Annotated in this window: 51 protein-coding genes and 1 pseudogene (2 of these 52 running past the window's edge); 21 read left to right on the top strand and 31 right to left on the bottom strand. The window is 60.7% G+C overall.

The genetic code is table 11. The features are described 5' to 3' along the window. A protein-coding gene (locus AC1DJO_RS15495) for an HlyD family secretion protein (RefSeq protein ID WP_112538885.1) crosses the window boundary here: on the bottom strand, positions 1–826 show its 5' portion. The gene continues 392 nt to the left of window position 1, outside the view; the window shows 826 of its 1,218 coding nt (coding positions 1–826); its start codon is at positions 824–826; its stop codon lies off the left edge, out of view. Beyond that, positions 819–1,283, bottom strand: coding sequence for a MarR family winged helix-turn-helix transcriptional regulator (locus AC1DJO_RS15500; protein WP_112390364.1), 465 nt, complete (start codon positions 1,281–1,283; stop codon positions 819–821). Before AC1DJO_RS15500 ends, AC1DJO_RS15495 begins: the two co-directional genes overlap by 8 nt. Before the next feature lie 226 nt (positions 1,284–1,509). Here AC1DJO_RS15500 and AC1DJO_RS15505 point away from each other — a divergent pair, with 226 nt between their 5' ends. From AC1DJO_RS15505 to AC1DJO_RS15515, 3 genes are all read left to right on the top strand, one after another. Next, the gene (locus AC1DJO_RS15505; protein ID WP_477971528.1) at positions 1,510–3,054 is read left to right on the top strand and encodes a cation:proton antiporter; all 1,545 of its coding nucleotides are present in this window, start codon (positions 1,510–1,512) and stop codon (positions 3,052–3,054) included. Positions 3,055–3,297: 243 nt separating this feature from the next. Continuing rightward, positions 3,298–4,479 (top strand): efflux RND transporter periplasmic adaptor subunit, encoded by a 1,182-nt coding sequence (locus AC1DJO_RS15510; RefSeq protein WP_477971530.1) that lies wholly within the window; start codon positions 3,298–3,300, stop codon positions 4,477–4,479. Further along, the gene (locus AC1DJO_RS15515; protein ID WP_112518344.1) at positions 4,476–7,661 is read left to right on the top strand and encodes an efflux RND transporter permease subunit; all 3,186 of its coding nucleotides are present in this window, start codon (positions 4,476–4,478) and stop codon (positions 7,659–7,661) included. The genes AC1DJO_RS15510 and AC1DJO_RS15515 overlap by 4 nt, the downstream gene beginning before the upstream one ends. Before the next feature lie 4 nt (positions 7,662–7,665). Here the strand turns inward: AC1DJO_RS15515 and AC1DJO_RS15520 are convergent, their stop codons facing one another. The 4 genes from AC1DJO_RS15520 to AC1DJO_RS15535 form a co-directional block, all read right to left on the bottom strand. Further along, complete coding sequence (locus AC1DJO_RS15520) at positions 7,666–8,673, bottom strand: acyltransferase family protein (RefSeq protein WP_477971533.1); 1,008 nt, start codon at positions 8,671–8,673, stop codon at positions 7,666–7,668. Between the two features lie 46 nt (positions 8,674–8,719). After that, positions 8,720–9,985: an O-antigen ligase family protein gene (locus AC1DJO_RS15525; RefSeq protein WP_112390359.1), complete on the bottom strand. Its 1,266-nt coding sequence runs from the start codon at positions 9,983–9,985 to the stop codon at positions 8,720–8,722. A 14-nt stretch (positions 9,986–9,999) separates the two neighbouring features. Next, positions 10,000–11,265: a polysaccharide biosynthesis/export family protein gene (locus tag AC1DJO_RS15530; protein ID WP_477971535.1), complete on the bottom strand. Its 1,266-nt coding sequence runs from the start codon at positions 11,263–11,265 to the stop codon at positions 10,000–10,002. A gap of 76 nt (positions 11,266–11,341) precedes the next feature. Further along, positions 11,342–12,022 carry a sugar transferase gene (locus AC1DJO_RS15535; RefSeq protein ID WP_112390357.1) on the bottom strand — a complete coding sequence of 227 codons (681 nt, stop codon included), beginning with the start codon at positions 12,020–12,022 and terminating at the stop codon, positions 11,342–11,344. Positions 12,023–12,807: 785 nt separating this feature from the next. Here AC1DJO_RS15535 and AC1DJO_RS15540 point away from each other — a divergent pair. After that, positions 12,808–13,095 carry an exopolysaccharide production repressor protein gene (locus AC1DJO_RS15540; RefSeq protein ID WP_112390356.1) on the top strand — a complete coding sequence of 96 codons (288 nt, stop codon included), beginning with the start codon at positions 12,808–12,810 and terminating at the stop codon, positions 13,093–13,095. Positions 13,096–13,208: 113 nt separating this feature from the next. Further along, positions 13,209–14,207 (top strand): glycosyltransferase family 2 protein, encoded by a 999-nt coding sequence (locus tag AC1DJO_RS15545; protein WP_477950071.1) that lies wholly within the window; start codon positions 13,209–13,211, stop codon positions 14,205–14,207. Between the two features lie 3 nt (positions 14,208–14,210). Here AC1DJO_RS15545 and AC1DJO_RS15550 read toward each other — a convergent pair whose 3' ends face one another. Continuing rightward, entirely contained in the window at positions 14,211–15,170 is a 960-nt protein-coding gene (locus tag AC1DJO_RS15550; RefSeq protein WP_477971537.1) for a glycosyltransferase family 2 protein, read from the bottom strand. Between the two features lie 572 nt (positions 15,171–15,742). Between AC1DJO_RS15550 and AC1DJO_RS15555 the strand changes: the two genes are divergently transcribed. The 7 genes and pseudogenes from AC1DJO_RS15555 to AC1DJO_RS15585 all read left to right on the top strand — a co-directional run bounded on the left by AC1DJO_RS15555 (position 15,743) and on the right by AC1DJO_RS15585 (position 24,194). Next, positions 15,743–16,822, top strand: a complete 1,080-nt coding sequence (locus tag AC1DJO_RS15555; RefSeq protein WP_477971539.1) for an acyltransferase family protein — start codon at positions 15,743–15,745, stop codon at positions 16,820–16,822. A 3-nt stretch (positions 16,823–16,825) separates the two neighbouring features. After that, positions 16,826–17,620 (top strand): endo-1,3-1,4-beta-glycanase ExoK, encoded by a 795-nt coding sequence (exoK, locus tag AC1DJO_RS15560; protein WP_477971541.1) that lies wholly within the window; start codon positions 16,826–16,828, stop codon positions 17,618–17,620. Between the two features lie 84 nt (positions 17,621–17,704). Next, positions 17,705–18,847 (top strand): annotated as a pseudogene (locus AC1DJO_RS15565) (glycosyltransferase); the annotation flags it as partial. 60 nt (positions 18,848–18,907) lie between these two features. Beyond that, positions 18,908–19,903, top strand: coding sequence for a glycosyltransferase family 2 protein (locus AC1DJO_RS15570; protein ID WP_477971636.1), 996 nt, complete (start codon positions 18,908–18,910; stop codon positions 19,901–19,903). Further along, the gene (locus AC1DJO_RS15575) at positions 19,903–20,829 is read left to right on the top strand and encodes a glycosyltransferase family 2 protein (protein ID WP_477971543.1); all 927 of its coding nucleotides are present in this window, start codon (positions 19,903–19,905) and stop codon (positions 20,827–20,829) included. The genes AC1DJO_RS15570 and AC1DJO_RS15575 overlap by 1 nt, the downstream gene beginning before the upstream one ends. Next, complete coding sequence (locus AC1DJO_RS15580) at positions 20,826–21,830, top strand: glycosyltransferase family 2 protein (protein WP_477971545.1); 1,005 nt, start codon at positions 20,826–20,828, stop codon at positions 21,828–21,830. Before AC1DJO_RS15575 ends, AC1DJO_RS15580 begins: the two co-directional genes overlap by 4 nt. A 6-nt stretch (positions 21,831–21,836) precedes the next feature. Then, complete coding sequence (locus tag AC1DJO_RS15585) at positions 21,837–24,194, top strand: polysaccharide biosynthesis tyrosine autokinase (RefSeq protein ID WP_477971547.1); 2,358 nt, start codon at positions 21,837–21,839, stop codon at positions 24,192–24,194. On the opposite strand, the gene AC1DJO_RS15590 is transcribed toward AC1DJO_RS15585, so the two are convergent. Next, positions 24,195–24,932: a metallophosphoesterase family protein gene (locus AC1DJO_RS15590; RefSeq protein ID WP_310293872.1), complete on the bottom strand. Its 738-nt coding sequence runs from the start codon at positions 24,930–24,932 to the stop codon at positions 24,195–24,197. It abuts the gene before it with no gap. A 228-nt stretch (positions 24,933–25,160) separates the two neighbouring features. On the opposite strand from AC1DJO_RS15590, the gene AC1DJO_RS15595 reads away from it, so the two are divergent. Then, positions 25,161–26,246, top strand: coding sequence for an acyl-CoA dehydrogenase family protein (locus AC1DJO_RS15595; protein ID WP_477971549.1), 1,086 nt, complete (start codon positions 25,161–25,163; stop codon positions 26,244–26,246). Here the strand turns inward: AC1DJO_RS15595 and AC1DJO_RS15600 are convergent, their stop codons facing one another. Next, positions 26,247–26,717 carry an RrF2 family transcriptional regulator gene (locus tag AC1DJO_RS15600; protein WP_477971551.1) on the bottom strand — a complete coding sequence of 157 codons (471 nt, stop codon included), beginning with the start codon at positions 26,715–26,717 and terminating at the stop codon, positions 26,247–26,249. 433 nt (positions 26,718–27,150) lie between these two features. Here AC1DJO_RS15600 and AC1DJO_RS15605 point away from each other — a divergent pair, with 433 nt between their 5' ends. Next, positions 27,151–28,299, top strand: a complete 1,149-nt coding sequence (locus AC1DJO_RS15605; protein ID WP_112518359.1) for a porin — start codon at positions 27,151–27,153, stop codon at positions 28,297–28,299. A 105-nt stretch (positions 28,300–28,404) separates the two neighbouring features. Here the strand turns inward: AC1DJO_RS15605 and AC1DJO_RS15610 are convergent, their stop codons facing one another. The 3 genes from AC1DJO_RS15610 to katG form a co-directional block, all read right to left on the bottom strand. Then, complete coding sequence (locus AC1DJO_RS15610) at positions 28,405–28,860, bottom strand: RrF2 family transcriptional regulator (protein WP_162702652.1); 456 nt, start codon at positions 28,858–28,860, stop codon at positions 28,405–28,407. Between the two features lie 79 nt (positions 28,861–28,939). After that, positions 28,940–29,701 carry a hypothetical protein gene (locus AC1DJO_RS15615; RefSeq protein WP_477971553.1) on the bottom strand — a complete coding sequence of 254 codons (762 nt, stop codon included), beginning with the start codon at positions 29,699–29,701 and terminating at the stop codon, positions 28,940–28,942. A gap of 140 nt (positions 29,702–29,841) precedes the next feature. Next, on the bottom strand, positions 29,842–32,034 hold the full coding sequence (gene katG / locus AC1DJO_RS15620) for a catalase/peroxidase HPI (RefSeq protein WP_477971555.1): 2,193 nt from the start codon (positions 32,032–32,034) through the stop codon (positions 29,842–29,844). A gap of 160 nt (positions 32,035–32,194) precedes the next feature. On the opposite strand from katG, the gene AC1DJO_RS15625 reads away from it, so the two are divergent. Beyond that, on the top strand, positions 32,195–33,115 hold the full coding sequence (locus AC1DJO_RS15625; RefSeq protein WP_477971557.1) for a hydrogen peroxide-inducible genes activator: 921 nt from the start codon (positions 32,195–32,197) through the stop codon (positions 33,113–33,115). A gap of 231 nt (positions 33,116–33,346) precedes the next feature. Here AC1DJO_RS15625 and AC1DJO_RS15630 read toward each other — a convergent pair whose 3' ends face one another. The 7 genes from AC1DJO_RS15630 to AC1DJO_RS15660 all read right to left on the bottom strand — a co-directional run bounded on the left by AC1DJO_RS15630 (position 33,347) and on the right by AC1DJO_RS15660 (position 37,341). Then, entirely contained in the window at positions 33,347–34,006 is a 660-nt protein-coding gene (locus tag AC1DJO_RS15630; RefSeq protein WP_477971559.1) for a peroxiredoxin, read from the bottom strand. Between the two features lie 77 nt (positions 34,007–34,083). Next, positions 34,084–34,680 carry an RBBP9/YdeN family alpha/beta hydrolase gene (locus tag AC1DJO_RS15635; RefSeq protein WP_477950056.1) on the bottom strand — a complete coding sequence of 199 codons (597 nt, stop codon included), beginning with the start codon at positions 34,678–34,680 and terminating at the stop codon, positions 34,084–34,086. Between the two features lie 12 nt (positions 34,681–34,692). Beyond that, positions 34,693–34,833, bottom strand: a complete 141-nt coding sequence (locus AC1DJO_RS15640) for a hypothetical protein (protein WP_310293858.1) — start codon at positions 34,831–34,833, stop codon at positions 34,693–34,695. Between the two features lie 10 nt (positions 34,834–34,843). Further along, positions 34,844–34,999, bottom strand: coding sequence for a hypothetical protein (locus tag AC1DJO_RS15645; RefSeq protein ID WP_162698754.1), 156 nt, complete (start codon positions 34,997–34,999; stop codon positions 34,844–34,846). Positions 35,000–35,023: 24 nt separating this feature from the next. After that, entirely contained in the window at positions 35,024–35,197 is a 174-nt protein-coding gene (locus tag AC1DJO_RS15650) for a hypothetical protein (RefSeq protein ID WP_162698748.1), read from the bottom strand. 5 nt (positions 35,198–35,202) lie between these two features. Next, a complete protein-coding gene (gene msuE / locus AC1DJO_RS15655) occupies positions 35,203–35,760 on the bottom strand; it encodes an FMN reductase (protein ID WP_112390338.1) in 558 nt (185 codons plus the stop codon). A 174-nt stretch (positions 35,761–35,934) separates the two neighbouring features. Continuing rightward, positions 35,935–37,341 (bottom strand): FAD/NAD(P)-binding protein, encoded by a 1,407-nt coding sequence (locus tag AC1DJO_RS15660; RefSeq protein ID WP_477971562.1) that lies wholly within the window; start codon positions 37,339–37,341, stop codon positions 35,935–35,937. A 240-nt stretch (positions 37,342–37,581) separates the two neighbouring features. On the opposite strand from AC1DJO_RS15660, the gene AC1DJO_RS15665 reads away from it, so the two are divergent. From AC1DJO_RS15665 to AC1DJO_RS15675, 3 genes are all read left to right on the top strand, one after another. Then, on the top strand, positions 37,582–38,415 hold the full coding sequence (locus tag AC1DJO_RS15665; RefSeq protein ID WP_477971564.1) for a MetQ/NlpA family lipoprotein: 834 nt from the start codon (positions 37,582–37,584) through the stop codon (positions 38,413–38,415). A gap of 91 nt (positions 38,416–38,506) precedes the next feature. Beyond that, positions 38,507–39,589, top strand: a complete 1,083-nt coding sequence (locus tag AC1DJO_RS15670; protein ID WP_477971566.1) for a methionine ABC transporter ATP-binding protein — start codon at positions 38,507–38,509, stop codon at positions 39,587–39,589. Beyond that, positions 39,570–40,223, top strand: coding sequence for a methionine ABC transporter permease (locus tag AC1DJO_RS15675; protein ID WP_477971568.1), 654 nt, complete (start codon positions 39,570–39,572; stop codon positions 40,221–40,223). The genes AC1DJO_RS15670 and AC1DJO_RS15675 overlap by 20 nt, the downstream gene beginning before the upstream one ends. Before the next feature lie 182 nt (positions 40,224–40,405). On the opposite strand, the gene AC1DJO_RS15680 is transcribed toward AC1DJO_RS15675, so the two are convergent. Together AC1DJO_RS15680 and AC1DJO_RS15685 are read right to left on the bottom strand one after the other, a co-directional pair. Then, positions 40,406–41,674, bottom strand: coding sequence for a glycosyltransferase family 4 protein (locus AC1DJO_RS15680; RefSeq protein ID WP_477971570.1), 1,269 nt, complete (start codon positions 41,672–41,674; stop codon positions 40,406–40,408). Then, positions 41,674–43,023: an O-antigen ligase family protein gene (locus AC1DJO_RS15685; RefSeq protein WP_477971572.1), complete on the bottom strand. Its 1,350-nt coding sequence runs from the start codon at positions 43,021–43,023 to the stop codon at positions 41,674–41,676. Before AC1DJO_RS15685 ends, AC1DJO_RS15680 begins: the two co-directional genes overlap by 1 nt. Positions 43,024–43,462: 439 nt before the next feature. On the opposite strand from AC1DJO_RS15685, the gene AC1DJO_RS15690 reads away from it, so the two are divergent. The 3 genes from AC1DJO_RS15690 to AC1DJO_RS15700 all read left to right on the top strand — a co-directional run bounded on the left by AC1DJO_RS15690 (position 43,463) and on the right by AC1DJO_RS15700 (position 46,918). Next, a complete protein-coding gene (locus tag AC1DJO_RS15690; RefSeq protein ID WP_477971574.1) occupies positions 43,463–44,029 on the top strand; it encodes a sugar transferase in 567 nt (188 codons plus the stop codon). A gap of 110 nt (positions 44,030–44,139) precedes the next feature. Then, on the top strand, positions 44,140–45,981 hold the full coding sequence (locus AC1DJO_RS15695) for a polysaccharide biosynthesis protein (RefSeq protein WP_477971638.1): 1,842 nt from the start codon (positions 44,140–44,142) through the stop codon (positions 45,979–45,981). A 22-nt stretch (positions 45,982–46,003) separates the two neighbouring features. Then, positions 46,004–46,918, top strand: coding sequence for an NAD-dependent epimerase/dehydratase family protein (locus AC1DJO_RS15700; protein ID WP_477971576.1), 915 nt, complete (start codon positions 46,004–46,006; stop codon positions 46,916–46,918). Positions 46,919–47,563: 645 nt separating this feature from the next. On the opposite strand, the gene AC1DJO_RS15705 is transcribed toward AC1DJO_RS15700, so the two are convergent. The 10 genes from AC1DJO_RS15705 to AC1DJO_RS15750 form a co-directional block, all read right to left on the bottom strand. Beyond that, positions 47,564–48,076: a VOC family protein gene (locus AC1DJO_RS15705; protein WP_310293833.1), complete on the bottom strand. Its 513-nt coding sequence runs from the start codon at positions 48,074–48,076 to the stop codon at positions 47,564–47,566. Between the two features lie 91 nt (positions 48,077–48,167). Then, a complete protein-coding gene (locus AC1DJO_RS15710) occupies positions 48,168–50,657 on the bottom strand; it encodes an ATP-binding cassette domain-containing protein (protein ID WP_477971578.1) in 2,490 nt (829 codons plus the stop codon). Positions 50,658–50,747: 90 nt separating this feature from the next. Then, positions 50,748–51,815 carry a substrate-binding domain-containing protein gene (locus tag AC1DJO_RS15715; RefSeq protein ID WP_477971580.1) on the bottom strand — a complete coding sequence of 356 codons (1,068 nt, stop codon included), beginning with the start codon at positions 51,813–51,815 and terminating at the stop codon, positions 50,748–50,750. Next, positions 51,812–52,837 carry an ABC transporter permease gene (locus AC1DJO_RS15720; protein WP_477971582.1) on the bottom strand — a complete coding sequence of 342 codons (1,026 nt, stop codon included), beginning with the start codon at positions 52,835–52,837 and terminating at the stop codon, positions 51,812–51,814. The genes AC1DJO_RS15715 and AC1DJO_RS15720 overlap by 4 nt, the downstream gene beginning before the upstream one ends. A 100-nt stretch (positions 52,838–52,937) precedes the next feature. Continuing rightward, complete coding sequence (locus AC1DJO_RS15725; RefSeq protein ID WP_477971584.1) at positions 52,938–53,135, bottom strand: hypothetical protein; 198 nt, start codon at positions 53,133–53,135, stop codon at positions 52,938–52,940. Positions 53,136–53,187: 52 nt separating this feature from the next. Next, positions 53,188–53,472: a YciI family protein gene (locus AC1DJO_RS15730; protein WP_477971586.1), complete on the bottom strand. Its 285-nt coding sequence runs from the start codon at positions 53,470–53,472 to the stop codon at positions 53,188–53,190. A 151-nt stretch (positions 53,473–53,623) separates the two neighbouring features. After that, on the bottom strand, positions 53,624–54,718 hold the full coding sequence (locus AC1DJO_RS15735; RefSeq protein WP_477971588.1) for a maleylacetate reductase: 1,095 nt from the start codon (positions 54,716–54,718) through the stop codon (positions 53,624–53,626). A 10-nt stretch (positions 54,719–54,728) separates the two neighbouring features. Next, on the bottom strand, positions 54,729–55,610 hold the full coding sequence (locus AC1DJO_RS15740) for an intradiol ring-cleavage dioxygenase (protein ID WP_477971590.1): 882 nt from the start codon (positions 55,608–55,610) through the stop codon (positions 54,729–54,731). A gap of 18 nt (positions 55,611–55,628) precedes the next feature. Further along, positions 55,629–56,687, bottom strand: a complete 1,059-nt coding sequence (locus tag AC1DJO_RS15745; RefSeq protein ID WP_477971592.1) for an SDR family oxidoreductase — start codon at positions 56,685–56,687, stop codon at positions 55,629–55,631. Positions 56,688–56,690: 3 nt separating this feature from the next. Then, positions 56,691–56,949: the end of a zinc-dependent alcohol dehydrogenase gene (locus AC1DJO_RS15750; RefSeq protein WP_477971594.1), read on the bottom strand. It continues 725 nt past the right edge of the window; the window shows 259 of its 984 coding nt (coding positions 726–984); its start codon lies beyond the right edge, outside the window; it ends in the stop codon at positions 56,691–56,693.

Genomic DNA, 56,949 nt, shown 5'->3' on the forward strand with positions numbered 1-56,949 from the left:
GATAGGAGCCGACCTGCAGCGCGTTCACATTGGTGACGACACCATCGAACGGCGCCTTGACAGTGCTGTGGTCGAGCTCGCGCTGGGCATTGTCGACATTCGACTTGGCCTGCAGGAAGAGCGGGTTCTGCTCCACCGGCTGATCGGCATTGCCGCCGAGCTGGGCAAGCGTCGTTGCGGCCTCCGCCTTGGCAACGGATACCTTCTGTTGGGCGACCTCAAGATTGTGCTTGGCTTCGTCATAGGCAGATTGCGTGGCGCTGCCGTTGTTGACGAGGTTCTGCTGGCGGTCGAACTGATCCTGATAATAGGGCAGATCGGCCTCGGCCTGGGTGATCTCGGCCTGCGACTGCTGGTAGCTGGCCTTCAGGTTGGCGATCTGGTTACGCTGCACGCCGAGCTGCGCCTTGGCGCCATCGAGCGCGATCTTGAAGGCGTCGGACTGCAGGCTGAAGAGCACCTGCCCGGCTTTCACCGTTTCGTTCTCATGGACGTTGATCTTGTCGACGATACCAGAGACGTCGGTGGTGATGCCCACCATGTCGGCCTGAATATAGGCGTTGTCGGTCGACATCACCTGGCCGCCGTTCACATAATAATAGCCGCCGACGATGAGGGCCAGGGGCAGCAACGCGAACAGGATCGGGCGCGTGAGGCTGCGCCGGCGGCGGACCGTGGTGCCGCCAGGCGCAGCGACAGCAGTAGCGGGCGCTGAATTGGATGAAGGCGCTTCCGCTACCGTTTCTTGCGTCTTGGGAGCTTCGATTTCTTCGGCAGTCTTTGCGTTGGCATCGGACACAACGCGGAGGGGGATTTTCTTAACCATGGTTCTGCTCTTTTTCAGCGACCGGTGTCCGGCACGCCACTACAAGGTTCGTCTTCATTTCGGATAGGATTGCAAACAGCGCTTCACGCTGCTCCGCTGTGACGCCGGCAAGCGCTTCGGCCCGCGTCACATCGCCGAGCTCGCGCATTTCCGCGAGGATCGGATGCGCGGCTTCGCGCATGTAGAGAAGCCAGATACGCCGGTCGGTCGGGTGCTGGCGCCGCTCGATCAGCCCGCGTTCGGCGAGCTTGTCGAGAATGCGCACCAGCGTGATCGGCTCGATTTCAAGAATTTCAGCCAGCCCGCCCTGATGAATGCCTTCGTTGTTCGACAGGTAGGCAAGCGTCTGCCACTGCGAACGCGTCAGGCCAAGGCACTTCGCGCGCTGCTCGAACCGCTTGCGCAGCAGCCGGGCGACGTCGTGGAGAAGGAAGCCAAGGGTCGGGTTAGAGTTCATGAAATCTGTGCCAGCTATTAATAAGTGTGCTTATAATGTTGGTAGATATATTGAGCATGGCTGACACACAAGATCAGCCACCTCAGATTCAGCAGCTGCGGCTAAAATGCCGCAGTGCACCGTCAAGCGAAGATTGATGCCGCGGCCTCTCCCGCGCTCCCGTCACAGGCATGGCCAAGCGCCGACAGCGCGCTAGATCATACCCTGCAGGCGGATAGGGGGACCCATGGCATTTTTCGAAAGCATGCTGACGCTGCTGCTCGTTGCCATCGTCTTTCTCCAGGTGTCGCGGAAATTCCTGATCCCCTACCCGACGATGCTGGCGATCGCCGGTCTCGCCGTCGCGTCCGTCCCCTGGGCACCGGAGATCGGCATCGATCCGCAGCTGGCGCTGGCACTGTTCATCGCGCCCGCCCTCTTCGACGCCGCATACGACCTGCCGCCGCGGACACTGCGCCAGAACTGGCTGCCGCTGATCTCGCTCGCGGCCATCGCCGTCATCCTGACGACCGCAGCCGTCGCCACGGTCGGCATCTGGATGGCAGGGCTTCCGATCGCGGCGGCGATCGCGCTGGGCGCCATCGTCGCGCCGCCCGATGCGGTTGCGGCTACTGCCATGCTCGACCGCTTCGATCTCCCCCGGCAAACCTATGTGGTGCTGAAAGGCGAAAGCCTCCTCAACGACGCCGTCTCGCTGCTGATTTTCACCGCCGCGGTCGCCGCCGCCACCAGCCCGGCCTTCTTCGCCAGAACGCTGCCCGAACTGGCGCTGGCGATACCGGGTGGCATGATCATCGGCTATGCCGCCGGGCGGCTCTACATGATCATCGGCACCAGACTGGCAGGCACGCTCGGCGGCACGCTGCTGGAATTCGTCGCCACCTTCGGCACCTGGATCATTGCCGAGCGTCTGCATCTTTCCGCCATCCTGGCGATCGTCGTCTATGCCATGGTGATCGCCCGCTACATGCCCGAGCGGCAAAGCGCCCGCCATCGCATCCATTCCTATTCCGTATGGGAAGCGGCAGTCTTCCTGCTCAATGTCGTCGCCTTCCTGCTGATGGGACTGCAGGCGCGGCAGATCTTCCTCGACATGGAGCCGGGCCGGCGCACCTACGCCCTGACGGTCGCTCTCGCCGTCTTCATCACCGTCGTCTGCGTCCGCATGCTCTGGGTGCTCGGCTACAATGTGGTGATGACCAGGCGGCGGATGAGACAGACGACAAAGCAGGAGCCGCCGACATTGGCGATGAGTATCGTCGCTGGCTGGTGCGGCATGCGCGGCCTCGTAACGCTCGCCGCCGCACTTGCCCTGCCCTTCGACTTTCCAGAGCGGGACGTGATCCTGCTGAGCGCCCTTGGCGTCGTCCTCGGCACCCTGATCATCCAGGGATTGACGCTCGGTCCGCTGATCCGTTTCCTGCGCTTCGCGCCTGACACCTCATGGGAGAAGGGATTGTCGGATGCCCGTGCCGATCTGCTGGAATCCGCTCTCGCGGAGCTCGAGGGCAAGGAAAGCAAGGCGGCAGCGATCCTGCGGCATGTCTATACCTCCGAACGCGAAATCGTCCGCAAGGGTGAACATCCGCGCGAAGTCAGCGAAATGGACGAACTGCGCCGCAGTATCATCACCGCGAAGCGCCAGAAGCTCGCGGAGATGCGGCGAACCGACGAGATCGATGACGACATCTTCCATATTCTTGAGCAGGAGCTCGACTGGGCCGAGCTTGCGGCATCGTCTCCCGGGCAGGAACAGATCGTCGAAGGGTAGTCACCACATGACTGAGCACTGCAACCTATTGTCGTTTGCTATTTCCGCAGAGTGACGCTTATAGTGCCGTTTCATACGGTTAGCGCGGCAAAACCACGCAGCCCGGACGATTGGCAATGCGCCCTCGGGCGCTCGAATTGGAAGTTGCAGACGCGGCCGCCCGCGTTTGAAGCAGTGGATATGATACGCATCATTTCAGCATGAGATTGGCGGCATAACGGCCGCCCAGAATGGGGGATCGCTATGCCTTACTCTCTTCGTGCCGCTATTGCATTCGGCTTTGTCTCGGCTCTTCTGCCGCTCGCCGCTGAGGCCCAACAGGCCGCCGCACCGCCTCCCCCGCCCGTCACCGTCGCCAAGCCCGTCGTCCGCGAGGTCGTCGACAACGACGAATTCATCGGCCGCTTCGAAGCCGTCGACCAGGTTTCGATCCGCGCCCGCGTCGGCGGATATCTGCAGGAAGTGCATTTCACCGACGGCGCGCTCGTCAAGAAGGGCGACCTGTTGTTCGTCATCGACCAGCGCCCCTTCATCACCGCCGTCAACGAGGCGAACGCCGCGCTCGAAGTCGCCAAGTCGACGCAGGAATATGCCGAGACGCAGTTCAAGCGGGCGGAATCGCTCGCCAATAGCGGCAGCCAGTCGGTCTCGACACTCGACGACCGCCGCCGCGACTGGGTCTCCGCCCAGGCCAATGTCCGCGGCGCCCAGGCAACCGCCGACCGCGCCGCACTCGATCTCGAATACACCAAGATCACCGCGCCGATCAGCGGCCGTATCGACCGCCGCCTGATCTCCGCCGGCAACCTCGTGCAAGCCGACCAGTCGGTGCTGACGACCATCGTCTCGCTCGATCCGATCGACTTCTATTTCGACGTCGACGAGCGCCGCCTGCTGAACTTCGCCGATACCGCCCGCACCCGCGGCAGCGATCTGCAGCAGGGCGGTGGTGGCGTGCCGGTCCAGGTGCGGATCTCCGATTCCACCCAGAAACCGTTCAGCGGCAAGCTGGATTTCGCCGAAAACCGGGTGGACAACGAGTCCGGCACGATGCGCATCCGCGCCCGCTTCGATAATCCCAATCTCGTGCTCCAGCCCGGCCTTTTCGGCCGCGTGCAGGTGGAAGCCTCGAATACCTACAAGGCGATCCTGGTTCCCGACGAAGCCGTCGGCTCCGACCAGAACCAGCGCGTCGTCTATATCGTCGGCGCTGACGGCACCGTTTCGACCAAGCCGGTCCGGCCGGGACCGCGGCTCTATGGCTACAGGGCCATCCGCGAAGGCATGGACGGCACCGAAACCATCGTCGTCAACGGCCTGATGCGCGCCCGCCCCGGCTCGAAGATCACGCCGCAGCTGATCGAACTGCCCCAGAGCCGTGATGACATCCCGCCGGAAGCTGCAGGCATGGAGCTCGCCCAATGAGGTTCGCTCATTTCTTTGTCGACCGGCCGATCTTTGCGTCGGTGCTCTCAATCGTTCTGCTGATCGTCGGCGGGCTCGCCTATTTCCAGCTGCCGGTGGCGCAGTATCCGGAAATCGCCCCGCCGACCATCGTCGTGCGCACCGCCTATCCGGGCGCCGACGCCGAAACCATCGCCAATACGGTGGCAACGCCGATCGAGCAGGAAATCAACGGCGTCGAGGACATGCTCTATATGTCCTCCTATTCGACAGCCGACGGCTCCATGGCGCTGACTATCACCTTCAAGCTCGGCACCGATCTCGACAAGGCGCAGGTCCTCGTCCAGAACCGCGTCGGCATCGCCGAGCCGCGGCTTCCCGAAGAGGTCCGCCGCATCGGCATCACCACCGCCAAGAGTTCGCCCGACCTGATGATGGTCGTGCATCTCCTGTCGCCGAACTCGCGCTATGACCAGCTCTACGTATCCAACTATGCGCGCAGCCGCATCCGCGACACGCTCGTCCGTCTCGATGGCGTCGGCGACGTCATCATCTTCGGCGAACGCGAATATTCGCTGCGCATCTGGCTGGATCCCGAAAAGCTCTCGGCATACGGGATGACATCGAGCGACGTCGTCCAATCGCTGCGCGATCAGAACGTTCAGGTCTCAGGCGGTTCGATCGGCGGTCCGCCGACCTCCGGCACCAACGCCTTCCAGTACACTGTAACGACGGAAGGCCGCTTCTCGGATGCCCGCCAGTTCCGCTATGTCATCGTCAAGGCGACCGCGAGCGGCCGTCTGGTGCAGCTGCAGGACATCGCCCGCATCGAACTCGGCGCCAAGGACTATGTCACCAACAGCTATCTGAACGGCAAGCCGGCAGTCGCGCTCGGCATCTTCTCCCGCCCGGGCACCAACGCGCTGGCAGCCGCCGCCTCGATCAAGCAGGCGATGCAGACCGCGCAGCAGGATTTCCCCGACGGCCTTTCTTACGACATCGTCTACAACCCGACCGAGTTCATCTCGGAGTCGATCGACGAGGTCTACAAGACCATCGCCGAAGCGGCGATCCTCGTGGCGCTCGTCGTTCTGGTCTTCCTGCAGTCCTGGCGAACGGCGATCATCCCGATCGTTGCGATCCCGGTGTCGCTGATCGGCACCTTCGCCTTCCTGCTCGCCTTTGGATTCTCGCTAAACATGCTGACATTGTTCGGTCTGGTGCTGGCGATCGGCATCGTCGTCGACGACGCGATCGTCGTCGTCGAGAATGTCGAGCGAAATCTGGCGAAGGGCATGACACCGCGCGAGGCGGCGCATGTGACGATGAACGAGGTCGGCACCGCCGTTCTCGCCATCTCGCTGGTGCTGATCGCCGTCTTCGTGCCGACGGCCTTCATCCCCGGCATATCAGGCCAGTTCTACCGCCAGTTCGCCGTCACCATCTCGGTCGCCACGGCGATCTCTGCGCTGAATTCGCTGACGCTGTCACCGGCGCTCGCTGCGATCGTTCTGAAACCGCATGATGCGCATCACAAGCCGAAAAACCCGATCTCGCGTTTCGGCAATGCCCTGGCAAACGGCTTTAATAACGGCTTCGACCGGCTCAGTTCGGGCTACTCCTGGATCGTGCGCCATGCGGTGCAGACCTGGGCGGCGCTCGGCGTCGCACTGCTCGTCTTCGTGGGCCTGCTCGGCCTTACTTATTATATGACCAGCATCGTGCCGCGCGGCTTCGTGCCCGTGATGGACCAGGGCTATGCGATCGTCGTCGTGCAATTGCCGGATGGCGCCTCGCTGGCGAGAACCGATGCGGTCGTCCAGCGCGCCTCGGAGATCATCCGCAACACGCCGGGCGTCAAGAATGCCGTTGCCTTCTCCGGCTTCAGCGGAGCGACCTTCACCAATGCCTCGAATGCCGGCGTCGTCTTCGCCGCCTTCGATACGTTCGAGAACCGGCTGGAGCACCACCAGAATGCCGGGCAGATCATCGGCCAGCTCTACGGCAGCCTGCAGAGTATCCAGGAAGCCTTCATCATCGCCATCCCGCCGCCGCCGATCTCCGGCATCGGCAATGCCGGCGGCTTCAAGATGCAGGTCATGGACCGCGAAAGCTCCGACATGCGCCGCGTGCTGGGGGCCGCCTATCAGATCATGGGCAAGGCCAACCAGACACCCGGCCTCACTGGCGTCTTCACCACCTTCTCGGCGTCCAGCCCGCAGTTTTTCCTGGAGATCGACCGCGACAAGGCACGTGCGCTGAACGTGCCGATCCCCAATATCTTCGATACGCTGTCGATCAATCTCGGCACGTCCTATGTCAACGACTTCAACGCCTTCGGCCGCGTCTACCAGGTGCGCGCGCAGGCCGACCAGCAATACCGCGTCGAACGTGACGATATCCTGGCGCTCAAGGTCCGCTCGGCAACCGGCGCGCTGGTACCATTGGGCACGCTGGTCGAGATCAAGGACACGGCGGGTCCCTCGCTCGTCCAGCATTATAATATGTATGTCTCCGTTCCCCTGCAGGGGAACGCCGCCCCCGGCATTTCGACCGGCAGCGCGCTGAACACGATGGAGGGCGTTGCCGCAAGCATCCTGCCGGCCGGCACGACCTTCGAATGGACGGAAATCGCCTATCAGGAAAAGAACACCGGCAACACGGCGATCTATATCTTCGCGCTCTCGGTAATCTTCGTCTTCCTGGCGCTGTCGGCCCAGTATGAAAGCTGGGTCCTGCCGCTGGCGATCATCCTGATCGTGCCCTTAGCGATCCTTGCCGCCCTGATCGGCGTGCATCTGCGCGGGATGGACAACAATATCCTGACGCAGATCGGCCTGATCGTGCTGATCGGCCTTGCAGCCAAGAACGCGATCCTGATCGTCGAGTTCGCGAGGCAGGCGGAAGAAGAAGGCAAGACCGCGATCGAGGCTGCCATCGAGGCCAGCCACCTGCGTCTGCGCCCGATCCTGATGACCGCATTCGCCTTCATCTTCGGCGTCGTGCCGCTGATGATCGCCACCGGCCCTGGCGCGGAAATGCGCCAGTCGCTCGGCACGGCGGTGTTCTCCGGGATGCTCGGCGTCACGATCTTCGGCCTGTTCCTGACGCCGGTCTTCTATGTGGTGCTGCGCGCCCGCTACCGGCGCAAGCCGGCAGTCACCGCGCCGCCACCGGCGCAGGCAGAAGAAGCCGCACAGTAAGGGATCAGGAGGGGCGCCGCTGCAATCCGCGGCGCTTCAGCCCCTCGCCGGAAAAGATCCTGCGAAGCGGTTTCTCGACCAGCTCGTAAGCTCCGACACCGACGATCGTACCGCCAGCGATGGCGCCGAGCAGCGTCAGCCCGCCGCCGATGCCGAGGATCTCGGCAGCCTTGACGGCGACCGAGATTGCCAGCGTGTGCCAGAGATAGATCGAATAAGACGCATCTCCGAGATAGGTCAGCACGGGCACGCGGCCGATGCTGCCGCCGGTTTCCAGCGATACCATGCCGAAGACCAGAGCCATGGCCAGTGGCCCGCAGATGGATTCGTCGAACTCCGCACCCATCAGATAGATCGCCGCAAAGCCGCAAAGTGCTGCGCCGATGCAGGCAAGCCCGAGGCTCGTTCCCGCCACTTTCCGGCGAATCCACAATTCGGCGATGAAGACGCCGCCGAGGAATTCGAGGATGATCGGGCGCGTGTAGGTCGCAAGTGCTGCCGAGGACGGGTCGGTCAGCAGCCCGGCAACGAAGAACAGACCGAAGACGGCGGTGAGGAAGACCAGCCGCCATTGACGCGGCACGAACAGCGCGCCGGCAAACAGCACATAGAAGAACATCTCGAAATTCAGCGTCCAGCCCTGCACCAGCACCGGCCAGATTTCACCATTGCTCGGCGAACGCACCGGAATGAAGAACAAGGAGCCGATGAGATGCCCGGCGCTGAGCTGCAGGTTCGGAAACAGCCCGGCGAGCGCTCCCGCCACCATGATCCCGGTGACCAGCCAGTAGGACGGCGCGATGCGCTTGATGCGATCGAGCAGGAAGCGCTGCGGCGTCACCGGCCGCCGGTCGCTGATCACCCACATGATGAAGCCCGAAATGACGAAGAACACATCGACCCCAGCCGCACCGATGGCGAAATGGCCGCCGGTCCGTTCCGCCGCGTGGAACACCACGACGGCAAGCGCTGCAAAGGCACGCAAATACTGGATCCCGTAGAGGGTCTTCATGCAGTTTCCTCAAGATGCCGCGAGAAGCGGCGGGCAATGAAATGAATCAGGAATGTGCGGCAGGCATGGTTTCGTAGCGCCGCAGTTCGGCCATCGCCGAGCGCTGCCGCGCGCCGACAAGTTTTCCGGCACAGAAATAAAGAAGGAAGGTGCCGACATTATAAGGTGTAAGCACATCGATCTCGACGAAGGAGCGCACCGTCAGCAGCACCGCAAGCCCGAGCAGCAAATAGGACTCGTCGTTGCGCACGTCCTCGATCAGCCGCCGCAGGTGCCCCCACAGCATCGCGAGCATCGTCGCCGCCAGTATGAGCACCCCGGTCAGCCCGAGTTCGACGGCCGTCTCGATATAGGTGTTGTGGAAATGGAAGCCGCTGCGCGAGCCGATGAAGAACTCTTCCCAGAGACGTTCCGGTTCTGAGAAGCCCTGCACCCAATAGGCCTGATAGCCGATGCCGAAGGCTGGGTGCTGCGTCCAGGCTTCGATCCCCTGCTGCCAGAGATAGGTACGCCCCGTCAGCGTCGAATCCTTGCCGAACAGGCCGAGGACCAGATCGACGACGCCGAGATAGACGCTGGCGACGGCGAGGATGATCGCCGCCACGCCACCGCCGATCACCAGCAGCTTGCGCTGCTGCGGCGACAGCATCAGCACGATGCGGATGCCGACGAGCAACGCGACGATGACGGCCGTCGTCAGCACCGAGGTGGCGGATTGCGAGGCAAGCAGGCAGTAAGCGGCCATCAGACCGGCAGCGGCAGAGACCATCGCCCAGATCCGCCGCTCGCCATAGATAAAGACGGCGGCAAAGGCGAAGATGATGCCGAGCGAAGCATAGAAGCCGAGCTGGTTCTTGGAGGCGAAGGCGCCAACGAAGCTGTAGGTGCCGTCGAGCGGATCATATTCGTAATAGCCGAACAGGATCGAATAGAGCAGCACGACAGCCGCACCGGCGACACCGCCCAGCGTCAGCGTCCTGACATCGATGGTGCGCACCGCAATCAGCGCGCAGAGCACCTGCGTCAGATACTGGATGCTGGCGCGCATCGAGACGCTCGGCACCTGCGACCAGAACACCGAGAGAAAGGCAAAGACGGCGAAGGCATAGAGCCAGACGAACTTGCTGTGACTGCCGAGCACCTTCTTGTAGTCGACGGCGATCAGCGGCAGCCAGAGCGCATAGTAAAGCAGGATCGCCGCCTGCCCGAAACGGATCGAATAGGCAAAGCAGAACATCGAGAGCGCGACCGCCGGGATGGCATAGGCCGCGTTCACGCCTGGAATGATCAGTGCCGATTTGGCGATCCGCATTGCGGTCTCCGCTTCTATCGCATCGCAACCCCGGCCGTGACCTTGATCAGGTCGCCCGGCTCGAGGGCCATGTTCTCCTGCACCGGAATTTCCTTCGACTGCCCGCCGACATCGCGGACGATCGAATAGTTGATGTTCGCGGCGTTTTCAGGGTCGAAGCGCGCGGCGTCGCTCGACTGCGACAGCGCCTCCGACATCAGCGCATCGCTGGTGGAAAGCTTGAGGTTCAGCGTATCCAGCTCGGATTCGGTATCCTGCAGCTCCTGGGCCAGCTTGGCGTCCCAGTCGTTGCGCAGCGTGATCTCGTCCTGATTGGCCTTGCTGATATCCTGCTTGGCCTTCAGCGAATTGGTGTCGATATCGAGAAGCGTCGCTTCGATATCGGCGGCGCGCTGTTCGGCGGTCAGCTTGCGGGCGCTGAGAGCCAGCCCCTTCTCGGCCAGGTTTTCGATCTTGTCGCGATCTTCCTTGGCGAGTTCGAGCTGACGCGTCTGCGTCTCGGTCTTCTTCGCCAGGGATTCGATTTCGGCCTGCAGCAGCGCCTTCAGGTCGTCGAGCGCCTGGAGCTGCAGCGTCAGCCGCTTCTTGCGCGTGTCCTTCAAGGCCACTTCGCTGGCCATCAACGCCTTGCCGTCCGGCAGATCCTTGAGTTCCGGCGGCGTGTCGATGGCATCGCTGTTCTGCGTCTCGGCCTGCAGCCGGGCGCGCCGCGCGATGAGGCGGTTCTTTTCCGAGGTGTAGACGACGGCGTCACCCTTGGCATTGATGAAATCACGCGCAAAGCGCTGGCCGGCGTCGGCACGGCGAAGTCCGCCCGCAAGGCTCACGGCTTTGACAACCGTGAGATTGGGCGCGAACGGATATTCGCCGGGCTTTTCGACATCGCCGGTGAGAAAGACAGGGCGGAACTCGGCGAGCTCGACGGATGCCGAGGGCCGGTCCTTGAGGCCGAACTGCTTCTGCAGCGCCAGCCCGATTTCCTGCGCGATTGCGTCCGTCGTCTTTCCAGAGGCTGGGAGGTCGCCAATGAACGGCAGCGACAGGCTGCCCGATGGACCGATCGAGTAATCACCGCTGACCACGGACCAATCGCGGATCGCGCCTTCCGCCGTCTGCCATTCGGCAACGCGGATGCGCAGCTTGTCCATCGTGCCGAGTTGATAATCGGCGGCGCTGGCAAGCCCCGATGAGCCGATCAAAACACCAAGGCCCGCAACGATTGCGAGACCTGAAGCAATGGACCGGCGCGCCGTGAGGCGGTGAAAAAGGAATTCTTTCATTCAGTCTTCCTCGTGAATTTGCACGGCAAGCCATAGGGGCAGCACCGTGCGAACGTGTCGAGTTGTGGGAGCGGCGTTAGTAGCTGCCGCGCTGCATGCAGACGGCAGGAATCGTCCGGGCGATGATCATGACGTCACGCGTCAGAGACCAGTTTTCGACATAGTGGGTGTCGAAGGCGACACGCGTAGCATAGGAGACGTCGTTGCGTCCGCTGATCTGCCACAGGCCGGTGAGGCCGGGACGTGCCTGAAGATAGAAGACGGCCGAAGATTCATAGAGCTCCAGTTCGTCACGCACGACGGGACGCGGCCCGACGACGCTCATTTCGCCGCGAATGATATTGATGAGCTGCGGCAGCTCATCGAGGCTGAGCTTGCGAAGCACGCTGCCGACCGCGGTAACACGCGGATCGTCCTGCAGCTTGCGGGTCGCACGCCACTCTTCCATTGCCTTCGGATTGTTACGCAGGTGTTCCTGCAGCAACCGGTCGCCATCGACCGCCATGGTGCGGAACTTCAGGCAACGGAATTCCTGTCCATTATGACCGATGCGGCGATGACCATAGAAGGCCGGGCCCTTGTCGGTTAGTTTGACGAGCAGCATCACCATCAAGAAGATCGGGCTCAGAAACACGAGCCCCAGTGATGCAGCGGTGACATCGAATGCGCGCTTCATGATCCCGCCGGTCGGCGGAAACACGTTTGCATGAACCACGCCAAAGAATGGCGTACTGTCCGATCTCGTCGCAGACTTCATAGAGTTAACTCCACTTATGTTTGCCGTTTGGTCGGTAGTCTCAGCCGCTGAGGTAGCGCTGACAGGTTCGGAGTGTATGGGTGGATTTTGTTTTTTTAAGCCACAATTTGAAGACGGGTCTGTAACAGGGCCCTTTTGGAAACCGTGTTCACTTTTTCCGTCCGTTAGGATTAGCTCAAATGGATATGCAAAGCATGCAATGTTTCCGACTAACTCGGATGCACTGCACTAAAGAGGGAAGAGTTTGCTTTGCATTGCAACAAGATTGAAGAACAAGTCCTTTTCGGGAATGCAGGCAGCATTAGCGAAAAGGGTGCGGCCACTATCGCGAGTACCGTATTGTTATTTGCGCGCAGCCCAATTTATTGCAGCGCACCATTAGTTTCGCACCGCACACTCAAATCGTTTTAGATGAAATCTTTGTAATAAAAGTTGAACGCATAAGCGCCTCAGGCGTTGTTCCGGAGATGCAAATGTGGCGCGAGTTGGGGCGTGCAATGTCTCATTCAAGGCAACCTTGAGTAAATTTTCACCCCGCCCGTGCCGCCCGGACTGCAAATCACATGGTTACCGCCCAATCGGCGTTTTTAGGCAAAGCGAGGAGGAAACCTTAAGCCGCATACTGTAGAAAACCTGCAACGCCGGACAAAAGATTAGCGGTACTAATGCTTTCGTTCTGTTGAAACTCAGAGCCTGCTAAAATATATCGAGTAAAGGGACCTTAGGAGGCGCCCGAGTTCAATGACTGTTCATTGGACCAACCCTCCTAAAGGGAGGCAAACGTCATGTATGCACCTCGCGTTTTCGTTAGCATGATCGGCGCGCTCGCCGTCTTTGCCGTGGCAACCTATGTGTTGAACGGTTCTCTGACGACGACGCTCATACAAACGGCGATCTGTGCGGTTCTCCTGCAGCTCGGCTACTTCGGTGGCGTGATCTTCATGGTCTGGAAGGAAGCCAAGGCCCGCAACGCCTCTTCTGCAGGCATTGCACCGTCCATGGCGCCGGCGCGTGACGACAAGGACAAGCTACCCGTCAGCCCCTTCAACAATTCCGAGCCGTTCAACCGCTGAACGGACAGGCCGGCCTGTGCTGCCGGACCGCGCGTAACATCTTTTGAAGACCTCCTGCATTGCCCCCGCCGCCGCGGCGTCCTAACTGTTGCGCCAACAACGGAGGGCACGACGTGGTTGCAAGCGTATGCGTGATCATCGCCGCGAAGAACGCGGCCGATACGATCGGAATGGCCGTCAGCTCGGCCTTGCGCGAAAAGGAAGTGGCCGAAGTGGTCGTCATCGACGACGGCTCCAGCGACGGTACGGCCGATGCGGCGCGCGCCGCCGGTGATGCGAGCGGACGGCTGAATGTCGTCTCCTTCGAAAAGAATCGCGGGCCTTCTGCCGCCCGCAATCATGCGATCGAAATCTCCACGGCACCGCTGATCGCCATCCTCGATGCCGACGACTTCTTCTTCGAGGGCCGCTTCAGCCGCATGCTGGCGGAAGACGACTGGGACTTCGTGGCCGACAACATCGCCTTCGTCGATTCGGAAACGGTGATGCTGGCGCCGGAGCGGCTGGACAGCTTCCCTGATCGCCCGCTCTTTCTCGATCTCGTCGCCTTCATCGACGGCAACATCTCCAAGCGCGGCGTCCGCCGCGGCGAGATCGGCTTTCTGAAGCCGGTGATGCGCCGGTCTTTCCTCGATGCCCACAAGCTGCGCTACCGCGAGGAGATGCGGCTCGGCGAGGATTACGAGCTCTATGTCCGCGCACTCGCCAATGGCGCCCGCTACAAGGTGATCCATTCCTGTGGTTACGGTGCGGTCGTGCGCGGCAATTCGCTGAGCGGCAGCCACCGCACCGACGACATCCGCAAGCTCTACGAAGCCGATCGCGCGATCCTTGCGAGTTGCAAGCTGACATCAGAGGGCGAAGCAGCGGTGCGCCGCCACGAAAGCCACGTGCGCGGCAAATACGAGCTCCGCCACTTCCTCGACGTCAAGAAGCAAGCTGGCCCCGGTGCCGCACTCGGCTATGCGCTGGCAAACCCTGCAGCCATTCCGGCGATCGCCTGCGGCATCTTCATGGACAAGACCGAGCGCTTCCGCAGCCCCGGTGGCGCAGAGATCGCCACGAAGGGTGCCGGCGGCCTGCGCTACCTGCTCCCCTCGCCCGCCGACTGACGGCTATTTCGAGAATTTTCCGCCCGCGAGCTGGAAGGCGCTGGCAAGCAGCGCCGGGTCGCGCCGTGCCCAGTGCAGCAGCAGGCGAAAGTCCGGCATGCGCGCCTTGCGCACCCGCTTCGCCTGACTCCACAGCGCCTGCTTGCGCGCCCGCGTCTTGTAATCCTTGATCGTCTGGATTTCCTTCGGCCGCGCCGCAAAGCGCGCTTCCAGTCGGTCGAGCGCCATCCAGGTGATGAACTGCTGCTTCAGAAACTGCGGCGAGTCGTTGTCGACGCCGTGGAAGATGTTGATCCCCTCGCCGCGCAACGCACCGGCTTCGCCGCAGAGCAGCACCTGACGGGCGGCCAGCATGCAGTCGCAGAAGAACAGCACGTCCTCGGCGGCAAGCCTGAGTGCCGCATCGAAGCGCACGGTCTCGATCAACGGCCGGCCGATCACCATGCAGGACATGTGCAGGAAGGCCCAGTTCTTCAGCATCACGCCGGCAATATCGGGCAGTTCGATAATCAGCGGGGCGTCAGAAAGCCGGTGCGCGCCCTCCCTGACCTCCAGATCGGCAATGCCGAAGTGATAATCGAATTCCTCGCCGCCATGGATCGAGGCCCAATAGCAGTCGCCGTCGAAACGCTGCATCGCCGCATAGGCGTTCTGCAGATGATCCGGCGTCCAGATATCGTCCGAATCCAGAAAGGCGGCATAGCGGCTGGCCGAAGGCACATTGTCGAGCCCGGTATTGCGCGCGCCGCCCGGCCCGGCATTCTCTTGGCGGATCACGGTGATTTTCGCCCGCTCGTCCGCCCCCAGCGGCTTAAGCTCGTCCTCGGCCGGATAGGGCGAATGGTCATCGACGACAAGGATATCGAAATCCCGGTAGCTCTGCGCGAAGACAGAGGCCAGCGCCCGGCGCAGGATGCCGTCCTCGCGCTGGTAAAACGGGATGATGATCGTGAAGGTCGCCATTCTTTCTCCTGACAGGCCGAAGTGGTGAGTGCGAATCTAGAGCCCGTCACCCGCACGGCAAGTTGTTGCGCCGCAGCATGATGAAGCGCATTCCGGCCGAAATTTGTCAAAGACGGAATATCGGACCACCAGCGCTGGCTGTGCCGAATAGACCCATTTGGGGGTGACGAAGACACATTTCGGCCGCAATCAGACGCCGCGTTCTGTAACAAACCACAGAATGTCCTTCACCAAATGAGAAAAACTTTTCCATGCGGATCACGCTTCGCAACAGGCACAAACGTTTTATGATCATTTTCGGAAATACATTGGCGCAAAGGGCGCTCAAGCGTTTCTGCAACTGATTTCCCGGTCCGCGACACGCCATGGTAGCCGCAATTTCGCACCGTTACAAAACGGGACCGGCGATCACTTTTGCTGCAGTGCCATATTTTCTTCCGCCAAAACGCTCTAGCTTTTCGTCTGCGGGCCAGAGTCTGCTCTTTGAAACGGCTGCAAGGGGAGGTGCAGCTCCAACAGGGGTGACAGATAAAGTGAACGTAGACGCCAACGTATCCTCGCGGATCAATCTGATGCGCATCGTGCTCATTTCGGGCATTGTGTTCGTCCACATACCATTCGACCCTGCGAATACGCCGTTCAACGGAACCTACGGTTTCTTCGACTGGCTGCGGGTGTTCCTGAGCGAAGCGCTCTTCCGTGTCGGGGTCCCGTGCCTCAGCGCCATTTCCGGCTACCTGCTGTTTCGCGGCGGGATGGAAGGCTTCAACTACACCAAGACGGTGCGCACCAAGGCGCAGACCGTGTTCCTGCCGTTCCTGATCTGGAACACGCTGTTTTTCATTGCCGTCCTGGCGATCCTGGCGATCGGCATCGGCGACGGCTATGTCATCAGCCCCTATGAATCGACCTTCCGCGAACTGCTGAGCCAGCTGTTTGCCGCCGAAACCTTTCCGGCGAATATCCCGCTCTACTTCCTGCGCGATCTCTTCGTCTGCATCCTGATCTCGCCGATCCTTGCCTGGCTGGTGCGCCGCATCCCGCTGATCACGCTGTCGTCGCTGCTGCTGCTGGCGCTGATACCGGAGCTACCGCTCTACATCGTCATCAAGCGTTCGATCTTGTTCAGCTTCACCTTCGGCATTTATGCCAGCCTCTACAAGCTCGATATCAAGGCGCTCGACCGCTTCGCGCCGCTGGGTGTGGCGCTGCTGCTCGGCGCCTCGGCGCTGCTGGCGACGGCGATCTACGCGACCGGCCCATCGATGCCCGACTGGGTGGAACTGTCGCGCAATGCGCTGGCAATCGGCGGCGCCGCCGGCTTCTGGATGCTTTCGGCCCTGCTCATCAAGACCCCGCTCGGCCAGCGGTTGTCGAAAACCGGCAGCCTCAGCTTCTGGATCTTCTGCGCCCATTATCCGCTGCTGGTCTTCCTCTTCATGGTCTGGGGCAAGACCGGCGTCGATTTCTACCCATTGTTCTTCGGCGGCTGCCTGCTGGTGCTTTTCCCGCTGCTCGTTTTCACGAACGGCTTCGTGCGCAGCAACGCCCCGAAATCCTACGCCGTCCTGACCGGTGGCCGGACCAAGAAGGGTCCGCAAACCCCATCCCGCCGGGATATCCCGGCTGATTTCATTCCACAGCGAAGGTGACACATGACGACGAAAATCGCCCATGCTCGACGGCTTTGCCTGAGTTTTACGATCATCGGTGCCGGCCTCGCCGGCGCCCTTCCCGCGTCTGCCCAGCAGGCTGCAGGCACATCCTTCGTCGATGAGTTCGACAAGATCGACCGCAGCGTCTGGTACATTTCCGACGGCTGGAACAACGGTCCGCATCAGAACTGCACCTGGTCGAAGGATCAGGTAAAGATCGATGACGGCAAGCTCGAACTCGGCTTCGCCCAGGGCAAGTCGAAGGACCGCAACTACCAGTGCGGCGAGATCCAGACCAAGAAGCGCTTCAGCTACGGCACCTACGAGGCCCGCATCAAGACCGCGACCGGCTCCGGCCTGAACTCGGCCTTTTTCACCTATATCGGCCCGGCCGACAAGCAGCAGCATGACGAGATCGATTTCGAAGTGCTCGGCAAGGACAGCTCGACCGTTCAGGTAAACCAGTACATCAAGGCCAAGGGCGGCAACGAGAAGCTGGTGCCGGTCGGTAAGTCCGCCGATCAGGACTTTAACGATTACGCCTTCGTCTGGGAGCCGAACCGGCTGCGCTATTACCTCAATGGCAAGCTGGTGCAGGACGTCACCGACCCCAGCAAGATCCCGCAAAGCCCGCAGAAGATTTTCTTCAGCCTCTGGGGCACGGACACGCTTGCCGGCTGGATGGGCAAATTCGCCTACACCCAGCCGACCACGATGCAGATCGACCGGATCGCCTACACGGCGCCCGGCGACAAATGCCAGTTCCCGGAATCGATCGCCTGCACGCTCAACTGAGCAGGCAGGCTGACTGCCTGAGACTTGCCTGCCTCACCCCCGAAACGGACTCCGGCCAATGCCGGTCTACGCACAGGAGCCTTGATGCTGAAAGTCCTTTATCTGGTGCATGATCTGGCCGATCCGGCCGTGCGCCGCCGCGTGCTGATGCTGACCGAGGGCGGCGCTGCCGTGACCCTCGCGGGCTTTCGCCGCGGCGACAATGCACTGGCCGAGGTCAGCGGCGTGACACCGATCGAGCTGGGCAAAACAGCCGACCGCAGGTTCGGTCAACGCATCGGCGCGGTCTTCAATGCATCAATCCGTCTGCGCGGACTGTTGAAAGGCATCGAGCGTCCGGATGTCATCATCGGCCGCAATCTGGAAGCGCTTGCCGTTGCCGATCGCGCCAGCGCGCTCTTCGGCGGCGTCCCGGTTGTCTATGAATGCCTCGATATCCACCGGCTTCTGTCGAACGACGGCACGCCAGGCAAGATGCTGCGCCGGGCCGAGGCTCATTTCGGCCGCAAGGCCAAGCTGCTGATCACCAGCTCACCGGCCTTCATCGCCAATTATTTTGCCACTAGGTCGGCCATCAAGGCGCCGGTCATGCTGCTGGAAAACAAGGTTCTGGCGCTGGACGGCATGCCGCAGGCAGCCTCGCTGCGCCTGCCGCCCGCCGATGGCGAGCCTTGGAAGATCGGCTGGTTCGGCGCGCTCCGCTGCCGCAAGTCTCTGGAACTGCTCGCCGATTTCACCCGCCGCATGGAAGGCCGGGTCGAGGTCATCCTGCGCGGCCGCCCCGCCTATTCCGAATTCGAGGATTTCGATGGCTTCATTGCCAACGAGCCCTATCTGAGCTTCCGCGGCCCCTACAGGAACCCGGAGGATCTCGCCAGCATATACGGCGAGGTGCATTTCTCCTGGGCGATCGACTTCTTCGAGGAAGGCCTGAATTCCAGCTGGCTGCTGCCGAACCGGCTCTATGAAGGCTGCCTCTATGGCAGCGTGCCGCTCAGCATCGCCGGCACGGAAACGAACCGCTTTCTCTCCGCCAAGCAGCTCGGCCTGTCGCTGAACGAACCGACAGCCAATGCGCTGCAGGCGATGTTCGAAGGCTTGACGGCTGAGCGCTACGGCGCGCTGTCATCGGAAGTCGCCGATACCGGCAGGCACACCTGGATGGCCGATCGCGGCGATTGCCGCGCGCTTATCGAAACACTTGCCAATCTCGTTCCGGCTGCCGCTGAGGGGCTCGCCGCCGGTTCCGTTCCCAAAGCTCCCGCAGCTCAAGAAGGGTTGACTGCCATGAAGACTGATGTCCGTACCAGCGTCTCCAGCCTCATCATCATTCCCTGCCTGAATGAAGCCAAGCATATCGAGCCGCTGATCGAGAAGCTCGATCCGGCGCTCGACGACCTCAATGCCCGGATCGTCGTTGCCGATGGCGGCAGCACAGACGGCACGCGCGAGATCGTCGCCCGCATCAGCGAGGCGGATCACCGCGTCATCCTGCTCGACAATCCGCGCCGGCTGCAAAGTGCCGCGATCAACCTCGCCGTCAGCACCTTCGGCCGGGACTACGAATATTTCATCCGCATCGACGCCCATGGCGATTATCCGGACGATTACTGCCAGCGCCTCGTCGAGGAAGCGCAGGAGACGGAAGCCGATTCGGTCGTCGTCGCCATGGAAACGGTCGGTTTCGGTATCTTCCAGAAGGCGACTGCCTTTGCCCAGAACTCCAAGCTCGGCAATGGCGGCTCCAAGCATCGTGAGGGTGCCGAGGGCCATTGGACCGATCACGGCCATCACGCGCTGATGCGCGTCAACGCCTTCGAGACCGTCGGCGGCTACGACGAGACATTCAGCCATAATGAGGACGCGGAATTGGACTACCGTCTGAAAAAGGCGGGGTTCGGCATCTGGATGACCGACAAGACGCGGATGATCTATTATCCGCGTTCGAGCGTGAAAACGCTCTTCCGGCAATATCTCGGCTACGGCCGGGGACGCGCCAAGAACATCCTGAAGCATGGCAATATGCCGAAGCTTCGCCAGATGCTGCCGCTTGCAGTCGTGCCGGTCTTCATCGGTGCATTTCTTGCCGTGCTGAATTGGATCGCCGTGATCCCCTTCAGCCTCTGGGCAATCGCCTGCGTCGGCTACGGCTTCTGGATGGCCGTCGGCCAGCGCAATCCTTATGGGCCGCTCGCGGCCCTCTCGGCCATGGTGATGCATTTCGCCTGGTCGGCCGGTTTCTGGATGGAGCTTCTGAGCTTCCGCAACCGGAAGGTCTCCTGATGAAGGATCAGACCATGCAGATCGACATTGGTGTTTGCACATACCGGCGCGCGTCGCTGGACGAGGCCCTGCTTTCGCTGGCCATGCTCGCCGTGCCCGAGAATGTGAAACTGCGCATCATCGTTGCCGACAATGACCAGACGCGCAGCGCCGAAGGCCGGGTCGAAGCCCTGCGCTCGACCATTCCGCACCCGATCGCCTATGTGCATTGCCCGGCCTCGAACATCTCGATCGCCCGCAACGCCTGCCTCGAAAACGCCACCGGTGATTATCTGGCCTTCATCGACGACGACGAGGATGCCTCGGAAAACTGGCTGGTCGAGCTGCTGCATACCGCTGAAAAGACCAGGGCCGACGCCGTGCTCGGCCCGGTCCGCAGCGTCTATGCGCAGACAGCACCCGCCTGGATGCGCGAGGGCGATTTTCATTCCACCCTGCCCGTCTGGGTCGATGGCGAAATCCGCACCGGTTATACCTGCAACGTGCTGCTGCGCCTCGCCTCCCGCCACGTCGAGGGCCGCCGCTTCAATCTCGCGCTCGGCAAGACCGGTGGCGAGGATACGGAATTCTTCAGCTACCTGCATCGGGAAGGCGGCAAGATCGCCTTTGCCCCTGAAGCGCATGTCTACGAGCCGGTGCCGGAAAACCGCGCAGACCTCTCCTGGCTGGCAAAGCGCCGCTTCCGCTTCGGCCAGACGCATGGGCGCCTGCTGCAGGAAAACAGCAAGGGTCTGAGCCGCGTGAAAGCCATTGGCATTGCCGCAGCCAAGGCCAGCTACTGCCTGGGCGTTGCCGCCCTCTGCATCCTTGTGCCGGTCCCGCGCTATCGCTATGCGCTACGCGGCACGATGCATATCGGCGTCGTCAGCGGTCTGCTCGGCGTTCGCGAAATCCGCCAATATGGCGCTGTCGAGGGGGCTGCATGAGCGAAAAGCTGCCCGATATCAGCTTTATCATTGCAGCCTACAATGCTGCCGAAACGCTGGACAAGGCGATCGGCAGCGCATTGGCGCAGGTGGGTGTCAGCGTCGAAGTCATCGTCGCCGACGATTGCTCGACGGATGCGACCCGCGCCGTCGCCGCTGCTTACGGCGGCAATGTCCGCCTGATCGCGCTCGAAAGGAACGGTGGCCCCTCCGCCGCCCGCAACGCGGCGATCAGCGCAGCCCRCGGGCGCTGGCTCGCGACACTCGATGCCGACGACACGATCGAACCGGACCGCCTGCTGCGCATGATCACCCGAGCCGAAGCTGCCGGTGCTCAGATCGCTGTCGATAACATGCGGGTGATCCGCGCCAACGGAACGCTGCCCGAAACCATGTTCGCTCCGGCCGCTCTGGCGGCCACGCCGATGCTGACGCTGCCGGCATTCATCCGCTCCAACGCGCTGTTTCGCAGCGAGCACAATTTCGGCTACCTGAAGCCTGTCTTCGAGCGCGCGTTCGTCGAGCGTCATCATCTGCGCTTCGACGAAAATCTCCGGATCGGCGAAGACTATCTCTTCCTCGCGTCCGCCATGGCGCTCGGCGCTGCCTGCGTCATCGAGCCCGAACCGGGCTACAACTATCATATCCGCGAAGGATCGATTTCGCGGGTTCTCGATATCAGGCACATCGAGGCGATGATGGAAGGCGACCGCCGGTTTCTATCGCGCTACAGCCTCGATGCCGCAGCCACGGCCGCCCAGACATTTCGCGCCCGCAGCCTCCGGCAGGCGCATGCCTTTCTTGAACTCGTCGATGGCATCAAGCAGCGCTCCCTCTCCCGGGCGCTTCGTGCCGCCTGGCGCGATCCGCTGGCCATCGCGCATCTCAGAATGCCAATCGCAATCCGTTTGAACCGCATGACGGCAGCCCTTCGCGGCGCTGCTGTCCGGAATTCGGAAGTCACTGTCACAGGCGGCGCTTCGCGCTCGCGCAAAGGATAAGAGCCCATGAACCAACGAAACCTGACCCTGCACAGCACAGTCCCGAAGGCCCCTGACGATAGCGACAGCTTTATCGACATCGATCGCCTGATCGCCATTGTGATCCGCCGGGCTGGTTCGATTGCGCTCTGCGTTGCAGCGCTGGTGGCACTCGCCAGCGTCTATCTGCTATTCGCCACGCCGCAATATACCTCGATGACGCAGATCCTGCTGGATGACAGCATGACCAAGTATGCCGAGGATCAGGCGCCGGCCGCCAGCTCTCAGCAGGTGGACATGCAGATCGCCAGCGCCGTCGAAATCCTGAAATCCACCGAACTGGCGCTGCGCGTCGTCGATGCGCAAAACCTGTCGGAAAACCAGACGATCCTCGACACCGGCCAGGGCCCCGTCGATCTTGTGAAATCCGGCCTCAAGGTTGTTGTCAGCGCATTGACGCCCGGTGGCCCGCCGGTTTCGGACGATGATGCCAAGGAAGGCCGCCGCCAGAAGGCCGCCGCCATGCTGCAGCAGGCACTCAATGTCTCCCGCGTCACCCGCAGCTCGGTTATCGCCGTCTCGTTCCGCTCGACGGACAGGATGCTCGCCGCCCGGATCACCAAGGCCTATGCCGACGCCTATCTCAACGATACGCTGAACGCCAATTTCGATGCCACCGAGCGCGCCTCCGTCTGGCTGCAGGAGCGCCTTGCCGACCTGCGCAACCGTTCGCAGGTGGCCGCCCTCGAAGTCGCCAAATTCAAGACCGAGAACGGGCTCACTTCGGCCAACGGCGAACTGATGTCCGAACAGCAGCTTGCCGATCTCAACAAGCAGCTGATTGTCTCGCAGGCCGATACCGCCAGCGCCTCGGCTCGCTACAACCAGTTCAAGTCGATCGTCGATCAAGGCCCGGATGGTGCCGTCAACAATGCGGCGATCTCCTCCGGCCAGACCGACAATTCGGTCATCCAGGATCTGCGCACGCGCTACATCTCGGTTAGCCGCCGCGAAGCCGAGATCACCACCAATTTCGGCGCCGACCATCCACAGGCTGTCCAGCTTCGTACGGAAAAGGCCGATCTCACACGCCAGATCTTCCAGGAACTGCAGCAGCTGACGTCGAGCTACCGCAACGAATTCGAAGTCGCCCGCTCGCGCGAAGCGTCGCTGCGCCAGAATATCGAGCACCTGACCGGCAAGAATTCGGAGTCCAACAAGTCGATCGTTCAGCTCAACGATCTGGAACAGCGCGCAACGGCGCTGAAGACCCTCTACGAATCCTACCTCGCCCGCTACGAGCAGGCCTCGCAGCAGCAGTCCTTCCCGATCGCCAAGGCACGCGTTATCTCGGAAGCCGGTGTCCCGGCCTCGCCTTCCAGCCCGAAGAAGACCATGACGCTCGGTCTCGCCATCGTGCTCGGCCTGATGGCCGGTGGCGCACTGACCGCTTTCCAGGAATTCCGCGAACGCTTCTTCCGTGTCGAAGGCGATGTACGCACCATCCTCGGCCTGAAATTCCTTGGCTACCTACCGCTGGTCGGCAAGCCGCCGAAGGAACGCAAGGTCTTCAAGCCGCGCAAGGAGCCGCTACCGCAGCCGGTCGAGACGGTGGCCGACGATGGAGCCAGCTTCGAGCGCATCATGCGCATCGTTCTGGAAGCGCCGCGTTCGGTCTTTGCCGAAACGCTGCGCAATGCCAAGCTTGCCAGCGACGTCATGTTCCAAGGCAAGTCCGACCGTGTCATCGGCGTCGTCTCCGCTCTCCCCGGCGAAGGCAAGTCCACGACTGCGGCCAACTTCGCGGCCCTGCTGGCCTCCAGCGGCAAGCGCACGCTGCTGATCGACGCTGACTTGCGCAACCCGGGCCTGACGCGCATGCTGAAGCAGCCGCCGCAGAAGGGCCTCGTCGAAGCCGTGCTCGGCGAAATCCCCTGGGCCAGCGCTGTCAAGGTCGATAACCGCACCAAGCTCGCCATCCTGCCGGTCGTGTCCAACGACAACCTGATGCATACGAGCGAGTTGCTCGCGTCGCAGGGCATGTTCAACCTGATGGAAAACGCCCGCAAGATGTTCGACTACGTCGTCGTCGATCTGGCGCCGCTTGGTCCTGTCATCGACGCCAAGGCCTTTGCGCCGCAGGTCGATGGCTTCCTCTTCGTCACCGAATGGGGCCAGACACCGACGACGGTGGTGCGCGACATCCTGAATGCCGAGCCGCAGATCAAGCAGAAGATCCTCGGCGTTATCCTCAACAAGACGGATATGTCGGAGCTCAGCAAATTCAGCAATTTTGGCGGCACCGAACGCTACCGCCAGAAATATGTCAGCTATTACACCGACGAGATCTCGAAGAAGCAGGAACCGGCTGAAACCAACGCCTGATCAGGTGGAGAAAAGGTGGACCTGACCGCGCCAGAACCGGGCGACGGTTAGTCTGCCTGTCTTGAAAGCCCGCGTATCGAGATTGAGGCGCATTGCCTCGATCTCCGGCTCCTCGACCGGCGTGTGGCCGTGGACGACAAGCTTCGGCAGCGGCTTCATGGCCTGGAAAAAGCGCTCGCGGATGAAGACGAGATCTTCGTCGCTTTGCCGCTCCAGCGGCAGTGTCGGATCGATGCCGGCGTGGACGAAGAGAATATCCGGCGTATCGGCATAGATCGGCATTTCCCGCAGGAAATCGATATGCGGCTTCGGCAGCGACTGGCGGATGAAGGTATCCAGCTTCGAGGCCGTCGGAAAGATCAGCGGCAGATGCTCGGGATCGAGACCATAGGACCGCAGCAGCGCATCGGCACCCATCCGCATCCATTCGGCATAGGAAATCTTGCCGTCGATATAGTCGAGCATCATGATCTCGTGATTGCCGGTGAGACAGATCCGGTCGAAATTCTCCGGCGGCGGCATCATCAGATGCGAGATCACCTGGGCCGAGGACGGGCCGCGGTCGATATAATCCCCGAGCGTGATTAGCAGCTTGCGGCCCGGAAGACGCGCCGCATCCCTGACGATCGTGTGCTCTGCCATCTCCAGCAGGTCGTGGCGGCCGTGGATATCCCCGATCGCATAGATCGGCATATCGCCGGGGTCGAACTGGAGGCGCTGCCGGGATGGCGATGACATGGTCCTAACCTCACGGTCGTCGTCTGCGAATGAATGAGCCATAGTCGATCCCGCGCTGTGCTGGAAGCCGTGAAGTGCGAATTGTGAGCTTTACGAAATAGTTAGGCAAAAGGCTGCGGCTGGCAAGCTGGTAGAAAAATTCAAACCGTACCGATTTTGTAGAAAATGCAGCCTTATCAACAAGGATGGGATCGATCACTCATACGGACATCAAGAAGAGAATGGCCGATGGGAACAGTATCGCAATTGCACGACAGGCTGAGACCGGCCGCACACCGGATCGAGAGCGAGGAAGAAGCGGTCGCAGCGGCGCGCCGCCTTGCCGCCGATTTCAGGCGCCAGTCGAGCGAACGCGACATCAATCGCATCCTTCCCTATTCCGAGCTCGATTCACTGTCGCTTTCGGGGCTGACGGCGATCACCGTGCCCCCCGAATACGAAGGTCTCGACGTCAGCAACGCGCTGCTGGCGGAAATCGTCGCGATCATCGCCGAGGGCGATGCCTCGATCGGCGAATGCCTGGCAGTCCATTTCTCGGCTTTGGAGGGCTTGCGGCAGCACGCTGGCGACGATCTCAAGCGCCCGCTGTTCACTCGCGCTTTGGCGGGAGACCGCTTTGCCGAAGCAAGCTTCGACACCGATGCTGTTACCGCCCTTCCCCTCGGCCACCGCATCAATGGCCGCAGCCGGCAGGCAACAGCTGTGCTTTTTGCCGACTGGCTGGCGATCTCGACCCCCGGCAACAACCTTCTGCTTTATCTTGCCCGCAGGAGCGAAGGCCTGCAGGTGGTCGACAGCTGGGACGGGTTCGGCCAACGCACCAACGGTACCGCGGCTTTGATCGCTGAGAATGTTCAGACCAATGCAGATGCCGCTGTCAGCCAGGAGGCACCGGTTGTTGCGATCGCCTCGCTGCTGCATGCCGGCGTTGATCTCGGCATTGCCCGCGCCGTTCTGTCGGAATTGCAGGAAGCCGAAATCATGCCGCCGGCCGCAGGCGGGCTGATTGTCGGCATCGAAGCCGCGGCAGCCCTCCTGGAGCGGGCAGGACACCGGCTCGATATCGCCCAGATCAATTCAGGGACGGCGATCACCGAAGCGGAGTTTTCAGCCACCGCCGCACAGGCGCATTCAAGCGAACTGGCATTACGCACCGCCGCCGCCATTTTCGAGATCGCAAAAGGTGACGTGGGCGGCATCGGCCGCAACCTTGACCGGCACTGGCGCAACGCCCGCATCCGGGCGCTCGGCGGCAAGCTCGCAGGCTTGCATGCGAAAGCAGTCGCCTATTACGGCCCTAACTGGGAAATCTGATCAGCCAGCCGCCGAAACCGGCAGAACCTCGGCGACGTCGACATCGCCGAGCTTGCCATCCTTGGCGACGAACTGTTCCAGCGTCATGTTGTCGAGGATGTCGGCGATTGCGTCACGAACCTCGGTCATCGACCGGCGGACATGGCAGGTCTCGGGATCCGAACAGTCGTCGCAGGCTTCATAAGCCGTGCGGCTGGCGCAGCGGATCGGTGCCAGCGGACCGTCGAGCGTACGGATGACATGGCCGATTCGAATTTCCGATGCCGGACGCGACAGCGAGTAACCGCCGCCCGGTCCCTTCTTCGAGCGCAGGATGCCGACATTGCGAAGCTCGAGCAGGATCGTATCGAGGAACTTCTTCGGGATGTTGTTGCGCGCCGCGACGTCGTTGATGAACGCCGTCTCTCCGGGCGCCAGCCTGGCCAGATCGACCAGCGCCTTCAGCCCGTATTTTCCCTTTTTCGTCAGCATCTTCGATAGCCCTGCAGTATTCGCGCCATTATGCCTTCTTCTATTGTCAAATAACGCCGAAACCATGGGCGCGCAATGAAATAGCCAGCTTTTATATAGGTTACATCGGATTCCTGCGCAGAGTGCCGCCTTTTTCGCACAGGCGACGGCAGGATCCAGCCGTTTCTGTTTTATTTTCAATATCAAAGGCCTTGCTTCGCAGCTGCAGCATGCCCATATCTGCGTTTTCAGATCATCAATTTGTGTCGTTTTGGCAACAGGGGTCCGCAACAGCGTGACCTAACCGTATCTCAGCTTGATACGGTTAGGCTGATGTGCGATCCAATACTCGCGGGTTGCCGCTTTCCCTTAGGGGATTCGACAAAACTGGGATGGGTTTTTGACGCTGGTTTCTCGGCGCGATCTCCTGCGCCCGATTGAAAAAGGAACTGCTATGAACATTCGTTCTATTCTCATTGGTTCGGCGGCTGCGCTGAGCTCGGTGTCCGGCGCATACGCGGCCGACGCCATTGTTGCAGCTGAGCCGGAAGCTGTTGAATACGTTCGCGTTTGCGACGCTTACGGCACTGGCTACTTCTACATTCCGGGCACCGAAACCTGCCTCAAGATCGGTGGCTACCTCCGCTTCGACGTCGGCTTCGGCTTCGGCGATGCTTACAAGAACAACTCGAACGAAGACTGGTCTTCCCGTACCCGCGCTCACGTCGCCTTCGACGCCAAGAGCGACACGGAATACGGCACACTGACGAGCCGCATCGTTCTCGAAGCCAACAACCGTCCGGTTGCTACAGGCGCAAGCGGCATCACCGCTGAAAGCTCGACGACCCTCGGTGGCGTTTCCACCGGCACGATCATCGACCAGGCCTACATCGATATCGCTGGCCTGCGCGTTGGTAAGTTCACCAGCTGGTGGGACGACGACTTCTCGGGTGAAACCGATGCAATGGCAAACGTGACGAACACGAACGCTGTTCGCTATCAGTATGACGCTGGCGATTTCTACGCAGGCGTAGCGCTCGAAGAACTCGGCGGCAACGACGGTACCTTCACCCGCAGCTCGTCCTTCGTTGGCGGCACGGACGAGCGTGGCAACACCCTCGGCGTTGACGCTTCGGTCGGCGGCAAGTTCTCGAACTTCACCTGGGCTGTCTACGGCGGCTATGACGCTGGCAACCAGGAAGGCGCCGTCACGGCTCGTATCGGTGCAGACGTTGGCCCAGGCAAGGCTGAAGTTGCAGTCATCTGGTCGAGCGGTCTCGGCGACGCCGGCAACGGCGGCAACGCTTACTACGCAAACGGCGAATGGACGGTCGTTGCTCAGTACGCTCTGAAGGCAACCGACAAGTTCACCATCACCCCTGCAGCTCAGTACACCAACAACATCGTAACCGATGCTGACGGCAGCTGGGATGACGGCAGCATGTGGCGCGCCGGCGTGACCCTCGACTACCAGGTCGTTGAAAACCTGAATGCCAAGCTGACCGCGACCTACGTCAAGGAAGACTACGGCAATCAGACGGTTGACGGTAAGGGCGATGCTGACTGGGTTGAAGGCTTCTTCCGCCTGCAGCGCGACTTCTAATGAATTGACGTGCGGTTAGAGACGCACGTCAAGTGATCTGGTTGACCTCCGATCACAGTGAAGAAGCCCGGATTTCCCTCCGGGCTTCTTTTTTGTTTTGAGTTTTTAGGAGTGGGTTGCGGCGGTGAGATCGCTGCGGTCGAGTGCACTGATCTGCTCGATGCAATCCTGCACAGTAACACCTTTCAGCACGCCTGCGACCGCGCTGTCGGCCTGCGCACTCAGCTGATCCGATACGGCGCCGATATTGCGGGTGACCGAGCAGATCGAGGGGATGCCTCCCCTTGCCGACCAGGCCTTCTGCTCCGGAAGCACGCTGCCATGAATGTCGAGAAGCTTGATGTCAGGTGCCGGCCTTGCAAGGCGTATCCCACCGTTGACCCCGTCGCTGGAGACGAGGATGCCGGATTTCGACAGAGTCGAGACGATTTTTCTGACAAAACTGGGGTTCGTGTCGAGACTGACGGCCAATAACGGGCTCGTCGTGCGAACGCCCGCGGCCTCGTTGACCGCGACCGTCACTACGATTTGCAGCGCTGTCGGAAACCGTGTGTCACTCATCAATTGTGACATACCGCCGAAACAGCAAAAAATCTAGAACCACTATCGCCGATTGCTGTGAATCGGCGAGTTGCAGTTGCTAGTGGCCGCGGTCGGTCACTTCAAAACTCGTCCCTTGTCCGGTCCCAAGCAGATCGGCGAGCGTCGAAGAGAGGTCAATGCCATCGAGGTCGGCAATGGCTGCCGTGCGGGCCTTGTCGATCAGAGCATCATAGAGATAATCGAAGCTTGTCTTCGGCAGCTTGCGGGCCGGCGTGACGGCGGCATAAATTTCGGCAAGCGAGACCATACGCGGCGACCGGGCAAGCCGGTAACCTTCATCATCGCCGCTGACAATATCTGCGAACTTCAAAAGGCCGAGGATCGCATCGGCGTCATGCTCGGCTATGCCGCCGATCCGGCAAATCTTGCGGTGCGGCGTCGTGCGCGACTGCGCCTGATTATAGGCAATAGCCAGAACGATGCGCAACGCCGTCCTGAAAGTTTGGCTCGGCATCACGTCGCTTTCCTCCGTCTCCCGCGTATCGGGATAGGAGGCGATGCCGAAGAGGGTTTTAAACAACTCGGGGCAAGGTGTGGTCATGGTGTGTATCGGCTGTAATTTCTTGGGAGGAATTATCAAAGCAGGATCGCCGCGTATGCGCCTGGGAGGAATTGGCGCCGCGGAGGATGAAATGGAGAGGGCTATCCGTATTGTTGTCAGGATCGACGGCCGTGCGTTCGCCGTACGGTCGTCTCGTCGCTCGCGCGGCGCAATCGGCCAGCCGCGATATATCACGACGCTATCTTTAACGGCTGTTCCGGAGATTTTCCATCCCCGTAACTGGAACACACTGTCCAAAAAATGTGATTAATCCAGGCGTAAATTAGTCAGCGCAAATGGGCGCAAGGCATAATCCCGCGAGATTCCGGAGCCTTGTGGAATAAGAGCGCCAGATGTCTGGACGCGGTCTCTACCGCGTCCAGACGGAATCCTATCGATCAGACGAGATCGAAACGGTCGGCGTTCATCACCTTGTTCCAGGCGGCAACGAAGTCCTTGACGAACTTCGCCTTGGCGTCTGTCTGACCATAAACTTCGGCGATGGCACGCAGCTGCGAATGCGAGCCGAAGATCAGGTCGGCGCGGGTACCGGTCCACTTGAATTCGCCGGTCTTGCGGTCGCGGCCTTCATAAACGCCGTCCTTGCCGGGAGCCGGAGCCCACTGCGTGCCCATATCGAGCAGGTTGACGAAGAAGTCATTGGAGAGCGTTTCCGGGCGCGACGTGAAGACGCCATGCTCGGGAGCACCAGCCTTCAGCACACGCAGACCACCGACGAGGACGGTCATCTCAGGCGCCGTCAGCGTCAGCAGCTGGGCACGGTCGACGAGTGCTTCCTCGGCCTTGAGGAACTGCTTGCGCTTCCCGTTGACATAGTTCCGGAACGCGTCGGCGCGTGGCTCCAGCGCTGCGAAGGAAGCAGCGTCGGTCTGTGCATCGGACGCATCGGTGCGGCCCGGCGTGAACGGCACGTTGACGGACTGGCCGCCAGCCTTTGCCGCCTTTTCGACACCGGCAGCACCGGCCAGCACGATCAGGTCGGCCAGCGAGAGCTTCTTGCCGCTATTCTGGGCTGCGTTGAACTCCTTCTGGATGCCTTCGAGAACGCCGAGAACCTTGGCGAGCTGGGCGGGCTGGTTGGCTTCCCAATCCTTCTGCGGTGCAAGACGGACGCGCGCGCCATTGGCACCACCACGCTTGTCGGAACCGCGGAAGCTCGAGGCGGACGCCCAGGCGGTGGAAACCAGCTCCTGCACGGAAAGACCGGTCGAGAGAACCTTCTCCTTCAGCGCCGCGATGTCCGCATCGTCGATCAATTTGTGATCGACGGCCGGAACGACATCCTGCCAGATCAGATCTTCAGCCGGAACATCCGGGCCGAGATAGCGGGCCTTCGGGCCCATGTCGCGGTGCGTCAGCTTGAACCAGGCGCGAGCGAACGCGTCGGCAAACTCGGCCGGGTTTTCCAGGAAGCGGCGCGAGATCTTTTCGTAGACCGGGTCGAAACGCAGCGCCAGGTCACTGGTCAGCATCGTCGGGCGATGCTTCTTCGTGGCATCGAAGGCATCAGGAACCGAAGCTTCGGTGGTCTTCGCCACCCACTGCTTGGCGCCCGCCGGGCTTGTGGTCAGCTCCCACTCGAAGCCGAACAGATTTTCGAAGAAAAAGTTGCTCCACTGCGTCGGCGTCTGCGTCCAGGTGACTTCGAGACCGCTGCCGATCGTGTCGCCTGCCCGGCCAGTGCCGAACTTGCTGTTCCAGCCAAGCCCCTGATCTTCGATCGCGCCGCCTTCCGGCTCGACACCGACGAGCGACGGATCGCCAGCACCATGGGTCTTGCCGAAGGTGTGGCCGCCAGCGATCAGCGCCACGGTTTCTTCGTCATTCATCGCCATGCGGGCGAACGTGTCGCGAATGTCGCGCGCCGAAGCGAGCGGATCTGGATTGCCGTTCGGGCCTTCCGGGTTGACGTAGATGAGACCCATCTGCACAGCACCGAGCGGCTCTGCCAGCTCGCGTTCGCCGCTGTAGCGCTCGTCGCCGAGCCATGTGCCTTCAGGACCCCAATACAGTTCTTCCGGCTCCCAGACGTCGGCACGGCCACCGGCAAAGCCGAAGGTCTTGAAACCCATCGACTCAAGCGCAACGTTGCCGGTCAGGATCAGGAGGTCGGCCCAGGAAATGCTGTTGCCGTATTTCTGCTTGATCGGCCACAGGAGACGGCGGGCCTTGTCGAGGTTGACGTTGTCAGGCCAGCTGTTCAGCGGGGCAAAGCGCTGCTGCCCCTGACCGGCGCCGCCGCGGCCGTCGGTGATGCGGTAGGTACCGGCGCTGTGCCAGGCCATGCGGATGAACAGGCCGCCATAGTGACCGAAGTCGGCCGGCCACCATTCCTGCGAATCGGTCATCAGCGCATGAAGGTCCTGCTTCAGCGCTTCGAGATCGAGCTTCTTGAACTCTTCGGCATAGTTGAAGCCCTCACCCATCGGGTCGGAGCGGACGGAATGGCCATGCAGCATCTGCACGTTGAGCTGGTTCGGCCACCATTCGCGATTGCCTCTGGCGCGCGGCGTGTTACCGCCGTGCGGGACGGGACATTTGCCTGCGCTGTCGGGTTTCTGGTCGTCCATGACGTTCTCCTTGAATTATTCCATGATCTGCCGTCGACAGGGAGGGGCCGTGCCATCTGGCCGGCTGAGCGCCTCGGCGCCTCCTCCCCTACCCTCTTCTTATCGGAAGCATGTGATAAATTTAAGTTGGATTTACTGATTGCCGCGATAAGATAAAGTTATGAAGAACCTGACATTGAAACAGCTGCGCTATTTCGAGGCGCTCGCCCGCCACGGCCGTTTCCGCCTTGCCGCGGATGCCTGCGCCATCTCGCAGCCGGCGCTATCAATGCAGATCAAGGAGCTCGAAGAGGAGCTGGGAAACGATCTCTTCGAACGCAGCGCCCGCGAGGTGAAGCTCACCGCCTTCGGCCAGATGTTCGCCTCCCGCGCTCATGACATTTTACGTGCAGTCGATGAGCTCGGCGATCTCGCCCGCGCATCGCGCGATCCGTTTCTGGCCCGTTTGAGGATTGGCATTATCCCGACCGTTGCGCCCTATCTGCTTCCGGCAATTATAAACGATCTGAACGCCACATTCGACGGGATTCAGATCGAGGTGCGCGAAACGCAGACCGCAAAGCTCGTGCAGGAGCTGTCCCGCGGCGATCTCGATCTGGCGATCGTCGCCCTCCCGGTCTCTGAACCGTCGCTGGCCGAACTGAAACTTTTCGACGAGGAATTCGTGCTCGTCCGCCGCCTGGAAGACGAAGGCCGCCCGGTGCCCGACCGCGACATGCTGCGCGAAATGCGGCTGCTGCTGCTCGAGGAAGGCCATTGCTTCCGCGAGCAGGCACTGTCCTTCTGCCGCATCGGCCAGGCCCGGCCGCGGGAAATTATGGAAGGCAGCTCGCTCTCCACACTGGTCCAGATGGTCGGCGCCGGCATCGGCGTCACGCTGATCCCGGAAATGGCCGTCCCAATCGAAACCCGCTCGGCGCAAGTCTCGATCGCCCGCTTCCAGTCGCCCCGGCCATCACGCACCATCGGCATGATCTGGCGCAACTCGACCCCGCTGGTCAGGCAGCTGATGGAGATCGGTGAGGTGATCAGGAGATCTGCGGGGAGCGTGCAGAGGCAGCATCTTCACGCCGAGGCGTGAAGGCGCTTGGCTCGGAAGCGACCCTCTCGCCCGGAGCCCCCTCACCCTACCCTCTCCCCGAGGGGAGAGGAGATGTTGGCGTGAGCGGCATCCTTTGCATTCCCTTCTCCCCAGCGGGGAGAAGGTGGCCCGAAGGGTCGGATGAGGGGGGCCACGAGCACGGCATTTCCCTCGTCTTGTGGCGAGCATAGCAATGAGGGAGAGTTCAACGAACCCTCCCCTTAATCAACCTCAAGCAGCAGGCTGCTTCGTCTTGCGCAGATACGGCAGCACCGTATTGAACGAACCAAACCGCGCGATCGCATCCTCGTTGGAAACGGCGGCGGTGATGATCACGTCGTCGCCCTGCTGCCAGTTAGCGGGCGTCGCGACCTGATGCTTGGCCGTCAGCTGGATGGAATCGATGGCGCGCAGGATCTCCGCGAAGTTGCGGCCTGTCGTCATCGGATAGGTGAGAACAAGCTTGATCTTCTTGTCCGGGCCGATCACGAAGACCGAGCGCACAGTCGCGTTATCCGCGGGCGTGCGGCCTTCCGAGCTCTCGCCGGCGCCGGCCGGCAGCATATCGTAGAGCTTGGCGACCTTCAGATCCTTGTCGCCGATCAGCGGATACTCGACCTCGAAGCCGGTCGCCGTCTTGATATCGCCCTTCCACTTGGCGTGGCTTTCGACCGGATCGACCGAAATGCCGATGATCTTGACGCCTCGCTGACGGAATTCGCCCTCGAGTCCGGCCATGGCACCGAGTTCCGTGGTGCAGACAGGCGTGAAGTTCTTCGGATGCGAGAACAGCACCGCCCAGCCATTGCCGATCCAGTCATGAAACTGGATAGGACCCTGGCTGGTGTCAGCACTGAAATCCGGGGCGACGTCATTGATGCGCAGGCTCATGGAATGGGACCTTTATGAAGATGGTGACAGCCAGGGGCTGGGAATGCCTCATGCCTGACCGGGTGAAATATCCGCCGCTACGCTAGAGGAACTTCCCGCTCCAGTGAATGCCTTTTCGGCGGGATTTTGCTCAGATGCCGCGTCTTTGTTTTCAGCGTTTCGAACAGCCGGTAGCCGCCCGGCCAGCGGCCGTAGCCGCTGGCGACATTGATGTGCCCGGCGAGCCCGGCATTGCGCAGATCGCTGCCCCAGAGCCTGGAGAACAGCGTCAGTCGCTCAAGCGACATGTAATGATCGTTGAGGCTGCCGACGAGCATGCTTGGAAACGGCAGCCATTCCGTCGGCATGGTGCCGAAGCCGATCTGGCCGGGATGCAGCTTGTCGGTAACCTTGAGATCGCAAGGGGCGACCAGCAGCGCGCCCTTGACGCGCCGGGCCGCCGGCCGTCCGGCCAGACGGGCTGCCAGCAGGCAACCGAGGCTGTGGGCGACGATGAAGGCCTCGCCCGCCCGCTCCAGCTCTGTTTCCAGAGCTTCCAGCCATGGGGTGACGCGCGGATGATCCCAGTCTTCCTGCTGAACCAGACGGCTCTCGGGGTGATCCTTGAGCCAGGCGCTCTGCCAATGCGCCTCTTCCGATCCGAAAAGTCCGGGAACGATAAGTACCGGCGTCATGTCGTCTCCGATCTAGAGAATGCCGAACGTGATGGCAAAAAGCAGAGCAAAGGAGAGTGCCGCGGCAGCCGGTGCGGCTAGATCGGCGCTGCTGCGCAGGATCCGGCCGGACGGTGAAAGCGGCGCCGGGCGGCGGTCGTCGAAAACGGCCATGCCAGCCTCCTCAATACCAGGGCCCGGAAGCCGGGGTCCAATAGTAGAACTCGTAGTCGCGAGCGCTGGGCTCCCGATCGCCTTCGGAAAGCAGCGACGCATCGAGCGGCTGCGGATGGCTGAGCGCCTGCCGCAGGATCGACAGGATTTCGAATACAAGCCTCATAACCCGGTTCTCCTCATGAGATCGTCAGATCGACTGGTTGCGTCTTGCATTGGCAAGCAGGTCTTCGGCACGGGCCACCGGGCCGAAAAGCATCAGCAGGCGGTTCTGTTCACGGACCGGAAGCCGGTAGCGGCGGGAAAAATCGAAGACGTTCCAGAGTTCGTCCGCCATCCGCAAACCCAAGCCAGCGCCGCCCATGACGGTTACTCCGCGGCTTGAAGGTTGCGGCGCGAGGCCGGGAAGAAGGCCGCAAGCTCATCGACAACGGCCCCGATCCGGCCGGACAACGGTTCCGACGAGACCTTGTAGTCGGTGAAATCACGATCCGAAGCGTAGACGGCCGTCGGCAGCGTGTGGGCCATGAAGAAACCGAACAGAGGGCGCAGCTGATGCTCGACCATCAGCGCATGCCGGTCACCGCCGCCGGTCGCGGTGATGATCACAGGCTTGGAGCGCAGCTCATGCGGCTCGATCAGATCGATCAGATGCTTGAAATGGCCGGGATAGGAGCCCTTATAGGTCGGCGAGCCGACCACCAGCACGTCGGCATTGACGATATCGTCAATGACGGCGGCAGCCTGCGCATCAAGCTCCTTACGCCACAGCGACGAACCAAGCGACGGACCGACGTCGTGCAGGTCGTAGACCTTCGTCGAGAAACCATAGCTTTCAGCCGCCAAACCGGCGATATGGTCGACGAGCGCGTAGGTCTTGGACGGGCGGCTGAAGCTGCCGGCGATTCCCACAAGGCGAAGGGGCATGTCTCTCTCCTTTGATCTTGCGCTAAATATTCTCTATAAATTTAGTGCACTAAAGGAATGGAATTCCATTCTGGAGAGCGGCAGGGAAATTCGATCCCTCAGGTTGAGCTTTGTCCGGGATGGCAATGAGCCGCAGGCGAACAAGCGCTAAAACGGTGTGAAAAGGCGCCTCTGTCAGTCAGCCTGCAACAGCTTGCGCTGCAACTCGGCTGCGACGAAGACCGAATGCTCGGTCACCTGCGGCAGGCCCATCAGTTCGCCGAAGGTACCACGCGCCAGCGGCCCGCCGATCAGCAGCGACGGTTCGGCGTCGCCTGCCCGGCCGATCGCCTCGCAACGATCGTTGCAGGCGATGCCCAGCCCCGTCGGATCGAGCTCCAGCCAGCCTGCCTCGGCCAGCTCGCTAAGCCAGAGCTGGCTCTGCAGGATGCCACCATGCGCCGGCCCCGTGGTCACCACCACGGCGTCGACGGTCTTCGCCAGCGTGCTGCCGTTGCGAAGCCTCAGCGTGACGCCGATCTCCTCGCCATCACGTTCTGCATCGCGCACTGACGCGGCCAGCACCGAAAGCCGCCCCTCGCCGATTGCCTGATCGAGCGCCTCCTCCACCTGCGGAGCGATCCGGAAGCGATGCACATCCCAGAAGGGACGCAGATGCCGGACGATGCGCTGCCGCTCGGCAAGCGCAAGCCCCTGCCAGATCTGCCGTCCATGGCCGCGCACCTCGTCGATGACGGCATGCCAGCTGATGCCCGCCCTGCCCGCCTCGTCAATCGCCCGGCGAATGCTCTTCAGCAGCTGCGAGGCGGTCTTCGCGGGTTGCGCCGTGGAATCACCGAACGGCTCCTGCGCCACCGTGGCATGGCCGCGCGACCGCAGACCGCGCCGGGAGGCAGAGACGATCTCGCCGTGGTGACCGGCAAGCGACAGCGACGCGACGATATCGGCCGCCGTCAGACCATTGCCGACGATCAGCACACGGTCATCGGGACGGATCGCATCGAGCGCGCCTGCAGCCGTCGGATCGGCAACATATCGCGGATGACCGGCGAGTGCGGCCTGCAGCCCGCGGGGTGCGGACGGTGCGGGATGCGTCGTGGCAATCACCAGATAGTCGGCGCGGGTCTCCGCACCGGCACTGTCGGAAATAACCCACTTATCCGATGTCTTTTCAACACCGGTCACCAACGCGCGCCTGTGGATGATCCTGCCCTCGTCAACGAGCGGCTGCACACGGGCGGCAACATAGGCGCCGAAAAGGCTGCGCTTCGGAAAGAGGCTGCCATCGGAGCGAACAGCCCGCGGATCGTCGGCAACGCCATCGGTGGCGGCGATCCAGTCGAGAAAATCTTCCGGCCTATCGGGAAACAGGCTCATGCGGGCGGCGGGCACATTGATGCGGTGCGCCGCATCCGTCGTGTCGTAGGCGAGCCCGCGGCCAAGCTCCTCGCGCGGTTCGAAGACGATGATATCGGCCTGCCCGGGTGCAAGCGCTTGTGCAAGATGATAGGCGGCACCGGCGCCGGATACGCCCCCGCCAATAATTGCCACGACCTTGGAAAGACCGCCACCGCTGTTCATCACGTTATCGTACCTGGATAATTCACTGCTGCAATCCGCAATAAGGCGGATCATCATTCCGCACAACCAATATACTCTATAAAAAATGTGGAATTTTATTCGGCGAGCTCCGCCGCTTTCGCAAGAGTTTTTCCGGCCTTCATTCGAGAAGAGACACTCGTGCTTCGAAGGCGCGCCCGCGATCTGACATGCTTTTGGCTGTTTAGAGATCAATTCTCATCATCAAGACGGGACAATAATATGAACAAGACTTTCTCCACGCTCGCCCTGACGCGCCGCGCAAGCCTTGCAGCGCTCGCCGTTTCGGCCGTCGCGCTGGCAACCTTTGCCGCACCGCTTCCCTCGGTCGCAGCCGATAAATCCATCAAGGTCGGCATCATGAGCGGCGAGGACGAAGACGTCTGGCGCGTCGTGACCGCGGAAGCCGCCAAGAAGGGTCTCAAGATCGAGACCATCGCCTTTAACGACTATACGCAGCCGAACGAAGCGCTGGAGCGCGGCGAAGTCGATGCCAACGCTTTCCAGCACCAGCCCTACCTCGACAACCAGATCAAGACGCACAGCTACCATATCGTCCGTGTCGGCTACACGGGTGTCTGGCCGATCGGCCTCTACACCAAGAAGTACAACACGGTCGCCGAGATCCCCGAGGGCGCCATCATCGGCGTGCCGAACGACCCGTCGAACGAGGGCCGTGCACTGCGCGTGCTGCAGAATGAGGGCCTGATCAAGCTCAAGGACGGCACCGGCATTCTCGCCACCCTCGCCGATGTCACCGAGAATCCTAAGAAGCTCGAGATCAAGGAACTCGACGCCGGCATCGTCGGCCGCTCGATCGACGATCTCGACGGCGCCGTCGTCAATACCGACTGGGCGCTGAAGAGCGGTCTGTCTCCGAAGGAGCGCATCGCCCAGGAGCCGATCGCCGACAACCCCTACCGCAACTTCATCGCCGTCAAGGAAGACAACAAGGACGCCGATTGGGTGAAGACACTGGTTTCGGCCTATCAGAACGACACCGTCAAGGCCGAGTTCGACAAGGTCTACAAGGGAACCGGCCTGAGCGCCTACTAAGTCAAAATTCGCGCTGGGGGAAAGGCGCGAATCCAAGGCGGTCCGGACGTCAGTCGTCCGGGCCGCCTTGAGCATTTCTGAAGGAAAGACAATGAATTCATACGTGTCCGCCCCGGCGATCGGGGCGAAGCAGGAAACAGCGGCCGATGTCGTCCGGCTGGTCGACGTCAAGCGCCGCTTCGGCGAGACACCCGCCCTCGACGGCATTTCGCTGACGGTCAGAAAAGGCGAGATCTTCGGCATCATCGGCCGCAGCGGCGCCGGCAAGTCGACGCTGATCCGGTGCCTGAATGGTTTGGAGCGGGCCGATAGCGGCGAGATCCATATCGAAGGCCGCGATATAACGAGCCTCCCGGAAAGCGCGCTTCAGCCGCTGCGCCGCCGTATCGGCATGATCTTCCAGCATTTCAATCTGCTGTCGTCGAAGACAGTCGAGGAAAACATCGCCCTGCCGCTGAAGATCGAAGGCGTTGCGAAGGCCGAACGCCTGAAGCGGGCACGCGAACTGCTCGATCTCGTCGGTCTCGCAGACAAGGCGAAGGCCTATCCCTCATCGCTGTCAGGCGGCCAGAAGCAGCGCGTCGGCATCGCCCGTGCGCTGGCAGCCCGCCCGGCCCTGCTTCTCTCCGACGAAGCGACATCCGCACTCGATCCGGAAACCACCCGTTCGATCCTGGCGCTGCTGAAGGACATCAACCGCAAGCTGGGCCTGACGGTGGTGCTGATCACCCACGAGATGGAAGTGATCCGCAGCATTGCCGATCGCATCGCGGTCATCGATGCAGGCAGGATCGTCGAGGAAGGCCAGGTCTGGTCGGTCTTCGGCAATCCGCAGAGCACGATCACGAAGAGCCTGCTCGGCAGCATCCGCCCGCAGCTTCCGGAGCATATCGCCGCCAGGCTGTCGCCCGAAACCGGGACCGAAGCGATCCTCAGCGTCGATCTCGCCGGACCGGAGGCGCAGGGCGCGCTGTTCGCCGATCTTTCGGCAGCACTCCCGCATTCCTTCCGCCTCGTTCATGGCGGCATCGATCACATCCAGAACCAGCCGGTGGCGCGCTTCTTCATCGCCGTCCCGGCCCGCGATCCCGGCCTCAAGGACAAGGTCGAACAATTTCTGACGGCCCGCTCGGCGCGGGTGGAGGTACTCGGCTATGACACCGATCATGCTTGACCTGCTCTTGCGGTCGCTCTGGGAAACCATCCTGATGACCGCCGCATCCGGCATCATCTCGTTGGTCGCAGGTCTGCCGCTTGGCCTGGCGCTGGTGCTGACGGCCCGCGGCGGCATTGCCGAAAACCGTTGGATTAACAGCGTCCTCGGCGCCGTCATCAACGGTTTCCGCTCGGTGCCCTTCATCATCCTTCTGGTGGCGCTGATCCCGCTGACGCGGCTGATCGTCGGCACCGCGCTCGGCACGTGGGCGGCGATCGTGCCGCTGGCGATCGCCGCGACGCCTTACTATGCCCGCATCGCCGAAGTGTCGCTACGCGAAGTCGACCGCGGTCTGATCGATGCCGTCCGCGCCATGGGCGGCAATCGCTGGACGATCATCTGCGAGGTGCTGGTGCCCGAAGCCCTGCCCGGCATCGTCGCCGGCTTCACGGTAACGCTGGTGACCTTGATCGGCGCCTCGGCCATGGCCGGTGCGATTGGTGCCGGCGGCCTCGGCGATCTGGCGATCCGCTACGGCTACCAGCGCTTCGAGACATCGGTAATGATCGCCGTCGTCATCGTGCTCATCGTGTTGGTCTGCGGCATCCAGTGGCTCGGCGACCGCCTCGTCGAGCGGCTGGATCACCGCTGAGACGTAGCCAGATGTCAGATGGCGCGCCGGGCAGCCGGCGCGCCATCTCATCATTATGCTCATGCGACTGGCGGTCGATGCCGCCGCTGCGCTCCCATAGTTCCAGCATCTGTTGCCCGAGATGGCAGGCCTCGGAACCGCGAGGCAGAGCAGCTCTACTCTGGCGTCAAAACTTGAACAGCCTAACGCTTTATCGCGCGAAGAGCGGCCAAGACTTCCCCTGCGACAGTCTTCCAGGTGCGCAGCCGGGGCTTGGCCTCCGCTATCTGCTGCCGCAAGCTTTCGCGGTACGATGTATCCTGCATCAACTTATCGACCAGCGCTGCAAGCGCATCCGGATCATCCGGATCGAAATAGAGACCCAGGTCACCGCAAACTTCGCGCAGGACCGGGGCGGTCGAGCAGATCGCCGGCGTTCCGCACCACAGTGCTTCACCGGCAGGCAGCCCCCAGCCTTCTATCCGGCTAGGAACCACTACTGCGAGGGCATTGGTATAAAGACGGACGAGATCAGTCTGATTGGGGTTCTTGGTAAAAATGATATGGTCACGAATTGGGCGCAACGCGGCCTGCTCAGCATAGCGCTTAAGTCTCTTCCGGGGAGCGCCGGCAAGAACAAGATTGGGAACTTCACGGCCGGCTTCCTTCATCCGCAGCAGCGCGTTAAACACCACCTCGATATTCTTGCGGCCAAGATTAACCCCCACGGAAAGCAGGTAAGGTGCCGCAGGCAGGCTGATTTCCGGAGCCTCGACACCATCAGGACAATGGTGAACCAGCGGGACGACCGCGACCGGCCCCGGTTTCGGCAGCATTCTTGCCGCAGCAAAGCGTCCCAGTTCGTCCCTTGTGAATTCGGAATTGGCGAGGATCAGTTTCGACCGCTCGATAACGAAGCGGTTGTCCCGCAGGAAATTGCGGTCGAAACGACGGAACCGCTTTGTGGCACCATTATGCAATGGCATAAAATCATGAAGCAGCGGCACGACGGCCGCCTTGGATCCCGCAGTCTTCAGTGCCTTGATCATATCGACGATCAACTTCGGCCGCCCCGCCGAAACAAATAACCCATCCTGGATATCGATCTTCGAAAGGCTACTTGCGTTCTTCTCCCAGAGCCGTTTGTTGCGCCTTGATGCCATCGAGATATTGAGCAGATGCGCAATGCCCGACAGCAGAAACGCTCCGCCGTAATATGTCCGAAACCAGCGCTGCCCGACATTCTCAGGCAAATCAAATACCACCGTGCCATCGGCAGCTCTGTGCCATTTCACTTCGTAAAAGCATCGTGTGCCGAAAGAAAAAACAACGAAGCGGATATTCTCATCAAGCGCAGCGGCCTCTTTGCCGACCTCGACAACCGTCCGAGCAATGCCATAATTTTGAATGCGCCGAGCCGAAGCAGACAGCAGAGCTTCTGTCACATCGAAGAAAACGGTATCTTGCGGCATCAGGTGCACTCGTTCTGCGGGCGTTTTGCTCGGACCATATCGCTTGTCAGAGCGAACAAGAAGCCGAGCAACAAACTGAAATAATGCAGGTAGAAATCGAGACTTAGAAAAGAATCGAAGACCATCGCTATGCCCCAAAGCCCAGTGACTGACAATGTCAAAACCGCTCGGTTAGCGGGTGGAAGACCGTAAGAGACCAGATATGGCGTAAATAGAAACAGCAAGCCGACACATAAGAAGACAATCCCGCCGGTCACCAGCCACGACAGATACTGGTTATGATTGTGCTCGAAGCCAAACCTATCTTGAATGATCGGCCGAAGTGACAGCGCACCATGACCAAAAAAAGGCGCCTTCCAAATGGCTTCTACCGAGGCAGCCCACATATCCAGACGAAGCGTTACTGAAGGATCACCGGGGCCTTGAGCTGCATTGCGCTCAGCTTCAGCACGCAAGGCAACTCCGGCACCCTCATTCGCTCCGGCTTGAACCACCATCCCAAGCTTAGCATCATTCGCTGACGCTTCTGCATCAATCGCATACGCGTTTCTAAAGATATCGAAAACGGCCGGGAGTCTGCCGAAATTATTACATCCCGTTGCAGATTGGACTGGCAAACAAAGCAACGCGCCGATGGCCGCCGATGCCAAAAGCTCAATTGCCGTTGGCAGTGCAGCTCGAAACTTGCGCGACAACCGTAACAGGATAAAGGCTGCGAATACTCCAAACTGTGCGACGGCGACACCGCGCGAGCCCGTGTAGCCAAGCACGACAACGACGCTAAGAGAGAGCAGCGCAAGGCGTAGAAAACGTGCACGTCGCGACAGGCCCTCCCAGCCAAGGAGTAACAAGAAGGTCAGCGTCGTGAAGATGATGGCAGGGATGAACGGCCAAGCAGCTTCCGCACGCACGCGGCAGCCATCCCGGATGCCGAGAAACATGTAACCGCTGAGCACAGCGAAGGCAGCGGCAAGCGACCAAGGAGCGACAACATGAAAGCGACCATACAAATTCTTGATCTGCTGGCCGCGTAAAAAGCCAATCGCGAGCATGGCAATTGCGATCGCATAAAGTTCCAAATCTGGGTTACGAGGCGGCTTCTCGCCGGCCTGAAGACCTGGATAGAAAACTAAAAGCAGAAGGCAGAAAGCAAAATAGCCCGCTGCCGGCAACGCAAAGCGCAGGATTGCGCTGCGCGAGCTTGCGTAATCAGATTTGTTCCAGAAGATCACAGTCGGCACGACGCCGACGACGACCAAATAAGGGACTATCTTGCCGGCAAGGAAAAGCGCGAACACCAATCCGACGATGAACCCATCGTCCAGAACCGCCCGCGCCTTGGAAAACATCGCCGCCTCACATGCCAATATTCAAGAGCTGGAGACGCATCGTCCAGCATCAGTTGTCATGCAAATAAGCCGCATCGCCGCGGCGTGGCAAGCATTGTTTTACAAAACCGGACGGCAACCCGAAGTACATGCTGACGCGTGAAATGGCATCCTTTACCGGGAACACGCTAGCTCAATTTTGATACTGGAAGACAGGCTGGCCGATGGCCGGCTTGTTACTGCCATTCATCAGGCCAGAGGTCTTCATGTTGGCCCCATCCAGAGTGCCATCACAGCATTGAAAGGCGGTTGCAAGCAATCGATGGCCCCGTCAGCGTTTAGCGATCCTAGCACACATGTCCAGCAATCGGCTCTTCACCTATTTGCTATTCTAGCGCTGGCGAACCGAAGTGATTTATCATATTCACGAGCAAATTTATCTAGGGCGGTTCGGTAAAAAATGCTTCTTAAGCGAGCGTGCGACATCATTGGCGCTGTATTGGCAGGTGCTGCTCTATTTTTCCCGATGGTGTGTGTCGCACTCGCCGTCCGCGCGACCTCCAAGGGGCCAGTGCTCTATTGGTCGCAGCGCGTCGGCCGGAGAAATCGTCTGTTCTGGATGCCAAAGTTCCGTACAATGCGGATCGACACCCCAGTCGTGGCCACGCATCTTCTTGGCAACGCGGCACGACATCTCACTCCTATAGGAAGTTTTTTACGCAAGACAAGCCTGGATGAGCTTCCGCAACTATGGTGTATTCTAAGTGGCGAGATGAGCTTTGTCGGACCGCGCCCAGCCCTTTTTAATCAAGACGATCTCATCGCGGCGCGCACAAGCAGTGGCGTGCATCTACTTTTGCCGGGACTTACCGGCTGGGCCCAGATAAATGGCCGGGATGAACTGGCTATACCCGATAAGGTGGCGCTGGACGTTGAATACCTTGAGCGGCAGAGTTTTATTTTCGATTTGCGGATTCTCGCACTGACGGCCATAAAAGTGATCGGCGCCACTGGCGTGCAGCATTAGTAAGGTGGATGGCAAAAATCATGTTGGCCTCCGGTTGGATTGATCAGACACTGGTTAAGCTGCTTAGAGAGAAAATCATTGGGACACCTCGCCTTTGGAAGCGGGTCTTGATGATTAGCCTCGATATCGTGGCTCTCATGCTTGCTCTCTGGGCAAGCTATGCAATTCGGCTGTCTGTGTGGACGCCGGAAATCACCAGCGAGCGGTTGGTTCTTGCAGCGCTTGCCCCCGTCGTCGCAATTCCGGTTTTTATTCGATTAGGCCTCTACCGCTCGGTGATCCGCTACCTCCCAGAGGCGGCGATCTGGACGATCCTCAAGGCAATGCTTATTGCCACGGTAAGCTGGGTCATTATCGTGTTCCTCATGGAGATGGCCGGACAGGATATCGTTCCCCGTTCCATTCCGTTCTTCTACTTTGTCCTCGGATCACTGCTGATCGGCGGCATGCGCTTTGCCGCAAAATGGATCCTCGTGTCGGGTACAGGCCTGCGACGCGACGAGGAGCCGATCTTCATTTACGGCGCCGGACCCGCGGCAGCACAACTTGCGCGCGCCCTAAAGGGGCATGGCAATCGTTATGTCATGGGGCTCATTGACGATGAATCGATCAATCACGGGCGCGATATCGCTGGTTATCGGGTCTTTTCTTCCCATGATCTGCCGTCGCTGATAGATCGCTATGGAATAACCGAAATCGTCCTGAGCATGTCCTCCATCCCGCCGGCCAGGCGGCAGGCGGTACTCGGTCGGGTGACCGGGCTTGGCGTGAAAGTGCGCAGCCTCCCCGATATTTCGGACCTCGTCGATGGGCGCTACATAGTCAGCCAGATTCGGGAGATCGAGATCGATGAACTGCTTGGCCGATCCTTCATCCCTGCCGACAAAGAGCTGCTGGATCAAGCTCTTGCGGGAAAGATCATTATGGTGACCGGCGCAGGCGGCTCTATCGGTTCCGAGCTCTGCCGCCTCATCGTACGCCAGAAACCGAAGAAGCTCGTTCTCTTTGAGTCGAGCGAATACGCGCTCTATCGAATCGAGCAAGAGTTACTTGCAGCGGGCGAGCACCCCATCGCTCCCGTGCTGGGTTCGGTCACGGATGCCAGAACGGTGGAACGAGTCATCCGAACTCACGGCGTGCAAGTTCTATACCACGCCGCAGCGTACAAGCATGTCCCGCTTGTAGAGGAAAACGTTCTGGAGGGTATCCGAAACAATGTTTTTGGAACGCTGACCGTCGCGACGGTCGCCGCTGAGAAAAAGATCGAAAGTTTCGTCCTGATCTCATCTGACAAGGCAGTGCGGCCGACAAATGTCATGGGGGCGACAAAGCGGTGGGCCGAACTCATTGTCCGGCAGAGGGCAATCGAGGCGCGCGTTCACTCGGAAGGTCAGATCTTCTGTTCTGTTCGCTTCGGCAACGTGATCGGTTCCAATGGTTCGGTAGTGCCGCTGTTCAAACAGCAGATCGCCAAGGGCGGCCCTCTAACCATTACCGATCCGGAGATGACCCGCTATTTCATGGCAATTCCGGAGGCTGCTGAACTGATCGTGCAGGCAGGAGCACTTTCTGTTGGGGGCGATGTCTTTCTTCTAGACATGGGCGAGCCCGTGCGCATCGGAGACCTCGCCGAAAACATGATTCGGCTGGCCGGCTTTCATGTTCGAAATAGCAGAAACTCCGAGAGTGGTATCGCCATCGAGGTTGTCGGCAAGCGACCGGGAGAAAAGCTCTTCGAGGAATTGTTTTACGATCGCAACAATGCCCGGCCAACGAGGCATCCCAAAATCATGCGCGCAGATTCCACCATAGCTGCCGATTGCGATATGATGGCATGGTTGAAGGATCTGGAAAAAGCGATCCTAGCCGAAGACGAAGCTCAAGCTAGGGAACTTCTGTTTTCTTTAATCACAGCCGACGATTTGCCCAAGCAGACGGCTGTACACGGCTGAAGGCAGAGAGGACAATTTGACCATGGGCGTTACACTGGTAACAGGCGCTTCCGGATTCGTCGGTTCGCATCTCATGACCGAAATGATGCGGCGCGGATTGCCTGTTCGGGGAGTCACCCGGACGGAAACACCAGGATTGGCGACGATACCATCCTACAATCACGATACCCTTTGGGGGGCACATCTAAAGGGTATCGATGCAGTAGTGCATCTCGCCGCGCGTGTGCATGTCATGTGTGAGACGGCGGCCGATCCGCTTCTGCTATTTCGCGAGTCCAATGTTGCAGCAACTATCAACCTTGCGCGCCAAGCTGCCGAAGCAGGTGTCAGGCGCTTCGTTTTCGTCAGCTCAATTAAGGTAAATGGGGAACGAACGAAACCTGGGCAAATGTTCACAGCCGATGACCCGCCCAATCCACAAGATCCTTATGGAATATCGAAAGCGGAAGCGGAAGCGGCTCTCAAAACACTAGGGAGTCAGACAGGGCTGGAGATAACAATTATCCGCCCTCCTCTTGTATACGGACCGGGGGTGCGCGGCAATTTTCGCAGCTTGATGAAATGGGCGGCAAGCGGCGCACCTTCTATCTTCTCCGCCGTTAAGAACAAACGCTCTTTCATTCACGTTGAAAATCTTTGCGATCTTTTAATTTTAGCCCTGAGACATTCGGATGCAGCAAACCGGCTTTTTGTCGCGAGTGACGGATACGATCTCTCCACACATGAACTTCTTTTGCTGCTCACGCTTCAAGAGGGTCGGCGGCCGCTAAGTATTCCCGTTCCCCCCGCCCTTCTGCGCGGTATCGGCCTGCTTGCTGGGCGCGAGGAGATGGTCGCTCGCCTGACGGAAAACCTTCTGGTGGATTCGACAGAAACTCGCCGCGTGCTGGGATGGCGACCACCACTAATCGCAGGCGCAGCAATGCAGTCTATGTAGACCAGATTTATTTTCCAAAAGTGCGAGCACGCATAGCCGCGGCGAGGCTCCTGGTCTTTGTGTACGGCGATTGGAAAGATTTGGTTGCGGACGCCTGATTGCGCGGAGACTTGTCGACGCTTTCGTATCCACAAGTATCCCCAAGCCAGCCGCAGTGACGCGGTCACCAGCTCCGATAATCAGGACGATCGCGACCGACAGTCTATGGCGCACGGGCAATATGGCTGTCGAAAAGGCGATGAGCGCCGCCGTTGAAAGCCTCCTCCCGTCTGACGGAAGAGTGTGATGCTGCCGACGATCTTCAGGCCGACGTCAGCGGGTGTCAGACCCTTTCGCAGTGCTTTGTTCCACTTCTTTTCCGGATGATCATCGCTAAGCCTGAAGATGCGGTAGCAAAGCAGTGACGACGGCATCTTCAGTGACAAAGTGGCGACGAGGGCATAGGGTAGAAAAGCATCGTACCGGGCCGGGCGATGCCGTGCGACACGGAATGCCCCTTCCAGGTCGGAACCAGCATGCTGTGCGAGTACATCCCGGCCTTTCTGGAGTTCTTCGGCTTTCCGTCCAAGACAGCCGAAGAATTGCGCGTGGTGGCGACGATCTAACGGCCGAAGCGATTAGGACAAAGCCGATAAAGCCCCCGCCTCACGCCGTCTTGGCGCGCCAGAGCCGTTCTTCGGAAGTATCCTCGTATCCCAGCTTGTCGAAACTCGCGACCTCGAGAAGCAGTCCCCAGGATGAGCGCAGATATATCCAGTCAAAGCCCTTCAGCGGCCCCTCGGTGATGAGGTTGGGGCCTTCCAGCAGTTCGATGCCTTGCGCTCGCAGGCGCTCTACAGACGCGTGAACGTCCTCCACCTCGAAACACATGTGCACGCCGCCGACTTCCGACGGCCGTTTGTGAGGGGTTTCCTCCTCGCCGCTATATTCGAAAAGCTCAACGCTTGTACCGGCGCCGCAACGCAGGAAGACGAGGTCACGGATCGTCGATTGCGGCGCAGCGCCGATCTTCTTGGTCATGAAATCCTGATCGACGTCGAATGGGCCGGTGCGGAAAACTTCGACCGCGCCGAAGACCGCTTTGAAAAAGGCGATGCCCTCTTCGATATTGGGCACCGTAATGCCGATATGGTGCATGCCGTAGACTTTGTTTGTCATGTTCTTCCTCCCTTTGGGAAGCGGACGGTGCCCGCATGATTTAGAGTTTTGAATGGGCGGGGAGAGCCAGAATTCCCGAACGCTGACGTCGTCAACGGGCCGCCCGGCCGCCGCGAACCGCCGAATAGATCAGGGCCGCGACAACGATCAGGACGCCCTGGAAAAAGTACTGATAGGTCTGCGACAGGTTCAGGAAGGTGACGGCGCTGAGCACTTCGGTGAGCAAAACAGCACCAAGCACCGTCCCGATGAAGGTTCCGCGGCCACCGGCGAGACTGGTCCCACCGAGAACCACCGCGGTGATGCTTGAGAGCGTGTAGTTGACGCCTTGCCTGGGATCGCCGACGCCGATCTGCGCCATCAGCATGACGGCACCGAAGCCGGTCAGAACCGAGCATGCGATATAGCCGGCGATATAGGTGATATCGATCGGAATACCGATCCTGCGCGCGGCATCTTCGTTCGATCCGACGGCTCTCAGGCGCCAGCCGGATCTGGAATTGCGCATAACGTACTCGCCTGCCAGCGTTATCGCGACGAGGACGAGAAAGGCGACCGGAAACGGCCCCAGCTGCCAGTTGATCCAGTCGGTCACGGCGTAGCTGATATATCCGTCAGGATTTTCCCGCAGCAGAAAGCTCATCCCCTGGATCGCGATATACATCGCGAGCGTCGCCGCAATCGGCGTGAAATTCGCGTAGCGTATGAGCACGCCGTTGATGGTGCCGATGGCGACCGCGCCGGCCAGCATCATCAGGAACCCGAGGGCGACCATCGTGCCCGACATGTCATCGGTGACGAAGAAGGATGCGACAACAACCAGAAAGCCGGCAAGAGGCCCGACCGACAGATCGATGCCGCCCATCAGCAGCGCGATGGTTTGTCCGAGCGCTATGAACCCCAGCGCCGTGGCAAGCAGAAAGATGTTGTTGATGTTGTAGACCGACAGGAAATTTTCGTTCTGGGCATTCACATAGAGGCCGAGGAGCACGGCGACGATCGCAAGCGGCACGACGGGCGCATTGTCGGACTGCATGAAATGCCGCAGGCGCTTCATGTGTCCGCTGCTCTTCACCGCGTCGGCATGGTCATGCGTCTCTGAATTGACCGCCGCCGCGACAATCCTCTCTTCCGTCACCTCCTCGCCTTCCAGCGTGGCGACCACATGGCCGCGCGACATGACGATGACCTTGTCGCACAGTCCTTGCAGCTCGACGGCATCTGAGGAATTGACGATGACGGGTGTACCGGCATCGCAGACATCCCGCAAAATGCGGTAGATCTCGAAGCGCGCTCCGACATCGACGCCCTGCGTCGGTTCGTCGGCAACGACCAGTCCGGGTTCCGAAAGCATCGCCCGCGACATGACGACCTTCTGCTGGTTGCCGCCGGAGAGCGACAGGATCGGCGCGTCCATGCTCGGCGTCTTGACCGCGAGTTCGCCGAAGATCTCGCTGACCTTCTCGTGCTCCCTCTTGCGGCTCATGATGCCGCCGGATGCGAATTTTTCGAGTGCCGAAAACGTCGCGTTCTCGCGCACGGTCAGACCGCTCGCCACGCCTTCCCGATGCCTGTCGGACGGCATGAAGGCTGCTGCCTCCAATAGCGCTGCCTGCGACAGGGCCTGTCCTCTGAGCTCGATCGTACCCTGTGATGCCTGCAATCCGGCCATGGCGCGCATCAGCGTTGCCTGACCATTTCCGGCAACGCCGGCGACCCCGATGATCTGGCCGCGCGGAAGGTCGAAACAGACATTGGTTAGCCCACCACCGCTCAACGCAGCGACCGAAAGACCGATTTCTGTTGATTGACCCGCAGCTTTGGGTGGAAAGGCTGCTTCGAGCGTACGCCCGACAATGAGCCCTACAAGCTCGGCATCGCCAATCTCCCGTACCAGTGCGCCGCCACGAACCTTTCCGTCACGCAGAACCGTGACCCTCTGGGCAATCTGACGGATCTCGCCAAGGCGATGCGTTATGTAGACGACCGCGGTTCCTTCTGCTGCTGCCTTGCGTACGAGACTGAAGAGCGTCTCCGTCGCGTCCTGATCGAGCGAGGCGGTCGGTTCGTCGAGAATGAGCAGCCGCGGCCTGACGGCAAGCGCCTTGCCGATTTCGAGCAGATGTTTCTCGGCAACAGTCATTTCTCCTGCACGCATTCGCAGAGGCAGGTCCAGCCCCACTGTCTCCAGCATCTGCCGCAGAGCCGCAGGCGACCGCTGCTCGGAAAGCGCGGATGCTGATAGTGCAACGAGCAGATTCTCCTCGATCGAGAGGTCGTCAAGAATGGCCGGATGCTGGAAACAGATGCCGATGCCGTTCGAAGCGGCGATTTCCGGCGTCATTTGCTTGATCGGCTGGCCTTCGAAGATGATGTCACCCTCACTCGGCTGCAGCGTGCCGGAGATGATATTCATCAATGTCGATTTACCGGCACCGTTCTCACCGAGGATCGCGTGCACCTCGCCCTGGCGAAACTCGACGCTGACGTCACGAAGCGCCGGGACGCCCGAAAAATACTTGGAGATACCCACCAGACGGATGGTCACGTCGCTCTCGGCCGACATGTGCGTTTCACTCATACTGATCTCTGCTGCTGCCATGACATGAAATCCGACTTCGGGGATGTCTGCCCGGGCACAAGACCCGGGCAGATGGACGACGAGGTTGCGTTACTTCGTGACGGCCTTTGCCTGATCTTCAGGCGGCAGTTCGGAAGAGAGGTAGATCGCGCCCGGCAGATCCTTGCGGCACTTTACGGCAGTGGCGCCGCCTGCAACCGAATCCTCGAATGGAGGCGCCTTGAAGGTCGCATCCGCCGGCGGGGCACCGTCGGTGGCCAGCGCGACAGCCCACTGGACCGCGAGCCGGACGTTGTCATTGCCGGTGGCTACGGTAAACAGCTTGAAGTCCGGGTTGCTGGCCTTGTTCTCCTCATAGAAGCAGCCGAGCGAATTGCCGTCGGATGTCGCAAGCGCCGGGATCGATTTGCCCTGCTTGCCGAACAGCGGCAGAGCGCCCACCATCGAGGGGCCGAAGTCGGAGACGATGACATCGATCTTCGGGTTCTTGGCAATTTCGGCGGTCAGGACCTTCTGCGTCAGCGCCGGATCCCAGTTTGTGACCGCAAAGGGAGCCTGGTTGACGAACACATATTCAGGCCCGAGGATCTTCTGCATGCCCTTCAGTTCATCGAGACCCTGGCTGTTGCCGGCCGGACCGCTGAGGAAGAGGAGGTTGCCTCCCTTCGGAAGCACACTCTTGATCCACTTGCCCCAGTTCTCGCCGTCATTTTCGAAGGAAGCGCCGACGAACTTCGAATAGTTCTGGCCATCCTTGCCGCCGACCGCGACGCGATAGGGCACGACGACCTTGCCGGATTTGAAGACGCTGGTCAGCGCGGGAAGAACGGCTGGGCCTGCGTCTCCAAAGACAACGAGCGCGTCGATCCCCTTCGCCGCCATGCTCTTGATGTCAGAGATGGACTTCTGCGTATCGCCCTGGCCATCGGCATACTCATATTTTGTGATGCTCGGGCACAGTTCGACGGTCTGCTTGCCTGACGCGGTGGTGACCTGGCGCCAGCTATTGCCGCCGTAGCCGTCGAGCAGTGCAAGCGACGCCTTCTTGGGACCGCACCAGGATGGCGTTTCGGCCTTGGCGAGATCGGCGCTGGCGAAAGCCGCAACGGCCACCGCCATCGAAAGTGCCAATTGCTTGGCGGTAGAAACATGTCTCATTTTTTATCCTCCACTTTTTTTGCCCCAGTCGCTGGTCTTGAATTTACCGTCCATCGGAACGAGTAAACACCGATGCCAAAACCCAGGGCGAGCGCCTGGATGATGGTCTGAGCCGAAAACGGCACACCGACTGTCAGTGCGAATTGGCTCAGTTGGTTCAGGAAGAAGGCGGCGACGACCGTCGAGATCGGAAACCCGCGGCCACCCAGCAGTGACGTGCCGCCGAGCACGACGACGGCCACGGATGGCAACAGCAGGGTATCGCCCTGAAAGGCCGTCGGTTCGCGCGTGATGCCTGCGATCAGGATACCGGCCAGGCAATAGAGCAGCTGCGCCCAGACATAGGCCATCATCTGATGACGGCGCACGCTGAGGCCAGCCGCCCGCCCGGCAAGCGGGTTGGCGCCAATCGCTTCGAACCTGCGCCCGGCAACCGTCTTCTTCAGCGTGAAAAACACCACCAGCATCGCGGCGAGCGCAAAGAGGACGGAGTTGGGCACTCCGAACATCTCCCCGCCTGCGATCGCCGCTAGAAGATTGGTGGTGATGGAGGGCACGCCTCCGGAAATCGCGAAGACCATGCCGTAAAGCAGCGCATTCGTTCCGATTGTGGCAATGATGGCGTTCAGCCGGAAGAAGCTGACCAGCAGGCCGTTCAAGACGCCGGCCGCCAGTGCAATACCGATGGAGACGAGTACCGCCTGGTATAGCAACGCGTCGTCTTGCTGCGGATAGTGCGTGGCCATAACCACGGCAAGAGACACGGCCCCTGGGAGGGAAAGGTCGAAGCCGCCCTGCTGAACAACAAGCAGCTGCCCCAGTCCGACAATGGCGATGATCGCCGCAAAGGGCAGGCTTCCGGAGAGGGCGCCGGATGAAAGGCTGGACGGCGCGAAGAGACCGCAAAGCAAAAGAAGAAGCAAGGTCGAGAGCACGACCGTCAGGAAGCTTCGCGCCACCGGTACCGGCATGAAGGGCTCCTTGATGCGCTGGCTCGGAGCGATGGAGGTGATGTTTGTCATCGAAACGCGTCTTTCCAGCATTGTTCACGACAGAGTCGTCCGTTCTGCGGGCGCAAGCGCCGCAGGGGGGAACTCAACGAAGATGTATTCCGGCTTGGCGCTAGAATTCGCGCCCGTTCATCATCCAAACAATCGGTGATGCGGCGCGGCTTGAATTTTTGGCTGTGAGGGTATGGGCGCGCGGATGCGCTTTTGGACGCGACGCCTCATAGTCGGCGTAATAACCGCTGCAGGCGCATCCTGCCTGCGCAAGCCAGTCTCGGACCTTGTCCCAGTTGATAAAACCTACCGCTCTCATTTTCCCTCCTCCTTAGAAAATTTGCCGGTATTGAAATTCAGTGGCTACCGCGTCAGGCGCTGCTGCCTATCGTCGGCCGCCACTCATAAATACTGACGGTCGAATAGACCTCATGGCGCACGAACGGATCTTCCGAACTGAACCGGCGCATATCGTCGAGTGAGGCAACCTCGGCAACGACGACACCGCCACTGCCCTTCCCGGCATCATCCAAAATCGGTCCGGATTGGACCACCTGGATATTCCCCGAGCGAAGATGACGCTTGTGATCTTCGAGATAAAGTTCGCGCGCATCCGCCTTGTCTGGGTTGGATAAAGCAACACGAACTACAAGCATCGTCTCCGGCTCCTCACCAAGCTCTCTATTCGCTCCTCCCGAGCGGGCGACTTTTTAACTGTCGCTGGTATGATGGTACGCGGACTGAGAACAAAGGAAACAAGGGATTTATCCATTTTGGATGTCCGTTATTGCCGCCCGGCCCGCCCCGTTAACGCGTGGCGCCACGAGAACCCGGGCCACCGCCTCCTAGGGGCCGCTCCCCCAGGAATGCGCGGCCAAGCAGATCGCTCAACTCCCGCTCCTCGAGTTCGCGCGGGTTCCAGTAGGCGTTGGACATCGCCTGCTCGACGGCGCTTTCGACGCTGCCGTCAGGCATTCCGAGATCCCTCAACGACATCGTCGCCCCAAGCTTCTTCGCAAGCTCGAAAAGACCTGCTGCTGGATCATCAGCACGCATGGCCCGCGATAGGCGCTTCATCGCCGCTGGAGTGGCGGGCGCATTGTAAGCAACCGCATGCGGAAGGACCGCCGTGTGCAGTTGGGCATGAGGCAGATTGAACATCCCGCCCAGCGTATGGCAAAGCTTGTGATGCAGCGCCATGCCGACCGAACCGAGGCAGACGCCGCATAGCCATGCGCCGTAGAGCGCGTCCGAACGCGCATCCCGGTCGCCGGGATCGGCGTGAATGAGCGGCAGCGAACGGGTGATCGCAGATATTCCCTGTTCCGCCATCAGCGAGATGATGGGGTTCGCTTCGCGGGCGTAGAGCGCTTCGACGGCATGTGCGACAGCATTGATGCCGCTGGTTACCGAGAGCGCCACCGGCAGGGTCAAGGTCAGATCGACATCATATATGATGACTTCAGGAAGAATGCGCGGATCGGACTTTGTGACTTTGCGCCCGCCTTCCGTTTCTCCGAGGATCGGCGTTGCTTCGGATCCCGCATAGGTCGTCGGCACGACAATCTGAGGCAGGTCGGTGCGAAAGGCGATCGCCTTTCCGAGCCCGGTCGTCGATCCGCCACCGACCGAAAGCACGGCATCGGCCGAGCATTCCTCGATGAACCGCATGGCATCGATGGTCACCTCAACCGGGGTGTGCATCTGCGCCTTCGAATAAGTCGCGACGACACGCGACCCCAGATCCGCCGCTATATCGGCCGCCTGCCCGACCTGTTCCGGCGTCGAGAGCACAAGAATTCGCTTTGCTTTCAGCCGATCCGCCTCTTCGGGGAGGCGTGCAACCGTGCCGCTTCCAAAGACGACGCGGCCGGGATTTCCGGTATAGACGAAATCTTCCAATGCCCCGCTCCTATCGCGTCTGACTGGGTCTTGCGAGAACGAAATCATAGTCGGACCGCCAGAGCGTTTCGCCGTCTTGGACCCGCGTGAACGGCGCAACAAGCGCCTTCTTGACGCCGAACACCGTGTCCGACTCAAGATAGGGATCACCACCGACGAAGGTATGCGTCACCAGCTTCTGAAAGCCCTCGGCCCGAACCATGTAGTGCATATGCGCCGGCCGGTACGGATGACGCCCCAGGCTGGCCAGCATCTTTCCAACCGGCCCGTCGTCGGGGATCGGATAGGAGACGGGCTTTATGCCGACGAAGCTGTAGCGACCGTCCGCACCGGTCACGAAGACGCCCCGGTTGTTCCACTTCGGCTGGATGTCGGGCTGCTGAACGTCGTAATAGCCTTCGGCGTTATCGGACCAGACGTCGATCTTGGCGCCCGCCACCGGGTTTCCGTCGAGATCGAGTACGCGGCCGATAAAGAGACAGCTTTCACCCTTGCCATCCAGGCAGATCTGGTCGCCCATCTCGCGAACCGCGCAGCCCTCGACGTGGAACGGCCCGAAGACCGTGTTTTCGGTCGCGCCCGCCGGGCGGCGGTTGTTGATCGCATCGACCAGCATCGAAAGTCCGAGCGTATCGGACAGAAGGATGAATTCCTGCCGCTCCTCAGAGCAAATCTGCCCCGTCCGCGTGAGGAAATCGATGCCGAAATCCCATTCGTCCTGGGTCAGATTGATCTCGCGCGCGAAATTGTGGAGATGCTTGACGAGACAAGCCATCACCTCGGCAAGGCGCGGATCGACATTCCTGCCCATTCGCGCATTGACGGTCGCAACCGAGTTTTCCTCGGTGAAGAAACCTGACGGCGTGACACTTCCGCCCGTTTGATCCGGCATATGCTGCACTCCTGACATTTACGGAATGATCCGATCGGCGCGCAGCCGTTCGAATGCGTCTATGAACGAGCCCGTCGTGTCCTGGTAATCGAGGAAACCGAGCTTGCGGCTGCGGCCCATATCGTTGAACGTCTCGATCTGCCGGCCGAGATCGGCATCCGAATGCCAGAAGGACGCAACGCGGGAGAGCGCGTTCGGCTGCAGATCGAACTTCTTGACCATCTCGTTCCAGACCGGCTCGGCGCCGCTCATCTGCTCTTCGAGCGGCGTAGGCACGCCGGAATAGGGAGCGGCCTCGATGCCGAAATAGCTGGCAATCCGCGGCCAGAGCCATTTCCATCGGAACACTTCGCCATTGACGACATTGAAGGCGAGATTGGCGGCCGTCTTCGTCGTCGCAGCCCATCTGAGATGTTTCGCGAGCAGCCGCGCATCGGTGACATCGGTCGCCGCCTGCCATTGCTCGGGCGAGCCGGGGAAGGCAAAGGGCCTGCCCGTCTCGCGGCAGATCGAGGCGTAGACCGCGAGAGTCGCCGCCATATTCATGGCGTTTCCAACCGCATAGCCGATCAGCGTGTGCGGACGGTGGATGGACCAGGTAAAGCCGTCCCTCGCCGCCGCCGCAAAGACCTCGTCTTCCTGGACATAGTAGAAATTCTCGCCAGGGAGCCGCTCCTGCTCTTCGCGGAAGGGGGTCTCGGGCTGCGTCTTCGCGTAGGATTCGAACGGCCCGAGATAATGCTTCGTGCCTGTGGTCAGGGCGACATGCTCGACGCCGCGCCCCTCAAGGGCATCCAGCACGTTGCGCACGATCGCGCCATTGACCTCGCAATTCTTCGCCTCGGTCTCCTGCCGCGACCAGGCCGTGATGAAGACGTGGCTTGGCCTTGCATCTGCAAGGGCCGCACGAACCGACTTGCTATCGACGAGGTCGCAGCTCAGCGTCTTCACGCCGGCAATCGGGCTTTGCGAGCGCGACAGGCCCGAGACTGCCCAGCCGCCTTCGGCCAGGAGATTTTCGGCGAGATTGCTTCCGGTGATGCCGGTCGCGCCGACGATCAATGCGTGTTTGCTCATGGTCTATCCGTTCAGCAGCGTGATCTTGATGCTCTTCGTCGGATCTTGGCCGAACGAGAAAGCATTGACCGCATCGGTCAGGGCGAAGTCGTGCGTCTGGATCGGCGAGAGGTCGATACCAGTCCGCTCCAGGAAGCGGATCGCGGCCGGCCAGACGCCGGGAGAGCCGATGCAGCCGCGCACCGTGAGGTTCTTCATCTGGATCTGGCCAATCACCGCGGGCACCTTGCGCCCAATATTGATCCCCACCATCGACATCCGG

The sequence above is a fragment of the Rhizobium sp. 05N430 genome, assembly GCF_056396985.1.

Excerpts from the sequence above, each read along its gene's own strand:
- AC1DJO_RS15500 (WP_112390364.1), bottom strand. The coding sequence starts at position 1,283 with ATGAACTCTAACCCGACCCTTGGCTTCCTTCTCCACGACGTCGCCCGG.
- AC1DJO_RS15505 (WP_477971528.1), top strand. The coding sequence starts at position 1,510 with ATGGCATTTTTCGAAAGCATGCTGACGCTGCTGCTCGTTGCCATCGTC.
- AC1DJO_RS15510 (WP_477971530.1), top strand. The coding sequence starts at position 3,298 with ATGCCTTACTCTCTTCGTGCCGCTATTGCATTCGGCTTTGTCTCGGCT.
- AC1DJO_RS15515 (WP_112518344.1), top strand. The coding sequence starts at position 4,476 with ATGAGGTTCGCTCATTTCTTTGTCGACCGGCCGATCTTTGCGTCGGTG.
- AC1DJO_RS15520 (WP_477971533.1), bottom strand. The coding sequence starts at position 8,673 with ATGAAGACCCTCTACGGGATCCAGTATTTGCGTGCCTTTGCAGCGCTT.
- AC1DJO_RS15525 (WP_112390359.1), bottom strand. The coding sequence starts at position 9,985 with ATGCGGATCGCCAAATCGGCACTGATCATTCCAGGCGTGAACGCGGCC.
- AC1DJO_RS15530 (WP_477971535.1), bottom strand. The coding sequence starts at position 11,265 with ATGAAAGAATTCCTTTTTCACCGCCTCACGGCGCGCCGGTCCATTGCT.
- AC1DJO_RS15535 (WP_112390357.1), bottom strand. The coding sequence starts at position 12,022 with ATGAAGTCTGCGACGAGATCGGACAGTACGCCATTCTTTGGCGTGGTT.
- AC1DJO_RS15540 (WP_112390356.1), top strand. The coding sequence starts at position 12,808 with ATGTATGCACCTCGCGTTTTCGTTAGCATGATCGGCGCGCTCGCCGTC.
- AC1DJO_RS15550 (WP_477971537.1), bottom strand. The coding sequence starts at position 15,170 with ATGGCGACCTTCACGATCATCATCCCGTTTTACCAGCGCGAGGACGGC.
- AC1DJO_RS15555 (WP_477971539.1), top strand. The coding sequence starts at position 15,743 with ATGCGCATCGTGCTCATTTCGGGCATTGTGTTCGTCCACATACCATTC.
- exoK (WP_477971541.1), top strand. The coding sequence starts at position 16,826 with ATGACGACGAAAATCGCCCATGCTCGACGGCTTTGCCTGAGTTTTACG.
- AC1DJO_RS15570 (WP_477971636.1), top strand. The coding sequence starts at position 18,908 with ATGAAGACTGATGTCCGTACCAGCGTCTCCAGCCTCATCATCATTCCC.
- AC1DJO_RS15575 (WP_477971543.1), top strand. The coding sequence starts at position 19,903 with ATGAAGGATCAGACCATGCAGATCGACATTGGTGTTTGCACATACCGG.
- AC1DJO_RS15585 (WP_477971547.1), top strand. The coding sequence starts at position 21,837 with ATGAACCAACGAAACCTGACCCTGCACAGCACAGTCCCGAAGGCCCCT.
- AC1DJO_RS15590 (WP_310293872.1), bottom strand. The coding sequence starts at position 24,932 with ATGTCATCGCCATCCCGGCAGCGCCTCCAGTTCGACCCCGGCGATATG.
- AC1DJO_RS15595 (WP_477971549.1), top strand. The coding sequence starts at position 25,161 with ATGGGAACAGTATCGCAATTGCACGACAGGCTGAGACCGGCCGCACAC.
- AC1DJO_RS15600 (WP_477971551.1), bottom strand. The coding sequence starts at position 26,717 with ATGCTGACGAAAAAGGGAAAATACGGGCTGAAGGCGCTGGTCGATCTG.
- AC1DJO_RS15605 (WP_112518359.1), top strand. The coding sequence starts at position 27,151 with ATGAACATTCGTTCTATTCTCATTGGTTCGGCGGCTGCGCTGAGCTCG.
- AC1DJO_RS15610 (WP_162702652.1), bottom strand. The coding sequence starts at position 28,860 with ATGAGTGACACACGGTTTCCGACAGCGCTGCAAATCGTAGTGACGGTC.
- katG (WP_477971555.1), bottom strand. The coding sequence starts at position 32,034 with ATGGACGACCAGAAACCCGACAGCGCAGGCAAATGTCCCGTCCCGCAC.
- AC1DJO_RS15625 (WP_477971557.1), top strand. The coding sequence starts at position 32,195 with ATGAAGAACCTGACATTGAAACAGCTGCGCTATTTCGAGGCGCTCGCC.
- AC1DJO_RS15630 (WP_477971559.1), bottom strand. The coding sequence starts at position 34,006 with ATGAGCCTGCGCATCAATGACGTCGCCCCGGATTTCAGTGCTGACACC.
- AC1DJO_RS15635 (WP_477950056.1), bottom strand. The coding sequence starts at position 34,680 with ATGACGCCGGTACTTATCGTTCCCGGACTTTTCGGATCGGAAGAGGCG.
- AC1DJO_RS15640 (WP_310293858.1), bottom strand. The coding sequence starts at position 34,833 with ATGGCCGTTTTCGACGACCGCCGCCCGGCGCCGCTTTCACCGTCCGGC.
- AC1DJO_RS15645 (WP_162698754.1), bottom strand. The coding sequence starts at position 34,999 with ATGAGGCTTGTATTCGAAATCCTGTCGATCCTGCGGCAGGCGCTCAGC.
- AC1DJO_RS15650 (WP_162698748.1), bottom strand. The coding sequence starts at position 35,197 with ATGGGCGGCGCTGGCTTGGGTTTGCGGATGGCGGACGAACTCTGGAAC.
- msuE (WP_112390338.1), bottom strand. The coding sequence starts at position 35,760 with ATGCCCCTTCGCCTTGTGGGAATCGCCGGCAGCTTCAGCCGCCCGTCC.
- AC1DJO_RS15660 (WP_477971562.1), bottom strand. The coding sequence starts at position 37,341 with ATGAACAGCGGTGGCGGTCTTTCCAAGGTCGTGGCAATTATTGGCGGG.
- AC1DJO_RS15665 (WP_477971564.1), top strand. The coding sequence starts at position 37,582 with ATGAACAAGACTTTCTCCACGCTCGCCCTGACGCGCCGCGCAAGCCTT.
- AC1DJO_RS15670 (WP_477971566.1), top strand. The coding sequence starts at position 38,507 with ATGAATTCATACGTGTCCGCCCCGGCGATCGGGGCGAAGCAGGAAACA.
- AC1DJO_RS15675 (WP_477971568.1), top strand. The coding sequence starts at position 39,570 with ATGACACCGATCATGCTTGACCTGCTCTTGCGGTCGCTCTGGGAAACC.
- AC1DJO_RS15680 (WP_477971570.1), bottom strand. The coding sequence starts at position 41,674 with ATGCCGCAAGATACCGTTTTCTTCGATGTGACAGAAGCTCTGCTGTCT.
- AC1DJO_RS15685 (WP_477971572.1), bottom strand. The coding sequence starts at position 43,023 with ATGTTTTCCAAGGCGCGGGCGGTTCTGGACGATGGGTTCATCGTCGGA.
- AC1DJO_RS15690 (WP_477971574.1), top strand. The coding sequence starts at position 43,463 with ATGCTTCTTAAGCGAGCGTGCGACATCATTGGCGCTGTATTGGCAGGT.
- AC1DJO_RS15695 (WP_477971638.1), top strand. The coding sequence starts at position 44,140 with ATGATTAGCCTCGATATCGTGGCTCTCATGCTTGCTCTCTGGGCAAGC.
- AC1DJO_RS15700 (WP_477971576.1), top strand. The coding sequence starts at position 46,004 with ATGGGCGTTACACTGGTAACAGGCGCTTCCGGATTCGTCGGTTCGCAT.
- AC1DJO_RS15705 (WP_310293833.1), bottom strand. The coding sequence starts at position 48,076 with ATGACAAACAAAGTCTACGGCATGCACCATATCGGCATTACGGTGCCC.
- AC1DJO_RS15710 (WP_477971578.1), bottom strand. The coding sequence starts at position 50,657 with ATGAGTGAAACGCACATGTCGGCCGAGAGCGACGTGACCATCCGTCTG.
- AC1DJO_RS15715 (WP_477971580.1), bottom strand. The coding sequence starts at position 51,815 with ATGAGACATGTTTCTACCGCCAAGCAATTGGCACTTTCGATGGCGGTG.
- AC1DJO_RS15720 (WP_477971582.1), bottom strand. The coding sequence starts at position 52,837 with ATGACAAACATCACCTCCATCGCTCCGAGCCAGCGCATCAAGGAGCCC.
- AC1DJO_RS15725 (WP_477971584.1), bottom strand. The coding sequence starts at position 53,135 with ATGAGAGCGGTAGGTTTTATCAACTGGGACAAGGTCCGAGACTGGCTT.
- AC1DJO_RS15730 (WP_477971586.1), bottom strand. The coding sequence starts at position 53,472 with ATGCTTGTAGTTCGTGTTGCTTTATCCAACCCAGACAAGGCGGATGCG.
- AC1DJO_RS15740 (WP_477971590.1), bottom strand. The coding sequence starts at position 55,610 with ATGCCGGATCAAACGGGCGGAAGTGTCACGCCGTCAGGTTTCTTCACC.
- AC1DJO_RS15745 (WP_477971592.1), bottom strand. The coding sequence starts at position 56,687 with ATGAGCAAACACGCATTGATCGTCGGCGCGACCGGCATCACCGGAAGC.